The sequence below is a fragment of the Sphingobium cupriresistens LL01 genome, assembly GCF_001046645.1.
Classification (GTDB): Bacteria; Pseudomonadota; Alphaproteobacteria; order Sphingomonadales; family Sphingomonadaceae; genus Sphingobium; species Sphingobium cupriresistens.
This window is the reverse complement of sequence record NZ_KQ130435.1, coordinates 657,393-713,323: the sequence shown is the minus strand read 5'-3', so window position 1 is coordinate 713,323 and position 55,931 is coordinate 657,393. Positions and strand designations below refer to the sequence as shown.

The 55,931-nt window shown below is 65.1% G+C and carries 57 protein-coding genes (2 of these 57 cut by a window edge); 30 read left to right on the top strand and 27 right to left on the bottom strand.

Going from position 1 to position 55,931, the window contains the following annotated elements:
* Positions 1-1,204, top strand: partial view of a M61 family metallopeptidase gene (locus tag V473_RS16545; RefSeq protein ID WP_066607340.1) — the 3' portion only. Its footprint begins 728 nt before the window's first position; the window shows 1,204 of its 1,932 coding nt (coding positions 729-1,932); its start codon lies off the left edge, out of view; it ends in the stop codon at positions 1,202-1,204.
* Between the two features lie 36 nt (positions 1,205-1,240).
* A complete protein-coding gene (ppa, locus tag V473_RS16540) occupies positions 1,241-1,783 on the top strand; it encodes an inorganic diphosphatase (protein WP_066607337.1) in 543 nt (180 codons plus the stop codon).
* Between the two features lie 105 nt (positions 1,784-1,888).
* Here the strand turns inward: ppa and yczR are convergent, their stop codons facing one another.
* The gene (yczR, locus tag V473_RS16535) at positions 1,889-3,352 is read right to left on the bottom strand and encodes a MocR-like transcription factor YczR (protein ID WP_066607582.1); all 1,464 of its coding nucleotides are present in this window, start codon (positions 3,350-3,352) and stop codon (positions 1,889-1,891) included.
* Positions 3,353-3,442: 90 nt separating this feature from the next.
* Here yczR and yczE point away from each other — a divergent pair, with 90 nt between their 5' ends.
* From yczE to V473_RS16520, 3 genes are all read left to right on the top strand, one after another.
* Positions 3,443-4,054, top strand: a complete 612-nt coding sequence (gene yczE / locus V473_RS16530) for a membrane protein YczE (RefSeq protein ID WP_066607334.1) — start codon at positions 3,443-3,445, stop codon at positions 4,052-4,054.
* Between the two features lie 141 nt (positions 4,055-4,195).
* Positions 4,196-5,392 (top strand): NHL repeat-containing protein, encoded by a 1,197-nt coding sequence (locus tag V473_RS16525; protein WP_066607331.1) that lies wholly within the window; start codon positions 4,196-4,198, stop codon positions 5,390-5,392.
* Positions 5,393-5,406: 14 nt separating this feature from the next.
* Positions 5,407-5,913, top strand: a complete 507-nt coding sequence (locus V473_RS16520; RefSeq protein ID WP_066607328.1) for a DUF1993 domain-containing protein — start codon at positions 5,407-5,409, stop codon at positions 5,911-5,913.
* Here V473_RS16520 and V473_RS16515 read toward each other — a convergent pair.
* Positions 5,910-6,404, bottom strand: a complete 495-nt coding sequence (locus V473_RS16515; protein ID WP_066607325.1) for a hypothetical protein — start codon at positions 6,402-6,404, stop codon at positions 5,910-5,912. The genes V473_RS16520 and V473_RS16515 overlap by 4 nt on opposite strands.
* A gap of 86 nt (positions 6,405-6,490) precedes the next feature.
* On the opposite strand from V473_RS16515, the gene gyrB reads away from it, so the two are divergent.
* The 3 genes from gyrB to V473_RS16500 are packed head-to-tail and all read left to right on the top strand — an operon-like array spanning position 6,491 to position 10,078.
* Positions 6,491-9,007, top strand: a complete 2,517-nt coding sequence (gyrB, locus tag V473_RS16510) for a DNA topoisomerase (ATP-hydrolyzing) subunit B (protein ID WP_066607579.1) — start codon at positions 6,491-6,493, stop codon at positions 9,005-9,007.
* Positions 9,000-9,572, top strand: coding sequence for a DNA-3-methyladenine glycosylase I (locus tag V473_RS16505; RefSeq protein ID WP_066607322.1), 573 nt, complete (start codon positions 9,000-9,002; stop codon positions 9,570-9,572). Before gyrB ends, V473_RS16505 begins: the two co-directional genes overlap by 8 nt.
* A complete protein-coding gene (locus tag V473_RS16500; protein ID WP_129925464.1) occupies positions 9,569-10,078 on the top strand; it encodes a membrane-like protein in 510 nt (169 codons plus the stop codon). Before V473_RS16505 ends, V473_RS16500 begins: the two co-directional genes overlap by 4 nt.
* Before the next feature lie 12 nt (positions 10,079-10,090).
* Here the strand turns inward: V473_RS16500 and V473_RS16495 are convergent, their stop codons facing one another.
* Positions 10,091-12,502, bottom strand: a complete 2,412-nt coding sequence (locus tag V473_RS16495; RefSeq protein ID WP_066607315.1) for a ligase-associated DNA damage response DEXH box helicase — start codon at positions 12,500-12,502, stop codon at positions 10,091-10,093.
* A 158-nt stretch (positions 12,503-12,660) separates the two neighbouring features.
* Between V473_RS16495 and V473_RS16490 the strand changes: the two genes are divergently transcribed.
* From V473_RS16490 to V473_RS16480, 3 genes are all read left to right on the top strand, one after another.
* Positions 12,661-12,858, top strand: coding sequence for a hypothetical protein (locus tag V473_RS16490; RefSeq protein WP_066607309.1), 198 nt, complete (start codon positions 12,661-12,663; stop codon positions 12,856-12,858).
* Positions 12,859-12,999: 141 nt separating this feature from the next.
* A complete protein-coding gene (locus tag V473_RS16485; RefSeq protein ID WP_066607306.1) occupies positions 13,000-14,340 on the top strand; it encodes a cystathionine gamma-synthase family protein in 1,341 nt (446 codons plus the stop codon).
* A gap of 3 nt (positions 14,341-14,343) precedes the next feature.
* Positions 14,344-15,279 (top strand): 2-hydroxyacid dehydrogenase, encoded by a 936-nt coding sequence (locus tag V473_RS16480; RefSeq protein ID WP_066607303.1) that lies wholly within the window; start codon positions 14,344-14,346, stop codon positions 15,277-15,279.
* Positions 15,280-15,374: 95 nt separating this feature from the next.
* Here V473_RS16480 and V473_RS16475 read toward each other — a convergent pair whose 3' ends face one another.
* On the bottom strand, positions 15,375-16,109 hold the full coding sequence (locus V473_RS16475; protein ID WP_066607575.1) for a hypothetical protein: 735 nt from the start codon (positions 16,107-16,109) through the stop codon (positions 15,375-15,377).
* 256 nt (positions 16,110-16,365) lie between these two features.
* Between V473_RS16475 and V473_RS16470 the strand changes: the two genes are divergently transcribed.
* From V473_RS16470 to V473_RS16445, 6 genes are all read left to right on the top strand, one after another.
* A complete protein-coding gene (locus V473_RS16470; RefSeq protein ID WP_066607301.1) occupies positions 16,366-16,812 on the top strand; it encodes a DUF3576 domain-containing protein in 447 nt (148 codons plus the stop codon).
* 100 nt (positions 16,813-16,912) lie between these two features.
* Entirely contained in the window at positions 16,913-19,441 is a 2,529-nt protein-coding gene (gene leuS, locus V473_RS16465; protein ID WP_066607299.1) for a leucine--tRNA ligase, read from the top strand.
* 63 nt (positions 19,442-19,504) lie between these two features.
* Positions 19,505-20,005, top strand: a complete 501-nt coding sequence (gene lptE / locus V473_RS16460; protein WP_066607296.1) for an LPS assembly lipoprotein LptE — start codon at positions 19,505-19,507, stop codon at positions 20,003-20,005.
* Complete coding sequence (holA, locus tag V473_RS16455) at positions 20,002-21,042, top strand: DNA polymerase III subunit delta (protein ID WP_066607294.1); 1,041 nt, start codon at positions 20,002-20,004, stop codon at positions 21,040-21,042. Before lptE ends, holA begins: the two co-directional genes overlap by 4 nt.
* 45 nt (positions 21,043-21,087) lie before the next feature.
* Positions 21,088-21,492 carry a peptide-methionine (R)-S-oxide reductase MsrB gene (msrB, locus tag V473_RS16450; protein ID WP_066607291.1) on the top strand — a complete coding sequence of 135 codons (405 nt, stop codon included), beginning with the start codon at positions 21,088-21,090 and terminating at the stop codon, positions 21,490-21,492.
* Positions 21,493-21,647: 155 nt separating this feature from the next.
* Positions 21,648-23,771, top strand: coding sequence for a transglycosylase domain-containing protein (locus V473_RS16445; protein ID WP_066607288.1), 2,124 nt, complete (start codon positions 21,648-21,650; stop codon positions 23,769-23,771).
* 2 nt (positions 23,772-23,773) lie between these two features.
* On the opposite strand, the gene V473_RS16440 is transcribed toward V473_RS16445, so the two are convergent.
* Positions 23,774-24,766, bottom strand: a complete 993-nt coding sequence (locus V473_RS16440; RefSeq protein WP_066607285.1) for a retroviral-like aspartic protease family protein — start codon at positions 24,764-24,766, stop codon at positions 23,774-23,776.
* Positions 24,767-25,032: 266 nt separating this feature from the next.
* Between V473_RS16440 and rho the strand changes: the two genes are divergently transcribed.
* Positions 25,033-26,289: a transcription termination factor Rho gene (gene rho / locus V473_RS16435; protein ID WP_066607284.1), complete on the top strand. Its 1,257-nt coding sequence runs from the start codon at positions 25,033-25,035 to the stop codon at positions 26,287-26,289.
* A gap of 120 nt (positions 26,290-26,409) precedes the next feature.
* Positions 26,410-27,132 (top strand): YjbE family putative metal transport protein, encoded by a 723-nt coding sequence (locus V473_RS16430; protein WP_066607279.1) that lies wholly within the window; start codon positions 26,410-26,412, stop codon positions 27,130-27,132.
* 71 nt (positions 27,133-27,203) lie between these two features.
* Here V473_RS16430 and V473_RS16425 read toward each other — a convergent pair whose 3' ends face one another.
* Positions 27,204-28,172 (bottom strand): quinone oxidoreductase family protein, encoded by a 969-nt coding sequence (locus V473_RS16425; RefSeq protein ID WP_201785534.1) that lies wholly within the window; start codon positions 28,170-28,172, stop codon positions 27,204-27,206.
* Positions 28,169-28,870, bottom strand: coding sequence for a dienelactone hydrolase family protein (locus tag V473_RS16420; protein WP_066607570.1), 702 nt, complete (start codon positions 28,868-28,870; stop codon positions 28,169-28,171). Before V473_RS16420 ends, V473_RS16425 begins: the two co-directional genes overlap by 4 nt.
* A gap of 153 nt (positions 28,871-29,023) precedes the next feature.
* Here V473_RS16420 and V473_RS16415 point away from each other — a divergent pair, with 153 nt between their 5' ends.
* The 7 genes from V473_RS16415 to pepN all read left to right on the top strand — a co-directional run bounded on the left by V473_RS16415 (position 29,024) and on the right by pepN (position 37,536).
* Complete coding sequence (locus V473_RS16415; RefSeq protein WP_066607277.1) at positions 29,024-29,272, top strand: DUF6489 family protein; 249 nt, start codon at positions 29,024-29,026, stop codon at positions 29,270-29,272.
* Positions 29,273-29,276: 4 nt separating this feature from the next.
* Entirely contained in the window at positions 29,277-30,569 is a 1,293-nt protein-coding gene (gene mnmE, locus V473_RS16410) for a tRNA uridine-5-carboxymethylaminomethyl(34) synthesis GTPase MnmE (protein ID WP_066607274.1), read from the top strand.
* A 59-nt stretch (positions 30,570-30,628) separates the two neighbouring features.
* Positions 30,629-32,479 carry a tRNA uridine-5-carboxymethylaminomethyl(34) synthesis enzyme MnmG gene (gene mnmG, locus V473_RS16405; protein ID WP_066607273.1) on the top strand — a complete coding sequence of 617 codons (1,851 nt, stop codon included), beginning with the start codon at positions 30,629-30,631 and terminating at the stop codon, positions 32,477-32,479.
* Complete coding sequence (gene rsmG, locus V473_RS16400) at positions 32,476-33,111, top strand: 16S rRNA (guanine(527)-N(7))-methyltransferase RsmG (RefSeq protein WP_066607269.1); 636 nt, start codon at positions 32,476-32,478, stop codon at positions 33,109-33,111. Before mnmG ends, rsmG begins: the two co-directional genes overlap by 4 nt.
* A gap of 2 nt (positions 33,112-33,113) precedes the next feature.
* Positions 33,114-33,896: a ParA family protein gene (locus V473_RS16395; RefSeq protein WP_066607266.1), complete on the top strand. Its 783-nt coding sequence runs from the start codon at positions 33,114-33,116 to the stop codon at positions 33,894-33,896.
* On the top strand, positions 33,893-34,819 hold the full coding sequence (locus tag V473_RS16390) for a ParB/RepB/Spo0J family partition protein (protein ID WP_066607264.1): 927 nt from the start codon (positions 33,893-33,895) through the stop codon (positions 34,817-34,819). Before V473_RS16395 ends, V473_RS16390 begins: the two co-directional genes overlap by 4 nt.
* 116 nt (positions 34,820-34,935) lie before the next feature.
* Positions 34,936-37,536, top strand: a complete 2,601-nt coding sequence (pepN, locus tag V473_RS16385; RefSeq protein ID WP_066607263.1) for an aminopeptidase N — start codon at positions 34,936-34,938, stop codon at positions 37,534-37,536.
* A gap of 48 nt (positions 37,537-37,584) precedes the next feature.
* Here the strand turns inward: pepN and V473_RS16380 are convergent, their stop codons facing one another.
* The 4 genes from V473_RS16380 to V473_RS16365 are packed head-to-tail and all read right to left on the bottom strand — an operon-like array spanning position 37,585 to position 41,190.
* Positions 37,585-38,232 carry an ABC-type transport auxiliary lipoprotein family protein gene (locus tag V473_RS16380; protein ID WP_408021516.1) on the bottom strand — a complete coding sequence of 216 codons (648 nt, stop codon included), beginning with the start codon at positions 38,230-38,232 and terminating at the stop codon, positions 37,585-37,587.
* Complete coding sequence (locus V473_RS16375; protein WP_066607258.1) at positions 38,232-39,194, bottom strand: MlaD family protein; 963 nt, start codon at positions 39,192-39,194, stop codon at positions 38,232-38,234. Before V473_RS16375 ends, V473_RS16380 begins: the two co-directional genes overlap by 1 nt.
* A 2-nt stretch (positions 39,195-39,196) precedes the next feature.
* Positions 39,197-40,081, bottom strand: coding sequence for an ABC transporter ATP-binding protein (locus V473_RS16370; RefSeq protein WP_066607255.1), 885 nt, complete (start codon positions 40,079-40,081; stop codon positions 39,197-39,199).
* A complete protein-coding gene (locus V473_RS16365) occupies positions 40,081-41,190 on the bottom strand; it encodes an ABC transporter permease (protein WP_066607252.1) in 1,110 nt (369 codons plus the stop codon). Before V473_RS16365 ends, V473_RS16370 begins: the two co-directional genes overlap by 1 nt.
* A gap of 98 nt (positions 41,191-41,288) precedes the next feature.
* On the opposite strand from V473_RS16365, the gene V473_RS16360 reads away from it, so the two are divergent.
* Positions 41,289-41,966: an HAD family hydrolase gene (locus tag V473_RS16360; RefSeq protein ID WP_269076449.1), complete on the top strand. Its 678-nt coding sequence runs from the start codon at positions 41,289-41,291 to the stop codon at positions 41,964-41,966.
* 9 nt (positions 41,967-41,975) lie between these two features.
* Here V473_RS16360 and V473_RS16355 read toward each other — a convergent pair whose 3' ends face one another.
* Positions 41,976-42,530: a thiamine phosphate synthase gene (locus V473_RS16355; RefSeq protein WP_066607251.1), complete on the bottom strand. Its 555-nt coding sequence runs from the start codon at positions 42,528-42,530 to the stop codon at positions 41,976-41,978.
* A 23-nt stretch (positions 42,531-42,553) separates the two neighbouring features.
* Between V473_RS16355 and V473_RS16350 the strand changes: the two genes are divergently transcribed.
* Positions 42,554-43,288 carry a YggS family pyridoxal phosphate-dependent enzyme gene (locus V473_RS16350; protein ID WP_066607250.1) on the top strand — a complete coding sequence of 245 codons (735 nt, stop codon included), beginning with the start codon at positions 42,554-42,556 and terminating at the stop codon, positions 43,286-43,288.
* On the opposite strand, the gene V473_RS16345 is transcribed toward V473_RS16350, so the two are convergent.
* The gene (locus V473_RS16345) at positions 43,285-46,107 is read right to left on the bottom strand and encodes a TonB-dependent receptor (RefSeq protein ID WP_066607247.1); all 2,823 of its coding nucleotides are present in this window, start codon (positions 46,105-46,107) and stop codon (positions 43,285-43,287) included. The two genes, V473_RS16350 and V473_RS16345, sit on opposite strands and share 4 nt — an antisense overlap.
* Before the next feature lie 189 nt (positions 46,108-46,296).
* Complete coding sequence (pdeM, locus tag V473_RS16340) at positions 46,297-46,956, bottom strand: ligase-associated DNA damage response endonuclease PdeM (RefSeq protein WP_066607241.1); 660 nt, start codon at positions 46,954-46,956, stop codon at positions 46,297-46,299.
* A gap of 66 nt (positions 46,957-47,022) precedes the next feature.
* On the opposite strand from pdeM, the gene trhO reads away from it, so the two are divergent.
* Positions 47,023-47,862, top strand: coding sequence for an oxygen-dependent tRNA uridine(34) hydroxylase TrhO (gene trhO / locus V473_RS16335; RefSeq protein WP_066607240.1), 840 nt, complete (start codon positions 47,023-47,025; stop codon positions 47,860-47,862).
* Here the strand turns inward: trhO and V473_RS16330 are convergent.
* The 4 genes from V473_RS16330 to V473_RS16315 are packed head-to-tail and all read right to left on the bottom strand — an operon-like array spanning position 47,859 to position 49,913.
* Complete coding sequence (locus tag V473_RS16330) at positions 47,859-48,119, bottom strand: hypothetical protein (RefSeq protein ID WP_066607239.1); 261 nt, start codon at positions 48,117-48,119, stop codon at positions 47,859-47,861. The two genes, trhO and V473_RS16330, sit on opposite strands and share 4 nt — an antisense overlap.
* Before the next feature lie 3 nt (positions 48,120-48,122).
* The gene (locus tag V473_RS16325; RefSeq protein WP_201785533.1) at positions 48,123-48,863 is read right to left on the bottom strand and encodes a M48 family metallopeptidase; all 741 of its coding nucleotides are present in this window, start codon (positions 48,861-48,863) and stop codon (positions 48,123-48,125) included.
* A complete protein-coding gene (locus V473_RS16320) occupies positions 48,820-49,257 on the bottom strand; it encodes a YcgN family cysteine cluster protein (protein ID WP_066607236.1) in 438 nt (145 codons plus the stop codon). Before V473_RS16320 ends, V473_RS16325 begins: the two co-directional genes overlap by 44 nt.
* Positions 49,245-49,913, bottom strand: a complete 669-nt coding sequence (locus V473_RS16315) for an SCO family protein (protein ID WP_148648426.1) — start codon at positions 49,911-49,913, stop codon at positions 49,245-49,247. The genes V473_RS16320 and V473_RS16315 overlap by 13 nt, the downstream gene beginning before the upstream one ends.
* 38 nt (positions 49,914-49,951) lie before the next feature.
* Here V473_RS16315 and V473_RS16310 point away from each other — a divergent pair, with 38 nt between their 5' ends.
* On the top strand, positions 49,952-50,566 hold the full coding sequence (locus V473_RS16310; RefSeq protein WP_408021513.1) for an ankyrin repeat domain-containing protein: 615 nt from the start codon (positions 49,952-49,954) through the stop codon (positions 50,564-50,566).
* Between the two features lie 174 nt (positions 50,567-50,740).
* Here the strand turns inward: V473_RS16310 and V473_RS16305 are convergent, their stop codons facing one another.
* The 9 genes from V473_RS16305 to aroE form a co-directional block, all read right to left on the bottom strand.
* Positions 50,741-51,235 carry an MmcB family DNA repair protein gene (locus V473_RS16305; protein ID WP_066607233.1) on the bottom strand — a complete coding sequence of 165 codons (495 nt, stop codon included), beginning with the start codon at positions 51,233-51,235 and terminating at the stop codon, positions 50,741-50,743.
* Between the two features lie 123 nt (positions 51,236-51,358).
* A complete protein-coding gene (locus tag V473_RS16300) occupies positions 51,359-52,024 on the bottom strand; it encodes a cell wall hydrolase (protein ID WP_066607231.1) in 666 nt (221 codons plus the stop codon).
* A gap of 175 nt (positions 52,025-52,199) precedes the next feature.
* Positions 52,200-52,541 (bottom strand): DUF1491 family protein, encoded by a 342-nt coding sequence (locus V473_RS16295; RefSeq protein WP_066607229.1) that lies wholly within the window; start codon positions 52,539-52,541, stop codon positions 52,200-52,202.
* Positions 52,531-53,007, bottom strand: coding sequence for a PaaI family thioesterase (locus V473_RS16290; RefSeq protein WP_066607228.1), 477 nt, complete (start codon positions 53,005-53,007; stop codon positions 52,531-52,533). Before V473_RS16290 ends, V473_RS16295 begins: the two co-directional genes overlap by 11 nt.
* Positions 52,994-53,461 (bottom strand): PTS sugar transporter subunit IIA, encoded by a 468-nt coding sequence (locus V473_RS16285; RefSeq protein ID WP_066607226.1) that lies wholly within the window; start codon positions 53,459-53,461, stop codon positions 52,994-52,996. Before V473_RS16285 ends, V473_RS16290 begins: the two co-directional genes overlap by 14 nt.
* Positions 53,462-53,583: 122 nt before the next feature.
* Positions 53,584-54,180: a ribosome hibernation-promoting factor, HPF/YfiA family gene (hpf, locus tag V473_RS16280; RefSeq protein WP_066607224.1), complete on the bottom strand. Its 597-nt coding sequence runs from the start codon at positions 54,178-54,180 to the stop codon at positions 53,584-53,586.
* Between the two features lie 88 nt (positions 54,181-54,268).
* Complete coding sequence (gene dnaQ, locus V473_RS16275) at positions 54,269-54,961, bottom strand: DNA polymerase III subunit epsilon (protein WP_066607221.1); 693 nt, start codon at positions 54,959-54,961, stop codon at positions 54,269-54,271.
* A 33-nt stretch (positions 54,962-54,994) separates the two neighbouring features.
* The gene (coaE, locus tag V473_RS16270; protein WP_066607220.1) at positions 54,995-55,588 is read right to left on the bottom strand and encodes a dephospho-CoA kinase; all 594 of its coding nucleotides are present in this window, start codon (positions 55,586-55,588) and stop codon (positions 54,995-54,997) included.
* Between the two features lie 12 nt (positions 55,589-55,600).
* Positions 55,601-55,931: the final stretch of a shikimate dehydrogenase gene (gene aroE / locus V473_RS16265; RefSeq protein WP_066607219.1), read on the bottom strand. Its footprint extends 497 nt past the window's final position; the window shows 331 of its 828 coding nt (coding positions 498-828); its start codon lies beyond the right edge, outside the window — the gene reads right to left on this strand; its stop codon occupies positions 55,601-55,603.

Below are 55,931 nucleotides of genomic sequence, written 5' to 3'. Positions count from 1 at the left end.
CGTCGCCGACGATGCGGACGAATTGCAGTTCAAGCCGGAACAGATGGCAAAGCACAGGAAGCTGGTCGCCGAAGCGGGTTCGCTGTTCGGCGCCTATCATTTCAACCATTATGATTTCCTGCTGGCGATCACCGACGAGATGGGCGGCATCGGGCTGGAGCATCATCGTTCGTCCGAAAATCAGGTCGAGCCGGGCTATTTCAAGAGCTGGGACAAGGGCGAGGCGCTGCTGGACCGCAACCTGTTGCCGCATGAATTCACCCATAGCTGGGACGGCAAGTTCCGCCGCCCCGACCTGTTGTGGACGCCCGATTTCAACGTGCCGATGCAGGATAATCTTCTGTGGGTCTATGAAGGGCAGACGCAATTCTGGGGCTATGTGCTGGGCGCGCGGTCGGGGATGTTCAGCAAGCAGGAGACGCTGGACGCCTATGCCCAGATCGCGGCCAGGCTGGACACGGCGGTCGGCCGCCAGTGGCGCCCGATGGAGGACACCACCCATGATCCCATCATCTCCGCCCGCCGGCCCAAGGGCTGGGCGAGTTGGCAGCGGTCCGAGGATTATTATAATGAAGGGCTGATGATCTGGCTGGAGGCCGACGCGATCATCGCCAAGGCGACCCGCGGCAGGAAGGGGCTGGACGATTTCGCCAAGGCGTTCTTTGGCATCAATCCGGGCGACTGGGGTCAGGTCGTCTATAATCGCGGCGACGTCATCAAGACGCTGAACGCTATCGCGCCTTATGACTGGGCCGGCTTCTTCCAGAAATATGTGGATGCGCCCACCAGGGAAACGCCCAAGGGCGGCTTCATCCTGGGCGGCTACTCCCTCGTCTATGGCGAGGAACCGGGCGCGATCACCAAGGCGGCCGAGGGCGCCAACAAGATGGTCGACCAGAGTTTCGGCATCGGCGCGATCGTCAAGAATGACGGCGAAGTCAGTGGCGTCATCTGGGACAGCGCGGCGTTCAAGGCGGGGCTGGTGACGGGCGCGAAGATACTCGCGGTCAATGGCGACGAATATTCGGGCGACGCCTGGAAAGCGGCGATCAAGGCCAAGACGCCGATCCAGATCATCCTAAAGCAGGATAAATACTATCGTGTTTTGACACTCGATTATTCGGGCGGGCTGCGCTATCCGCGCCTCGACAAGACAGGAGAGGGTGAGGGCAGCCTCGACAGGTTGCTCAAGCCAAGAACATAATCACCCGTAGCGTAACGTGTAGCAAAAGGCGTTTCCATGAATATCGAACTGATCCCGGTCGGCGACGATCCGCCCAACAGCCTGAACGTCATCATCGAAGTGCCGGTCGGCGGCGAACCTGTGAAATATGAGTTCGACAAGGCCAGCGGCGCGCTGTTCGTGGATCGCATCCTGCACACGCCGATGCGCTATCCGGCCAATTATGGTTTCGTGCCGCATACGCTGTCGCCCGATGGCGATCCGCTGGACGCGCTGGTCATCGCACGGTCGCCTTTCGTCCCCGGATCGGTCGTGCGCGCGCGCCCGATCGCGGTGCTGAACCTGGAAGACGAAGCCGGTGGCGACGAAAAGCTGGTCTGCGTCCCCGACAACAAGACCTTTCCTTATTATGCCGACGTGGGCGAGAAGGACGATCTGCCCGGCATCGTGATGGAGCAGATCGAGCATTTCTTCACTCACTATAAGGATTTGGAAAAGACCAAGTGGGTCCGCATCGGCACCTGGGGCGGGGCGGACGACGCCAAGCAGATCACGCTGGAAGCGATCGCACGCTATCAGGCGAGCAAGAAGACGGCGTAAGGCCGAGTTCCTGCGAGAATAAGAGGCCGCGCGGAGCGATCCGCGCGGCCTTTTTCGTTGGCTTGCTGAGCATGTCCCTGCGCAGGGGGGACACGGAAAAAAGGTTCAAATCAACCGGTCGGCGTCCAGCGCCATGGCGAGGGGATCGCGGCCCTTGGGCATCCGGGCGTGGAGGCGGGCATCGGCCTCGACCAATCGCGCCACCCCAGCCTCCAACTGCTCTTCGGGCAGGGTGAAGGGCAGGCGCAGGAAGCGTTCGAACGCCCCGCTGACGCCGAAGCGCGGGCCGGCGGCGATGCGGACGCCCAGACTTTCCGCCAATGCCGCCAGCGCCGTGGCCTCCGCGCGGGGCAGTTCGGCCCAGAGCGACAGGCCGCCCGCGGGCGATTCCACCCGCCAATGGGGCAGGCGATCCGCGATCAGGCCCAGCAAATGGTCGCGCCGCCCGCGCAGTTGCCCGGCCCGCTCGCCCAGGCCGACATCGGCGTCGATCAGTTGCGCGACCGCGATCTGTTCGACCACCGGGCTGGCCATATCCATCGTCGTGCGCAGGCGGCCGAGCGCCGCGACCGTCTGAACATCGGCGCGAATCCAGCCCACGCGCAGCCCGCCCCAGAAAATCTTGCTGGCCGACCCCAAAGTGATGACCTGCCGCCCCGACGGATCGTGCATCGCCACGGGCGGCGGCGGCGCGAAATCGAGGCCCATCGCCACCATCGTTTCGTCCACGACCAACGGCGTGTGGTTGCGCATCGCGGCGCCGACCAGCGCGCGGCGGGTGGCGGGGTCCATGCTGCGGCCGGTGGGATTGTGGAAATCGGCGATGACATAGGCGAAACGCGGGCTGGTCTGGCGAAAGGCCGCCTCCATCGCGTCGACGTCCCAACCCTGGCGCGGCAGACCGACCGGCACCGGCACGACATGGGCGCGCTGCAACGCCTGGATAGCGTTATGATAGGTCGGATGGTCGATCACCACCCGGTCGCCCGGCCCGGCCAGCCATTGGAGCAGCAGCGAAAAGCCCTGCTGCGCGCCGTTGGTGACCATGATCTGGTCAGGGGAAGTGGGGCAGCCGCGCCGCTCATAATGGGCCGCGATCGCGCGGCGCAGCACCATGATGCCCAACGGATCATAGCCCAGGTCACCCAGATAGGCGGGCAGCGCCTCCACCGCATGGGCGTAGGCGCGCGCGACGCCGGGCGCGGCGGGCAGGGCGGCATGGGTCCAGTTGAGCAAATTACCGCCGGTCGTCGTATCGACCTCCCCCGGCGCGGTTTCGGCGCGGCCCGGCGGAATACGGGTGACGCTGCCCGACCCCTGACGGCTTTCCAGATAGCCTTCGTCGCGCAGCCGGTCGAAGGCGGCGGCGACGGTGGTGCGCGAGAGGCCCAGCGCCGCGGCCAGTTCGCGTTCGCCCGGCAGGCGGACATTCAGGCCGACCCGGCCGTCCAGCACCAGCATCCGCAGCGCCTGCGCCAACTGGCGATAGGCCGGTTCAGCGCTGTCCTGCGCGCGCCAGGCGCCGAGCAGGCGGAGCAGGGACGGGGGGCGGAGAAGCGAAGTGGACATGGGGCGCATTCCAATATGGCCATGGATCAAGGCCATTTACCCGCAATTGGCTGTTTTGGAAAAGGCCAGTTGCGCGAAATAAGCCTCCCCATGACGCACAACCGCTACGCCCTCCGTTTTTGGCAACTCTTCTGGGGCCTTGGCCTTTACGGCTTTTCGATGGCGCTGATGCTGCGCGCCAATCTGGGGCTGGATCCGTGGGACGTGCTGCACCAGGGGCTGGCGCCCCGGATGGGCCTGAGCTTCGGTATGACCGTCAACCTGATCGGCGCGCTCGTGCTGCTGCTGTGGTGGCCACTCAAGCAACGGCCGGGGATCGGCACGATCGCCAATATCCTGGTGATCGGGACCGCGGTGGACCTGTCGCTGATGATCCTGCCGACGCCCGAAGGTTACGTCCTGCGCGCGGCCTGGCTGGGCGCGGGAATCATCCTGAACGGTATTGCGGGCGGCGCCTATATCGGTGCGGGGATGGGGCCGGGGCCGCGCGACGGATTGATGACGGGCCTGTGCCGCCGGACCGGCTGGCCGGTCAAATGGGTGCGGACGGGAATCGAAATCGGCGTGCTCGCGATCGGCTGGCTGCTGGGCGGGACGGTGGGCGTGGGCACCATCCTCTACGCCGCGACGATCGGCTGGATCGTCCACCATGCGCTGCCCTTTTTCCGCATCGCCGCGCCGGAGCGCCCGGCGCAGGCATGACAGAGGCCCCCTGACCGGTCGCTGCCCTGGGCGGCGGTCGGTCCCTTTTCGCCTTGAAAATAGGACGCATGGCCATTGACCAGACCATGCAGACGGGCATGATCCGCCGCGCCTTTCCCCCCCGATCAAGGAGCATCCCCCATGCGCCCCTTCCTCGCCGTCGCCCTGCTCCTGCCGTTGACCGCTGCGGTCCCGCCCCAACCCGCGCCCGAATCCGCCCTTGCGCCGCTGGCCTTCGAACAGGTCGCGCCCGCCGGCACGAAAATGCCGCGCTTCAAGGTCGACGCCGCCTGGCCGGCGATGCCCGACGACCTGCTGCTGGGGCAGGTGAGCGGCGTGGCGGTGGGGCCGGACGATTCGGTGTGGGTCGTGCATCGGCCTCATAGCCTGACCAACACCGATACTGGCCTGGCCCAAGACCCGCCGATCGCCGCCTGCTGCAAGCCAGCGCCGCCGGTGGTGCGCTTCGCCAAGGACGGCCGCTATATCGGCGGCTGGGGCGGGGCCGCGAGCGCCCCCACGGTCGATGGCGTCAACCAATGGCCCGCCAGCCTGCACGGCGTCTTCGTCGACAAGGCCGGCGCCGTCTGGTTCGGCGGCAATGGCAAGGGCGACCATGTCGTCCTGAATTACAGCGCCGACGGCCAGTATATCCGCCGCTTCGGCCAGCGCGACAAGACCGGCGGCAACGACGCGACCGACCTGCTGGGCAATCCGTCCGACGTCAATCACAGCGATGGCATGGTGCTGGTGTCCGATGGCTATGTGAACCGCCGGGTGATCGGCTTCGACGCGCAGAGCAACGCCTATAAGGGCCGCTGGGACGCCTATGCCCGGCCGCCGATCGCGCCCACGCGGCAGGGAGCGTTCGACCAGAGCCATGCCGTCGATCCCAGCAAGCAAGCCAATCCCCAGGCGCAGACCTTCGCCGATATCGTCCATTGCGTGGTGCCGACACGCGATAGCCATGTCTATGTCTGCGACCGCAACAACAACCGCGCGCAATTGTTCAAGCGGGAGAAGGATGGCGGCCTGACCTTCATACGCGACCTGGCGATCGCGCCGGAGACGGGTGGCACCCATACGGTGACCGACATCGCCTTTTCGCCCGATCCCGACCAGACCTATCTCTATGTCGCGGACATGATGAACGGGCGCATCTGGATATTGCTGCGCAAGACGCATGAAGTGCTCGGCGCGATCGGCCGGGTCGGACGGCAGGCGGGGCAATTTACCTGGCTGCACAGCATTGATACCGACAGCGACGGCAATATCTATGCGACTGAGGTCAATACCGGCCGGCGCGTACAGAAGCTGGTGTTCACCGGCATCCAATGAGAGGGGGACGCCTCATGGCGACCGCATTATACGATCTGACCGTACCGATGTTCGTCCGTGGGCTGACCGCGTTGTCGGGACTGCTCGACAAGGGCGCCGCCTATGCCGCCGAACAGGGCGTCGATCCGGCGACGCTGACCGGCGCGCAACTGATCGCGGACATGAAGCCGCTGACCGCGCAGGTGCAGTTCGCCTGCGACACCGCCAAGGGCACGGTTACGCGACTGGGCGAACTGGAGCCGGTGGCGATGGCGGACACCGAACAGACATTCGCGGAATTGCAGGCGCGCATCGCCAGAACGATCGCTCTGCTGGAAGCAGTGCCGCGCGAGACGATCGACGGGCGGGAGGACGCCGCCGTGGTGCTCAAGGTGCCGGGTGGCGAGATTCCCTTCACTGGGCGCAGCCATGTGCTGACCTTTGCCCTGCCCAATTTCTATTTCCACCTGACGACGGCCTATGCGCTGCTGCGCCAGGCGGGCGTGCCGGTCGGCAAGATCGATTTTCTGGGCGGGATTTAACCCGCGATCAGCCGCACATAGGCGCTGGCGACCCAGCCGCTGGCGCAAGGGCCGGCATAGGGCTGCTTGCGTTCCACGGGAGACGCCACGCCGCAGTCGGCCGCTGGCGGCGCTTGGCCAGCCCCCGGTGTGGGCAGGATGACGACGCCCAGCCATTTCTGGTCGAGGCTGCGGGTGCAGACGTAGGCCCGCTGGCCCTCCGCCAGTCGGCCCAGTTCCTTCGCGTCGCCGAAGGGCGCGGCATGGAGGCCCAGGCCGTTGGGGCCGGCGCGGCTGACCTGTCCCAGCGTGCCGCAGGCGTCGAGCCGCGGTCCGTCCTCGCCGATCGTCACCGGCCGCGCGACCGGCGCATCCATGCGGGTTTCGGGCACGTCCGCGCGCGGCGCGCCGGCGAGCGAGCTGTTGGGCAATTCCTCATAGACGTCGTTGCTTTTAGAGCAGGCGGTCAGCGGTGACAGCAAGGGCAGCAGGAGGAGAGGGATGATGCGCATGAAAGCCGTGATAGACCCCGCCGGACGCCAGCGGAAGCCGCCATGTTTCGCTTTAGTTTTGGGGCCGCTTTCCCTATATGCTCGGCATGAGCGAAGAACCCGTCAATACCCCCAACAGCAATGAATATGGCGCCGACAGCATCAAGGTGCTCAAAGGCCTGGACGCGGTGCGCAAGCGCCCCGGCATGTATATCGGCGACACCGACGATGGATCGGGCCTGCATCACATGGTGTTCGAGGTTTCGGACAATGCGATCGACGAAGCGCTGGCGGGGCATTGCGACCGCATCACCATCACGCTGAATCCCGACGGATCGGTGAGCGTCGAGGATAATGGGCGCGGCATCCCGACCGGCATCCACACCGAAGAAGGCGTGTCGGCGGCCGAAGTCATCATGACCCAGTTGCACGCGGGCGGGAAGTTCGAGAATACGTCCGACGATAACGCCTATAAGGTGTCGGGCGGTCTGCATGGCGTGGGTGTCTCGGTCGTCAACGCATTGTCGGAATGGCTGGACCTCAACATCTGGCGGGACGGCAAGGAACATTATATGCGCTTCGCCTATGGCGATGCGACCGCGCCGCTGGCGGTGATCGGCGATGCGCCCGCCAAAGAAGACGGGACGCTCAAGAAGGGCACGCGCGTCACCTTCCTGGCCAGTATGGAGAAGGCGCCGGGCGACGGCGCGACGTTCAAGAACCATACCGAATATGATTTCGAGAAGCTGGAGCATCGCTATCGCGAACTGGCTTTCCTCAACAGCGGCGTGCGCCTGTTCCTGGTCGATGCGCGCCATGAGGAGGCGAAGGAGATCGAGCTATATTATGAGGGCGGCATCGCGGCTTTCGTGAAATATCTCGATCGCAACAAGTCGGCGATGATGCCGGAGCCGATCGCGATTTCGGGCACTCGCGACGACGTGACGATCGACGTCGCGCTGGAGTGGAACGACTCTTATTATGAAAACGTCCTCTGCTTCACCAACAACATCCCGCAGCGCGACGGCGGCACCCATCTGGCGGCCTTCCGCGCGGCGCTGACCCGCACGCTCAACAATTATGCGGAAAAGTCGGGCGCGCTGAAGAAGGAGAAGGTGTCGCTGACCGGCGAGGATATGCGCGAGGGCTTGACCGCCATCGTCTCGGTCAAGCTGCCCGATCCCAAATTCAGTTCGCAGACCAAGGACAAGCTGGTCAGTTCCGAAGTGCGCCAGCCGCTCGAAAGCCTGATGGCCGACAAGATGGCCGAATGGCTGGAGGAAAACCCCGCGCACGGCAAGATGATCGTGCAGAAGGTGATCGACGCCGCAGCGGCGCGCGAAGCGGCCAAGAAGGCGCGCGAACTGACCCGGCGCAAGGGCGTGCTGGATATCGCCAGCCTGCCCGGCAAGCTGGCCGATTGCCAGGAGCGTGATCCCGCCAAGTCCGAACTCTTCCTCGTCGAAGGCGATTCGGCCGGTGGTTCGGCCAAGCAGGGGCGCAACCGGCATAATCAGGCGATCCTGCCCCTGAAGGGCAAAATTTTGAACGTCGAGCGCGCGCGCTTCGACAAGATGCTGTCGTCCAAGGAAGTCGGCACGCTGATCCAGGCGATGGGCACGGGCATCCGGGACGATTTCAACCTGGAAAAGCTGCGCTACCACAAGATCGTCATCATGACCGACGCGGACGTCGACGGCGCGCATATCCGCACGCTGCTGCTGACCTTCTTCTATCGCCAGATGCCGCAGATCATCGATGGCGGGCATCTCTATATCGCCCAGCCGCCGCTGTATAAGGCGACGCGCGGCCGGTCGGAGGTTTACCTCAAGAACGAGGCCGCGCTGGAGCAATATCTGGTCGACAATGGCGTCGAATCGATGGCGCTGGAAACCGGCAAGGGTCCGCGCACCGGCGAGGATCTGCGCAGCCTGATCGAACATGCCCGCCGGATGCGCGCGGTGATGCGCTATGTGCCGCGCCGCTACAATCCCGCCATCATCGAGGCGCTGAGCCTGAATGGCGCGCTCGATCCTGAACTGGACACGCAAACGCAGGCGCAGCGGCTGGCTGCGACCGTCACCTGGATGGGGGCGCAGGATGTCGAAGGCCGCTGGACCGGCAGCGTCGCCGAAGAGGGCGGCTTCCACTTCCAGCGCCTGTGGCGCGGCGTCACCGACCATCATGTGATCGAGGGCGGTTTCGTCGGGTCGGCCGAGGCGCGCAAGCTGCACAGCATTGCGGCCGAGGATGCCGGCAGCTATCTGACCCCCAGCCGCCTGATCACGGTCAAGGCGCTGGCCGCCGAAGCCAATGACGACGATCTGCCCGCCGCCCCGACCAAGGGCGCGATGGTGACGCGGCCGAGCGAGTTGCTCGATGCGATCCTGACCGCCGGGCGCAAGGGGCTGGCGATCCAGCGGTACAAGGGGTTGGGCGAGATGAACGCGGAACAGCTGTGGGAAACCACGCTGGACCCGGACAATCGCTCGATGTTGCGGGTCGAGGTGGAGCAGGCGGACGTCGCCGACGAAATCTTCACCCGCCTGATGGGCGATGTGGTCGAGCCGCGGCGCGAGTTCATTCAGGACAATGCGCTGAACGTCGCCAATCTGGATGTCTGATCGCCATGAACAGGTCCGGTGCGGCTGGTGCGGCACGGACCCGTTCTATAGCGCCTATCATGACGCGGAATGGGGCGTGCCGGAGCGCGATTCGCGGATGCTCTGGGAAATGCTGATGCTGGAGGGGTTCCAGGCGGGCCTGTCCTGGATCACGATATTGCGCAAGCGCGAGGGGTTTCGCGCCGCTTTTGCCGGGTTCGATCCCGACAAGGTCGCGGCCTTCACCGACACCGATATAGAGCGGCTGATGGGCGATCCGGGCATTGTCCGCGCGCGGGCGAAGATCGTCGCGACCATCGCGGGCGCGCGCATCTTTTGCGCGATGCGCGATTCGGGTGAGGATTTCGCCGCCTATGCCTGGTCTTTCGTCGACGGCGTGCCGGTACAGGGCGACGGGGTGACCTTTCCGGCGCAAACGCCGCTGTCCGTCGCCCTCTCGAAGGATTTGAAGGCGCGCGGTTTCAAATTCGTCGGCCCGACCATCGCCTATGCCTGGATGCAGGCGACCGGCCTGGTCAATGACCATGCCGCCAACTGCTTTCGCCGCGACCCGCTGCGGCCATGAAGGTGGCGCACCTGCTTTTGCCCGTTGCGCTGCTCTATGGGTGCGGGGAGGGGGGAACGGGCGCGAATCAGACGCAGCCTGCGCCGACGAACGCGATCGCCACGCCCATCGACAAGGACGCCGCCGCCAACGCAGCGATAGCGACATCCCCGCCGTCCGCGACGCCGCCCAAGCCTTTGGTTTCACGTGAAACACCACCGCCTCGCCCGGCGGCGGCCGATTATCGCGCGATCGGCACCGAACCCTTCTGGGCGGTCACCATTCGGGGATCGACGGCTATATTGGAGCGGCCGGACCAGGCGCCGCTACGCTTTTCCGTACAGGTCGATGGGGATGACAAGGCAGTGCGCTATCAGGGCGACGGCTTCGCCATGATGCTGACGCAGGGGCCATGCAGCGACGGGATGAGCGATGCGATCTGGTCCGACCGGGTCCAGGTGGCGTTTGGCGAAGGGACGTTGAAGGGGTGCGGCGGTGCGCGGGATGAGGGTGACGACACGCCATAAGGGGCGTCGCCTTTAGTCGGCGCGCATCGCTTCGGCGACCAGCGCTTCGGCCTCCATCAACAGCGCATCTTCGGCTGCCGTCTGCGCCACATGCTCGCGGCCGATCAGGATCAGCACGGGCACGGCGAGCGGACTGACCCGCTCCAGCGTGACATGCAGCATGGTCGTCGCCGCCCGGTCGATCAGGTCGCCCAGCCGCCCGACATCGGTCATCCGCGCGCGCGCATCGGCCCAGGCGGCTTTCAGCAGCAGATGATCGGGCTGATATTTGCGCAGCACATCGTAGATCAGGTCGGTGGAGAAGGTGACCTGCCGCCCGGTCTTGCGCTTGCCGGGATGCTGGCGCTCGATCAGGCCCGAAATCACCGCCACATCGCGAAAGGCGCGCTTCAGGAGGCTCGACTGCTCGACCCAGTCGATAAATTCATGGTCGAGAATATCGGCGGAAAACAGGCTCTTCGGATCCGTCACGGGCTTCAGTCCATAGACCGCCAGCGCATAGTCGTTGGAGACGAAACCCAAGGGCATCAGCCCCTGGGTCTCCATCCGCCGGGTCAGCAACATGCCGAGCGACTGGTGCGCATTCCAGCCCTCGAAACTGTAGCAGACGAGATAATGGCGCCCTTCATGCGGGAAGGTTTCGATCAGGAGCTGGCCGGGCTGGGGCAGGGCGGAGCGCAGCTTCTGCATCTCCAGCCATTCGCGCACATCGGGTGGAAAGCGATGCCATTCCTGCGGCGCCGCCAGGAAATGCCGCACCCGGTCGGCGAGGCGGGTGGACATCGCCATGCGGGTGCCGCCCCAACTGGGAATGCGCGCCTGTTTCGATGTCGCCCGGACGGTGAGGTCGGACGTATCCATCCGCACCACCTCCAGCGCCATGCCGGAGAAGAAGAAGCTGTCGCCAGGGCGTAGCTGCGCGGCGAAGCCTTCCTCCACCGTGCCGAGCTTGCGACCGTTGGCGAAGCGGACGGCCAGCGCGGGTTGATCGACGATGATGCCGGCGTTCAGGCGATGTTGCTGGACGAAGCGGGGGTGGGAGACGCGCCAAGTGCCATCATCGTCCTGCGTCAGTCGCTTGAACCGGTCATAGGCGCGCAGGGCGTAGCCGCCACCCTCGATAAAATGCAGCACATGGTCGAACGCTTCGGCCGTCAGCGCGCTATAGGGTGTGGCGGATCGCACTTCCTCCAGCAATTCCTCCGCCCGGAATGGCCCGGCGCAGGCCAGGCCCATGACATGCTGGGCCAGCACGTCCAGGCTGCCGACGCGGAAATCGTCGGCGTCGCGCTCGCCCGCTTCGACCGCGTCCAGCGCGGCGCGCGCCTCCAGATATTCGAAGCGGTTGCCGGGGATCAGGATCGCCTCGCTCGACTGATCGAGCCGGTGATTGGCCCGGCCGATGCGCTGGAGCAGGCGCGAGCTGCCCTTGGGCGCGCCCATCTGGATTACGCAATCGACATTGCCCCAATCGACACCGAGGTCGAGCGACGCCGTCGCCACGAGCGCGCGCAGCTTGCCCGCGGCCATGGCCGACTCTACCTTGCGCCGCGCCTCGATCGACAGGCTGCCATGGTGGATGGCGATCGGCAGGTTGGCGTCGTTGGCGGACCAGAGTTCCTGGAAGATGAGTTCGGCGAGGCCCCGCGTGTTGCAAAAGACCAGGGTGGTTTGCCGCGCCTCGATCTCCGCCATGACCTGCTTCGCGGCATATTTGCCCGAATGGCCCGACCAGGGGACGCGGCCTTCGGGGATGAGGATAGCGACGTTCGGCTCCGCGCCTGCCTCCCCCATCACCGGCGTCACTCTGTCGATATCGCCATCGGGCGCGAGCCAGGCGCGATAGGCATCGACATCGGCCACGGTCGCGGACAGGGCGACGCGGCGCAGCGCCGGATTGATCGCCTGCAACCGCGCCATCGACAGGTTGAGCAGGTCGCCGCGCTTCTGGGTGGCGAAAGCGTGGACCTCATCGACGATCATGGTCCGCAGGTCCGAGAACAGCAAAGCGGCGTCGGGATAGCTGAGCAGCAGCGACAGCGATTCGGGGGTGGTCAGCAATATTTGCGGCGGGCGCACCCGCTGGCGCGCCTTGCGATCGGACGGGGTATCGCCGGTGCGCGTCTCCACGCTGATGGACAGGCCCATCTCCTCGATCGGGGTCAGCAGGTTACGGCGCACATCCACCGCCAGCGCCTTCAAGGGCGAAACATAGAGGGTGTGCAGCCGGTCGGTCGGATGGGCGATCAGGTCGGCCAGGCTGGGCAGGAAACCCGCCAGCGTCTTGCCCGCCCCGGTCGGCGCGACCAGCAGCGCGTGATCGCCCTTCGCCGCCGCCGCCAGCATGTCCATCTGGTGCCGCCGCGGTAGCCAGCCGCGCGACGCGAACCAGTCTTCGATAATGGCGGGAAGGGCTGGCGGCATCCTGGAGATGTAGGGGGCCATGACGCCGCTGTCACCGTCTGCGCTTTGCCATGGCGTGCGGCCATGATAGGTTAGGCATCTTCCCTCAGGACCGCGCAACGCTCCGCCGAATGAGGCGTTTAGGGTGTCGCGCGGCATAGCGCATGGAGAGAGTGGCCATGACCGAAAAAATCAGCACACAGCCGATGCCGGACGTTTTTTTCGACATCTGGTTCATGCCGGCCGCCTTCTGGACCCAATGGTGGGGCTTTTATGCCGAGACTTTGCAGGTCGGTCGTTTTGGTACGCCGCATAGCCTGGTCAAGCCGGATCAGGCGCCGGTCGATCTGGAGGTCGAAGAAGGGCTGGTCGCCTGACCTTCACGAACGGGCCTTCGGAATAATCATATAGCGGCGAGAAATAATCTTACGCGCCCTCTGGCCCTTCAGCGCTGCCCTGCGTTACACTCCTGCCCATGACAGCGACGCACCAGACGCCGCCGCAGCAGGAGAAACGATATGACCGGCGAAACGCCCCCTAAACTGTCCGAAGCCGAGCTGACCGGGGTGGCAGCCCCAGGCAACCGCCGCCGCCCCAAGGCGCCGATCATGGAGATTGATGGCCGCAAGCTGAAGCCGGCCACGCTGATGATGGGCCATGGCTATGACCCGACGCTGTCGGAGGGGTCGCTCAAGCCGCCCATCTTCCTCACCTCCACCTTCGCCTTCGAAAGCGCGGCCGCGGGCAAGCGCCATTTCGAAGGCGTGACCGGCATCCGCCCCGGCGGATCGGAGGGGCTGGTCTATTCCCGTTTCAACGGCCCCAATCAGGAGATTTGCGAGGATCGGCTGTCGGTATGGGAGGAGGCGGAGGATGCCCTGCTCTTTTCCAGCGGCATGTCGGCGATCGCCACCACATTGCTGGCGCTGGTGCAGCCGGGTGACGTCATCGTCCATTCAGCGCCGCTCTATGCCGCGACCGAATCGCTGATTGGGCGCATATTGGGCAAATTCGGGGTGCAATGGCTCGATTTCCCGGCCGGCGCGACGCCGGAAGAGATTGGCGCGGTGATCGAAAAGGCCAAGGGGCTGGGCCGCGTTGCCCTGCTCTATCTGGAAAGTCCGGCCAATCCGACCAATGTGCTCGTCGATGTAGAGGCCGTGGTTGCGCAGCGCGACTCGCTGTTCGCAGGGGAAGCGCATGTCCCGCCGATCGCCATCGACAATACGTTCCTGGGTCCGTTGTGGCTCAAGCCGCTCGCCCATGGCGCGGACCTCGTCATCTACAGCCTGACCAAATATGCCGGCGGCCATAGCGATCTGGTCGCGGGCGGGGTGCTGGGGTCCAATGCGCTGATCATGACCATCCGGTTGATGCGCAACACGATCGGCACGATCCTTGACCCCCATAGCGCCTGGATGCTGCTGCGGTCGCTGGAGACGCTGGAATTGCGGATGAGCCGGGCGGGCGAAAATGCGGAGACGGTCTGCGCCTGGCTGAAGGACCAGCCGCAAGTGGAGAAGGTGGTCTATCTGGGCTTCCCCGAAACCGAGCGGCAGGCCGATATCTATCGCCGCCATTGCACGGGCGCGGGATCGACCTTTTCGCTCTATCTGAAGGGCGGCGAGGCGGAGGCGTTCGCGTTCCTCGACGCGCTCAAGATCGCCAAGCTGGCGGTCAGCCTGGGCGGGACCGAGACGCTGGCCAGCCATCCCGCCGCGATGACGCACCTGTCCGTGCCAGCCGAGCGCAAGAAGGCGCTGGGCATTGGCGACAATATGGTGCGCATCTCGATCGGCTGCGAAGATGCCGACGATCTGATCGCCGATTTCGCCCAGGCATTGCGGCAGATCGGATGAGCCATGACCCGTCCGTTGCTATTGGTGGGCCAGCCGTTGCTGGCGCCACTATTGCCGCTGTTGCGTGCGGATCATGACGTTATCGTCCTTTGGGAAGCGCACACGCCGGGCGACTTGGCCAAAGTGGACGCGCTGGTTTGGGCGGGCGAATTCCCGCTAGGCCGTAATCTGATCGATGCGATGCCGCGGCTGCGCCTGATCGCCTGCTTCACCGTGGGCTATGACGGCGTCGACGTGGCGCTGGCGCGGGAACGCGGCATCGCGGTGGCCCATGCCGGGAACGCCAATGCCGACGACGTCGCCGATCACGCCATCGGCCTGATACTGGCCCATCGCCGCTGGATCGTGGCGGGCGACCGCCAATTGCGAGCCGGTCAATGGACGATCGAGAGCAAGACGCGGACCCGGTCCATGGGCGGCGCGCGGTTGGGCATCGTCGGAATGGGGGCGATCGGCGTAGCCGTGGCGGAACGAGCACGCGCTATGAAAATGCGCATCGGTTGGTGGGGTCCACGGGCCAAGCCCAATCTGTCCTGCCCGCGTGCCGATAGTCTGGAGGCGCTGGCGCGGGGCAGCGACATTCTCGTCATCGCGGCCCGTGCCGATGCGCATAATCGTGGCATGATCGACGCGCGCATTCTCGACGCGCTGGGGCCGGACGGATTGCTGGTCAATGTCGCGCGCGGACAATTGGTGGACGAGGTTGCGCTGGTCGCCGCGCTACGCGACGGGCGACTGGGCGGCGCGGCGCTCGATGTGTTCGACCCCGAACCCACCGATCCGTCACGCTGGGCCGATATAGCCAATGTGGTGCTGACCCCGCACGTGGGCGGCGCGACGCATGAGGCGGTCGGCCGCATGGCGCAGGTGCTGATGGCCAATCTCGCCGCGCATTTCGCTGGCGAAGAATTGCCGTCCCCGGTGCCGGCGGACGGATGACGCGAATCGATCAGAGCGGTAAGAAAGCGCCCAGATGACGACCATCGGACAATGAGGATAATGCGAAGGAAGACGACCCGCAGGCCGTCAACGCATCAGAATTTGAATATGGTGCCCAGATAGACCGCCTGACTATCCTGACGCTCATCGGTCATCGGGGTCAGGCGACCGGCCACGCTATTATTATAGCGCACGCCCGCGGTGACGTTCAGATTGCGCGTCAGCGAATAGGAGCCGGCCAGATCCAGCGAATAATCCTTGTCCGCCGACGGATTGCGAACGGTCGTCGCAACACCAGCTTCGCGGCGATTCTCCAACATCATCTTGGTGCTGAACCGATCCTTCTTGCCGTCATCCAGCGAGAAATTCTTCGCATCGACCATCGTTTCGACCGGCACCGGGTCGAGCGCCTTGCGACCGACCGCGTCGGGCAGGGCAAACTTGCGCCAGCTATGCGCGCCGTTCAGGCTGAAAGCGACGGGCTTGATATCGATCGCATCGACGGTGCGGTTCACCGCGACCCGGTCTTCACCCGCCGCGCGCACCATCACAGTTACCGACCGCTGGCCGCTTAGGGAACCGCTGGTCGGCGTGAAACGAAAGCCTTGCCGTCCAGCAGAGGCCACTATCTTCGCATAGGCCGCAGCCAAGCGCGGGTCTTTGATCGTGGGGGTGAAGGACGAAATGCTGCCCAGCGAACCGAGCGATACAGGCGCTTCGCCGCGCTGACGCATGAAATCGGACGCCGCGCCGAACGCAGGAGACAGCATGAAGCCAGCGACGGCCAGCGCCGCGCCTGTTCCTGCCAAATATCCCCTATTCACACGCATGACCCGATTCTTTTCCCCGCTCATATGTCTTGCGTAACGCTCTACACCGGCAAAGCCTCCACTGGCTAGGGGCAGAACGCCTTTTTGTCCGAGCTGTTGCATGGAACACACAGGCGGGAAGCCGTCGAACGGGAGCGTTACCAGCACCCGTCGCGGCGCGACCCGTCGCGCGCGACTTCGCGCCCCCTTGCCCCACAACGCACGGTCACTATAGAAGCGGTCAGTTTCTCGTCTTTTTCATGCTAGGACAAGCCTGATGGTCCGCCGCCTTCCCGCCTCTGCAACCGCCGGCCTGCTGCTGGCCGCGCTCCTTCCGCTGGCTGCCTGTGGCGGCGGCGCAAAGGACCGGCCCAAGACCGATCTTGCCGCATCTAGGGTCACGACGATCGGCGTCAACGCCTATCTGTGGCGCGCATCGCTCGACACTTTGTCCTTCATGCCGATGGTCCAGACCGATTCGAACGGCGGCGTGATCGTCACCGACTGGTATGCCAATCCGGGCAGCCCCAATGAACGGATGAAGCTGACGGTGTCGATTCTGGACCAGGATCTGCGCGCCGACGCGCTCCGCGTCGCGGCCAGCCGTCAGGTCAACCAGGGCGGCCAGTGGGTCGACGCCCCGGTCGCCGCGGCCACCGTCCAGAAGCTGGAGGAAGTGATCCTGACCAAGGCGCGCGACCTGCGCCGCACGGCGATCGGCTGACACCGCGCTTTGGGCGGCGTTGGCGCGACGCCCCATTTTTCTGACCTATCGGGGCTGGGCTTGGAAAGGCCCAGCCCGATCGCATTTGTAAGGACATGACATGCAGAGGCGCTTCAACCCGCTTGAGGCCGACGCCCGCTGGCAGGCGACCTGGGACGAACGGCAGAGTTTCAAGGCCGACGACGCATCGTCCAAGCCGCGCAGCTATGTGCTGGAGATGTTCCCCTATCCGTCGGGGCGCATCCATATTGGGCATGTCCGCAATTATTCGATGGGCGACGTGCTGGCGCGATTCCGCCGGATGACGGGGCATGAAGTGCTGCATCCGATGGGCTGGGACGCGTTCGGGATGCCGGCCGAAAATGCGGCGATGGAAAAGAAGGTCCATCCGGGCGAATGGACGCGGTCCAACATCGCCAATATGCGCGCGCAGCTCAAAAAGCTGGGCTTTGCGATCGACTGGAGCCGCGAACTCGCCACCTGCGAGCCGGACTATTATGGCCATGAACAAGCGCTGTTCCTGGACATGCTGGAAGCGGGCCTGGTCTATCGCAAGGAATCGGCGGTCAATTGGGACCCGGTCGATATGACGGTGCTAGCCAACGAGCAGGTGATCGACGGACGCGGCTGGCGGTCGGGCGCGCTGGTCGAGAAGCGCAAGCTGTCCCAGTGGTTCCTCAAAATCACCCAGTTCGCCGACGATCTGGTTGCGGGCCTGGCCACGCTGGACCAGTGGCCGGACAAGGTGAAGCTGATGCAGGAAAACTGGATCGGCAAGTCGGTCGGCCTGCAATTTCACTTCGAGCCGGTCGCGCCGTTCGACAGCCGGATCGACGTCTATTCGACCCGGCCCGACACGATTTTCGGGGCGAGCTTCGTCGCGATCGCGGCAGACCATCCGATCGCGCAGGCGGTCGCCGCGACCAACCCGCAAGCGGTCGCGTTCATCGAACAATGCAAGGCAGGCGGCACCACCGCTGCCGAGCTGGAAACGGCGGAGAAGCTGGGCTTCGACACCGGCCTGAGCGTCGTGCATCCGTTCGATCCCGACTGGCACCTGCCTGTGTTCATCGCCAATTTCGTGCTGATGGACTATGGCACCGGCGCGGTCATGGGCGTGCCCGCGCACGACCAGCGCGACCTGGACTTTGCGCGCAAATATATGCTGCCGGTCGAACGTGTTGTTGCGCCAGAAGGCGAAGCCGACACGCCGATCCATGACGAGGCCTATACCGGCCCCGGCAAGTTGGTGAACTCGCGTTTCCTGGACGGGATGAGCGTGGACGCGGCCAAGGCCGCCGTCATCGCGCGGGCCGAATCGGAAGGCTGGGGCGCGGGCAAGACCGTGTTCCGGCTGCGCGACTGGGGCGTGTCGCGCCAGCGTTACTGGGGCACGCCGATCCCGGTCATCCATTGCGCGACGTGCGGCCCGGTGGGCGTGCCCAAGGAACAGTTGCCGGTCATCCTGCCCGAAGACATCACGTTCGACGTGCCGGGCAATCCGCTGGACCGCCATCCGACCTGGAAACATATCGACTGCCCAAGCTGCGGCCAGCCGGCGGTGCGCGAAACCGATACGCTCGATACCTTCGCCGATTCGAGCTGGTATTTCATCCGCTTCGCCAGCCAGCCGTCGGACAAGCCGTTCGATCGGAAGACAGTCGAAAAATGGCTGCCGGTCGGGCAGTATATCGGCGGCGTGGAACATGCGATCCTGCATCTCCTCTATGCCCGCTTCTGGACCCGCGCCCTCCAGCATATGGGGCAGTTGGGCTTTGCCGAGCCGTTCACCGGCCTGTTCACGCAGGGGATGGTGACGCATGAGACGTATAGCCGCGAACAGGGCGAGGGCCTGCCCCCTGTCTATTTCGCGCCGGGCGAGATCGACCGGACGTCCGAGGGGGCGACGCTGATCGCCGACGCTGCGCCGGTCGAAGTCGGCCGCGTGATCAAAATGTCCAAGTCCAAGAAGAATGTCGTCGATCCCGACGACATCATCGCCCAATATGGCGCGGACGCGGTGCGCTGGTTCATGTTGTCGGACAGCCCGCCCGAACGCGACCTGCCCTGGACCGAGGCCGGGATCGAAGGCAGTTGGCGCTTCGTCAACCGCGTCTGGCGGCTGTTTGGCGACTGCGATGCAAGCGCCGAGGGCCAGGACAAAGCGCTGGACCGCAAGCTGCACCAGACCGTCGATGGCGTCGCGCGGGATATCGAGGCGCTGGGCTTCAACAAGGCCGTCGCCAAAATCTACGAACTCACCAACGCGATCGAGAAGGCCAAGCCGTCCGCGTCGCGCACCGCCGCGATCCGCGGACTCGCCCTGCTGGTCGCACCGATGACCCCGCATCTGGCCGAAGAAGGCTGGGCGGAGATGGGTGGAGAAGGCCTGATCGCCGACGCCGCCTGGCCGCCGGTCGATCCCGCGCTGCTGGTGGACGATGAAGTCACTATCGCCTGCCAGGTGATGGGCAAGCTGCGCGACACCATCACCGTGCCCAAAGGGACGGCGAAGGACGAACTGGAACGGCTGGCGCTGGCCGCTCCGAACGTCGTGCGCATCCTCGACGGCGCGACGCCCAAGAAGATCATCGTGGTGCCCGACCGGCTGGTGAATATCGTCTTCTAAAACGGCCTGGAAGGCAGGAAGGGGCTTCGACAAGCTCAGCCCGAACGGTTAAAGGTCTCACCCATGAAGCGCATCCTGCCCCTGCTCGCCATCCCGTTGCTCCTCTCCGCTTGCGGGCTGCGCCCCGTTTATGGCGGTGGCGGGCAGGGCGCGGTGGCGCAGGCTCTGGGCAATGTCACGGTCGAACCGATCGAGGGCAAGGGCGGCTGGCTGGTGCGCAACGCGCTGAACGACCGGCTTTCGGCGATGCGCAGCGGATCGGGTCCGCGCTACAAATTGGTGGTGAAGCTGGACGACGATATCAGCGGCTTTGGCCTGCGGTCCGATGCCGCGATCACGCGCGAGCGGCGCACGTTGCGGGCGCGTTATCAACTGGTGGATGAAACCACCGGCGCGCAGTTGCTGGACGATACCGCCGGGTCCGATGCGGGCATCGATGTCACGTCGAGCGAATATGCCACGATCGCGGCCGAAGACACGGCGCTGGAACGGCTGTCGCAGACGGTGGCGGACCAGATCGTCACCCGGCTGGCGCTCTATTCGCGCAAGGCCGCGAATCCTTGAAGGCCAATCGCGGCCAGATCGAACGGGCGCTCGACGCGCCGGGTCAGGGCGCTTCGGCGGATATCCGCTTCTTCCTGCTCTATGGCCCGGACGAAGCGGGCAGCCAGTCGCTGGCGAAACGGCTGGAGCGCGCCATGGGGCCGCAGGCCGAGCGGGTCGACCTGGACGGCGCGACGCTGAAGGACGATCCCGCCCGGCTGTCCGACGAAGCCGCATCCTTTTCCATGTTCGGCGACAAACGCTGGATTCGCATCAGCGGCATGGGCGAGGAATCGGTCCCGGCGCTGACCGCCCTGCTGGAGGCGGAAGCCGCCGGCAACCCGGTGATCGCGGTCGCCGGCGCGCTGAAAGCCACGTCGAAGCTTGTCAAGCTGGCGCTGGATCACAAGGCGGTGATGGCCTGTATCTCCTACCAGCCCGACGCGCGCGAATCGGAACAGATCGCAGTCGGCATCGCGCGCGACGGCGGGCTGCGCCTGCCATCCGACCTCGCCCGCCGCATCGTCGACCTGGCCAATGGCGACCGCGCGCTGATGACCGGCGAGATCGAGAAACTGATCCTCTATCTCGACGCCGCGCCCGACCGCCCGCGCGAAGCGACGGCGGAGGCGCTCGACGCGCTGTCCGCCGACAATCCCGATACGGAGGTCGGCCCGCTGGTCAACGCCGTGCTGGGCGGCGACCTGAAAGCCATGCACCGCGAACTCACCAGCCTCAGCGAAACCGGCACGGCGATGGCCTCGGTCATCCGGCCGCTGCTGAACCGCGCGATGCTGATCGCCCATATCCGCACCGAGTTCGACGCGAGCGGCCGGCTGGACGGCGCGGTCGAGGCGGCGGGCAAGGCGGTATTCTGGAAGGAAAAGGGGCTGGTGTCGCGTCAGGTGCGGCAATGGGATGCGCCCGGCATCGCCCGCGTGCTGCAACGGCTGCTGGATGCGGAGCGCGCCACGCGGTCGGGCCGGGGGCTGGGCGACCTGATGGTCCGCCACGAATTGCTGACGATCGCGCGGCAGGCAGCGCGCGAGCGGGTCTGAATCCGAAGGCTTGAACCCCCGGTCCGCCGGGGCCATATTGCGGTCATGGACAAGCTGAACCTGAGCGAAGCCGAATGGCGCGCGCGCCTTTCCCCCGAACAATATCATGTGCTGCGCGAAGCCGGCACGGAACGGGCCTTCACCGGCCCCTATAATGGCAACAAGGCCGACGGCGTCTATTATTGCGCCGGATGCGGCGCGGAACTGTTCGACGCGGAAGAAAAATATGACAGCGGATCGGGCTGGCCCAGCTTCACCGCGCCGGTGGATATCGACGCGGTCGAGGAGATTCGCGACGCCAGCCACGGCATGGTCCGCACCGAAGTGCGCTGCGCGACCTGCGAGGGCCATCTGGGCCATGTCTTCCCTGACGGGCCGGGCGTCAACGGCCTGCGCTATTGCATGAACAGCGCCAGCCTGGACTTCAAGCCGCGCGACGAAGAGGCGTAACGGCCTACATCCGTTCGTTTCGAACCAGCGGGGTCGTCTTATTCATTCCCGGTAAAGCGCCGCTCTCCATGGAAGGCGCGACGGTCTTTTTCCGCGCCGGACGCATGATTTGCGCTGGCAGGGGCCGGGATTAGCGCGTATCCGGGGCGGCACAAATGGCAGGATCAGGCAAGAGCAAGGGCGCGCCGCGTGGCCGCGCGAAGACATGGATGCTGCGCGGGCTGAAGATCGGCCTCGCGGCGGCGGTGGCGGGCCTACTGGCGGTGGTGATCGCTGTGGTGATCGCGATGCAGTCGCTGCCCAGTTATGACAGCCTGAAATCCTCCCCCAACGGCCAGATGATCCGCGTTCATGCCGCAGACGGCAGCGTCATCGTGTCGTTGGGGCCGAGTTTCGGACGCTGGATGGATTATGACCAGATTCCGCAGGTCATGATCGACGCGATGGTGTCGACCGAGGACAAGCGTTTCTACCTGCACCCCGGCGTCGATCCGATCGGCATGGCGCGCGCCGCCTGGGTCGCGGTGGAACGACGCGGATCGGGCCGTCGCTGGCAGGGCGCATCGACCATCACCCAGCAGGTGACGCGCAACATCTTTCTCAACAACAGCTATAGTTTCGGCCGCAAGATCCGCGAAATGGTGCTGGCGCTGGCGCTGGAGCGCAAATTCTCCAAGCGGCAGATCCTCGAACTCTATCTGAACAAGGTCTATTTCGGCGGCGGCGCCTATGGCATCGACGCGGCCAGCCGCAAATTTTTCGGCCACCCCGCCACCAGCCTGGACCTGCCCGAAGCCGCGATCGTCGCCGGGCTGGTCAAGGCGCCGTCCAGCTATTCCCCCACCGCCGACGCGGACGCGGCGATCGGCCGCGCCGGGGTGGTGCTGGACCTGATGCAGGAAAATGGCGTGATTTCCGCTTCGCAGCGGGCTGACGCCGACATCCAGAATGTCAAGCTGGCGCCCGAAGCTCCGCAGAACAGCGTGCGCTATTTCACCGACTGGGCGCTGCCCCAACTCGACCTGCTGATCGACGAGCCGAACGAGCCGCTGGAAGTCTATACCACCATCGACCTCAATATGCAGAAGGCCGCGACGACAGCGATCCAGGCCAATGTCCCGTCCGGCACGCAAGGGGCGCTGGTCAGCCTGGACCGCGACGGCGCTGTGCGGGCGATGGTCGGCGGCCTCGATTATGTGACATCCAACTATAATCGCGCCACCACCGCGACGCGCCAGCCGGGGTCCGCCTGGAAGATTTTCGTTTATATGGCGGCGCTGGAGGCAGGCTATACGCCCGATACCGGCGTGACCGACGAGCCGGTGACGATCAATGGCTGGTCGCCGCGCAACAGTTCGGGCCGCTTTTCCGGCGACATCGATATCCGCACCGCCTTCGCCTATTCGATCAACACGGTCGCTGCGAAGCTGGGCGTCGAGGTCGGCTTCCCGACCGTCGCCGACATGGCCCGCCGGTTCGGTATCACGACGCCGGTCAACACCCACCCTTCCATGGTGCTGGGCACGTCCGACGTGCGCCTGATCGACATGACCCGCGCCGCCGCCTCGATCGCGCGCAAGGGCATTGCGGTGACGCCCTATGGCATTACCAAGGTTACGACCGCCGACGGCCGGATGCTCTACAGCCACCAGGACGACACCAGCCGCGTGCTGGTCGCGCCCTGGGTCGCCGCCGGCATGACCGACCTGATGCAGACGGCGGTCAGCACCGGCACCGGCAAGGCGGCGCAGATCGGCCGCCCGGTGGCGGGCAAGACCGGCACCACGACCAGCAACAAGGATGGCTATTTCCTGGGCTTTTCCAGCGGCATCACGACCGGCGTATGGATGGGACGCGACGACGCCAAGGCGGTCGGCGGACTGCAAGGCGGGCGGGCGCCGGCCCACGCCTTCGCCGATTATATGAAGGTCGCCGTCTCCAAGCGGCCGGTGGAGCAGTTCGAAACCCAGGTGACCCTGCCCGAATGGCAGTTGGAGCCGGACGAGGAAGCCTATTATGGCGGCCCCGACAACGGCATCGATGGCGGCAGGGGCGGCGGCATGATGGTCGATGAGAATGGCCTGCCGATCGAACGGCCGCGCGCCGATTCCTATGAAGCCGGGAGCGATGATCCGCAGATGGAGGTCGATCCAGAAGACCGGCCGAGGCAGGACCGACCGCAACCGCCGCGCATCGACCAGCAATGGATCGACAATGTGCTGGGCCGCGATCGCCAGCAGAGGCCGACGCCTGCACCACGCCCGTCGCCCAACCCCTGAGCCTAACCCTTCACCTCGTCATTGGCGGCGAAGCGCGTCTTGTCGAGCGCGCTGCCGTCGGGCAGCAGGAAGTCGACCTTCCCCCGGCCGAAATCGATCGCCACCCGGTCGAAAATCTTAAGCGCGCTGATGCCCAGCAGCAGCGCCGGCTTGTCCTGCATCCCCAGTTCGGCAAAGGGGCTGGCGTCGGCGAACAGCACGGGCACGTCGATCAGATTGACGCGGCCCATGCGCACCGACTTGATCCGCCCGACCTGCCCCGTCAGCGTGCCACCAGTGACGCTGGTCAGCGCCGCCGTCATCATCGCGGGGGCGCGCTTCTTCGCCATCAGCTTGTCGCGCAGCGCGATATTGCCGATGCTGAAATTGGTGCCGGTGTCGAGCATGATGTTGACCCGCATCCCGTTGACTTCGGAATCGAGCAGGATCAGCTGACCCCGCTTGCGCCGCGCCTCCACCACGATGGCATCGGGATCGGCCGACAGCCGACGGCGGGGGTTGCTGCCGCTGATTTCCATCCGGCCGGTGCGGAAATCCAGCGTCAGCCGCTTCGCGTGCAAACTGTCCAGCCCCAATAGGCCCGGCGCGCCCAGATGTTCGCCTTCCAGCACCGGCGCCTCGATATCCTCGATGGTGCCGCCACCAAAGCCCAGCCGCGGCACCGCGACCGTCCCGGCTTCCGACCGGCCGGTCATGCTGATGATCGTGACATTGGCGCGCGGCGACAGCGCCAGCTCCTGCGCCAGATCGCGCGCGATCACGGTGCGCTGCGATCCGGTGTCGATGATGAAGTTCCACGGCCCCTTGCCGTCGATCGAAATCGGGATGGTCACCCGTGCGTCCAGCGCGGGACCGGTCTGGACGACCGTCGGCGGCACGTCGGGATCGAGGATCGCAGGGGCGGGCAGGGACGCATCCTGAGTGGCCAGCGCAGGATCGCCGATCGCCAGCGCGAACCCCAGCAACATCCTCATGCAGAGAAGGAGCCGTCCCATATCCTCATCCTTCCATTTTATGCCTCGCTTATACCATGGAAGGCCATGGTCGCACCAGCGGCACCGCCCGGCGCGAATTGCGGTGGAAAGGCGATTTTCCGCCGCTGCGGCCTGCTATCATGTCTTGACTTGACCATGGGCCGATCGCTAAACGCCAAATGATAGCGCCCTTCCGTTCGGAACGGGACTCGACCGGCGTCCTGCCTGGTTCGCAATCCTTCCCCTTTCAGCCCTACTTTACCCTCTCGCCATCGGACCGATTCGCAATGCACCTCAAGGACCTCAAGAAAACAGCGCCCGCAGACTTGGTCACCATGGCCGAAGAGCTGGGCGTCGAAAGCGCATCGACGCTGCGCAAGCAGGATCTGATGTTTGCGATCCTGAAGGCCGAGGCTGAAAATGGCGAGCAGATCATGGGCGAGGGCACGATCGAGGTGCTGCCCGACGGCTTCGGCTTTCTGCGCAGCCCCGAAGCGAACTTTTTGGCCGGTCCAGACGATATTTATGTCTCGCCCAATCAGGTGCGCCGCTTCGGCCTGCGCACCGGCGATACGGTGGATGGCGAAATCCGCGCGCCCAAGGATGGCGAGCGCTATTTCGCGTTGGTGAAGCTCAACACCGTCAATTTCGACGATCCCGATGTGGTCCGCCATCGCGTGAATTTCGACAATCTGACGCCGCTCTATCCCGAACAGAAGCTGACGCTCGACCCCTATGACCCGACCCAGAAGGACAAGTCGGCCCGCGTCATCGACATCGTGTCGCCGCAGGGCAAGGGCCAGCGCACGCTGATCGTCGCGCCGCCCCGCGTCGGCAAGACGGTGATGCTCCAGAATATCGCCAAGGCGATCACCGACAACCATCCCGAAGTCTTCCTGATCGTCCTGCTGATCGACGAGCGCCCGGAAGAAGTCACCGACATGCAGCGCAGCGTGAAGGGTGAGGTCGTGTCCTCCACCTTCGACGAACCCGCCACCCGCCACGTCCAGGTCGCCGAAATGGTGATCGAAAAGGCCAAGCGCCTGGTCGAGCACAAAAAGGATGTCGTCATCCTGCTCGATTCGATCACCCGCCTCGGCCGCGCATACAACACCGTCGTCCCCTCGTCGGGCAAGGTGCTGACCGGCGGTGTGGACGCCAATGCGCTGCAGCGGCCCAAGCGCTTCTTCGGCGCGGCGCGTAACATTGAGGAGGGCGGCTCGCTCTCCATCATCGCCACCGCGCTGATCGACACCGGCAGCCGTATGGACGAAGTGATCTTCGAAGAGTTCAAGGGCACCGGCAATTCGGAAATCGTGCTGGACCGCAAGGTCGCGGACAAGCGCATCTTCCCCGCGCTGGACGTCGGCAAGTCCGGCACCCGCAAGGAAGAGTTGCTGGTCGACAAGGCCAAGCTCAGCAAGATGTGGGTGCTGCGCCGCATCCTGATGCAGATGGGCACGATCGACGCGATGGAATTCCTGCTGGACAAGATGAAGGACAGCAAGACCAACGAAGATTTCTTCGACTCCATGAATCAGTAAGGGGCGCCCGCGATCCCTCCGATCGCGGCCCGATCCATCATAAATTTTGCCGCGACAGCCGGGCCATGTATATGGTCCGGCTTTCTCCTTTCCTAAATATAGGGACGTTAGCAGGCCGCCATGATCGACCTCATCGCCACCGCCGCTTCGGCGGCCCAGGGCCTCGGCTCTCCTGCCGATATCTGGCAGCACATCGTCAATGATTTCAGCAATATAACCTCACCGAGCGCGCTGGCCGCCTTTGGTCAGGTGCTGATGATCGACATTCTTCTGGCTGGCGACAATGCGATCGTCGTCGGCGCGCTGGCGGCGGGGCTTCCGGCCGCGCAGCGCAAGAAGGTGATCCTGATCGGCATCATCGCCGCGCTGGTGCTGCGCATCGCCTTTGCGCTCGTGGTCAGCCAGTTGATGCAGATTGTCGGCCTGATCCTGGCCGGTGGCCTGCTGTTGCTGTGGGTCAGCTTCAAGATGTGGCGTGAATTGCACCCCAAGCGGGGCGGGGACACGCCAGGCGACACCAGCGACGACGATGTGTCAGGCCTGCGTCCGGCCAAGAGCTTCGCCGCAGCCGCCTGGGCCGTGGCCGTCGCCGACGTCAGCATGAGCCTGGACAATGTGCTGGCCGTAGCCGGCGCCGCAAAGGACCATCCTGGCATCCTCATCATCGGGCTGATTCTGTCGGTCGCTTTGATGGGCATCGCGGCCAACATCATCGCCAAATATATCGAGCGCTTCCGCTGGATCGCCTATATCGGCCTCGCCGTCATCGTCTATGTCGCGGTGAAGATGATCTATGAAGGCTTTGTCGATCATCAGGTCGGAATATTGACGCTGTTCGGCTGAACGGCCGGCCACGCAAAAAGGGGGCGGAACCTGACAGGTTCCGCCCCCTTTTTTTGTGCTTCAGCAGAGCATCAGGGGATGAGGATCGTCGCCCCCATCGTCTGCCGCGCCTCCAGCGCGCGGTGCGCCTCGGCCGCGTCCTTCAGGGCGAAGCGCTGGCCGATCACCGCCTTCACCACGCCGCGCCGCATCCGGTCGAACAGGCGATCCGCACTATGCGCCAGTGACTCTGGCGTGGCGATATAGTCGAACAGGGTCGGGCGGGTGACGTAGAGAGACCCGCCGCGGCTCAGGTCCAGCAGGCTGACCGGCGGCACCGCGCCCGATGCATTGCCATAGCTGACCATCAGCCCGCGCCGCTTGAGACTGGCGAGCGAGGCGGTCCAACTATCCTTGCCGATGCCGTCATAGACCACGTCCACGCCCTGGCCCCCGGTCAGGTCGCGCACGCGCGCTGCCAGATCATCGAAACCGCCATGCAGGCTGTGATCGGCCTCCACGCTTGCGGCTTTTTCGGCCGATCCGCAATGGGCGATGACGATGACGCCCTTGTCGCGCAGCCAGGGGACGAGAACGGAGCCGACCCCGCCCGCCGCCGCATGAACCAGCGCGACCTGCCCGGCCCGGAGCGCGATCGTGTCTTCGGCCAGATAGCAGGCGGTCATGCCCTTGAGCATCATCGCCGCCGCGTCCTGAGTCGAGACGCCATCGGGAATCCGCACCACCTTGTCCGCCGACACGATCCGGTGGGTGGCGTAAGACCCCAGCCCGCTGGCGCAGCCCACAACATCGCCGATCGCAAAGCCGGTGACGCCCGGACCCACCGCCGCGACCCGGCCTGCGCCCTCCGACCCCAAAGGGGTGGGCAGGGGCGCGGGATAGAGGCCGGTGCGATAATAGGTGTCGATGAAGTTGAGGCCGACCGCGTCCTGCGCGATCAGCACTTCGCCTTCACCCGGCGCGCCGGGATCGAAATCCTCGCGCGCGATCACCCCCGGCCCGCCATGGCTGCGGGCGACCATGCGCCATGCGCCGCTCATCCGGCGAGATGTTCGGCGAAGAAATCGGCGGTGCGGCCGTCCGCCAGTTCCGCGCCGGCTTCGTCGCGGCGCTCGCCCATCTCCGCGGCGAAGCCATGATCCAAACCTGCATAATCATGCAGCGTCACATGACGATTATCCGCCAGCCCTTCATGCATCGCCTTTTGCGCGTCGGGCAGGACGAAATGGTCGGCGGTCGGCACATGCAGCAGCACCGGCTTGCCGATCGCATGTTGTTCGCCCAGCAGGCCGTCGATGCCGACGCCATAATAGCCGACGAACGCATCGCCATCGGTACGGCAGGCGCTCATGAAGGCCAGCCGCCCGCCCAGGCAATAGCCGACCAGACCGACCTTGCCGCCACCGGCCGCGGCGCGCGCGGCCTTGATCGTCGCTTCGATATCGCGAATGGCCTGATCCTGGTTGAGCTTTTGCATCAGGCCGATCGCGGCCTGGAAATCCTCCGGCACGTCGGCATCCAGTTCGACATGCGGCTCCTGCCGCCAGAACAGGTCGGGCGCATAGGCGACATAGCCGGCCTTGGCCCAGCTATCGCATTTTGCGCGAATCCCCTCATTCACCCCGAAAATTTCCTGGATGACGATGATCGCCGCGCTCGCCTCTGCTTCGGGTTTCGCCACATAGGCGTCGAATTGCCTGTCGCCGTCCAATGTCGAGATAGAAGTGAAGTCGCCCATGCCGATATCCTTGCCGCTATGAGAATGGAACGCATATTGGCCGATCCAGACCGAGGCGCAACCGCCCGCCGCGTTAAAAAATTTGCGTTGGTCCGGGCAATTGCGGCATGACAGCGCGCATAACATGCAAGGGCCGAAAGAAAGGGCAGCGACATGAAGGTTACCGTAGACGTGGACTGCACGCCTGCCGAAGCGCGCTCTTTCCTGGGCCTGCCCGATGTCACCCCCATCCACGACAAATATATCAAGACAATGCTCGACGGGTTCGATGGCGTCGCCAATGTCGAGCAGATGGAGACGTTGTTCAAAAGCTTTTCGCCCATGGGTGATGCGGGGATGCGCCTGTTCCAGCAGATGATGAATATGGGCCTGGCGGGCATGTCCGGCGGCGACAAGAAATAGGCCTGTGTCCGGTTCCGACGGCGACACGATCTTCGCCCTGTCGAGCGGTGCGCCGCCGGCGGGGATTGCGGTCATAAGGATCAGCGGCGTCGGGGCCGGGGCAGCGCTTGCTGCTTTGGCCCGCCGCTTGCCATCCCCCCGCACCGCCAGCCTGGCGCTGCTGAAAGACCCGCGCGACGATGCGCCGCTCGACCGGGCGCTATTGCTGTGGCTGCCCGGTCCCGCCACCGTCACCGGCGAGGACATGGCCGAACTCCATTGCCATGGCGGCCGCGCCGTGGTCGCCGCGGTCGAGGGCGCGCTGGCCGCCATGCCCGGATTGCGCCGGGCCGCGGCGGGGGAATTCACCCGCCGCGCCTTTGTCCATGGTCGCATGGATTTGAACGCGGTGGAGGGCCTGTCCGACCTGCTCGCCGCCGAAACCCAGAGCCAGCGGCGCGCCGCCTTGCTCATGGCGGAGGGGCATTTTTCGCGCCGCATCGACGACTGGCGACTGAGCTTACTGGATCTATCCGCCATGGCCGAAGCCGCGCTCGATTTCTCCGACGAGGATGACGTGCCCGACGCCGCGATCGAAACCCGGATCGGCGCAGGCATCGTCGCATTGGCGCAGGATGTCGCCGCCATCCTCGCCGCGCCGTCCGCAGAGCGGCTGCGCGACGGCATCCGCGTGGTCCTGGCCGGGCCGCCCAATGCCGGCAAGTCGACCCTGCTCAATGCGCTGGTCGGGCGCGACGCGGCGATCGTGTCCGACGTCGCCGGCACCACCCGCGACCGGATCGAGGTGCCCGCCGCGATCGGCGGCACCGCCTTCCTGTTCACCGACACCGCCGGCCTGCGCGGCGAGACGGACGATGCGATCGAGGCGATCGGCATCGACCGCGCCCGCGCGGCGTTGGACGCGGCCGACATCATCCTGTGGCTGGGCGATGCGGCCGACCTGCCCCGCGACGATGCCTTGTTAATTGCGGCCCAATCCGATCGCGCCGAGGCAGGTCGGCCCGGCCTGCGCCTTTCCGCCCGCACCGGCGAGGGCATGGACAGGTTGGTCGCTACGCTTCAGGAACGTGCAGCGGCGCTGCTGCCGGGGGAGGGCGACTATGCCCTGCACGCGCGACAGAGACAGCAAGTTGGACAGTTGTACGCGCATCTCAGCGCGGCTGGCGCGACACCGGATCTGCTCGTCGTTGCTGAAGATTTGCGCCTGGCGCGCGGCACCATTGATGCGCTGACCGGGCAGGCGGGGACCGAAGATATGCTCGACCGTCTCTTTTCGGGCTTCTGCATCGGCAAATGATGCATGTTCCACGTGGAACGCTTTTGACCCCACCCCCCTGACTCTGATATGGGCCGCCCATGCAAAGCCATTATGATGTGATCGTGGTCGGCGGCGGCCATGCCGGCTGCGAGGCGGCCGCTGCGGCGGCGCGCAAGGGCGCGTCTATCGCGCTCCTGACCTTTGCCCGCGATACGGTTGGCGCCATGTCCTGCAACCCGGCGATCGGCGGTTTGGGCAAGGGCCATCTGGTGCGCGAAGTCGATGCGCTCGACGGACTGATCGCCCGTGCCGCCGACGCCGCCGCCATTCATTATAGGATGCTCAACAGCAGCAAGGGCGCCGCCGTGCAGGGGCCGCGCGTGCAGGCCGACCGTAAACGCTATCGCGCCGCCATCCACGGGATGCTTGATGCGCAAGCGGGGTTGGAGATTGTCGAGGGCGAAGCCGACGCGCTGCTGATCGCGGGCGACGCGATCGCCGGTGTGGCGCTGGCCGATGGTCGCACCATCGCTGCGCCGACCGTGGTGCTGGCGACCGGCACTTTCCTGGGCGGCAAGCTCTTTCGCGGCGACGAACGCGAGACTGGCGGCCGGATCGGCGAGCGCGCCGCCAGCGCACTGGGCGTACAGTTGCGCGCGCTGGGCCTGCCGATCGCCCGGCTTAAGACGGGCACCCCGCCGCGTCTGGACGGCCGCACCATCGATTGGGCGCGACTGGAAACGCAGCCTTCGGACGGGGAGGCGTGGACGATGTCTCCGTTGTCCACCGGCCGCATCCTGCCCCAACTGGCCTGCGCCATCACCCGCACGAATGATGCTACCCATGCGATCATCCGTGATGGCATGGACCGGTCACCCTTGTTCAGCGGGGCGATCGAGGGGCGGGGGCCGCGCTATTGCCCGTCGATCGAGGACAAGGTCTTGCGCTTCGGCGATCGCGACGGGCATCAGATTTTTCTGGAGCCGGAAGGGCTGGACGACCCGCTCATCTATCCCAACGGCATCAGCACCTCGCTGCCAACCGACGTGCAGGTCGCCATGGTGCGATCGATGCCGGGGCTGGAGCAGGTAGAGATCGCCGTGCCGGGCTATGCGGTCGAATATGACCATGTCGATCCGCGCGCGCTCGATTCCACGCTGGAAGTACGCCAGCTGACTGGCCTGTTCTGCGCCGGCCAGATCAACGGGACGACCGGCTATGAGGAGGCGGCGGCGCAGGGATTGATCGCCGGTGTCAATGCCGCTGCGCGCGCGCGCGGCGAAGCGCCCATGATCCTCGACCGGGCCAGTTCCTATATCGGCGTGATGATAGACGATCTCGTTTTGCAGGGTGTGACCGAACCCTATCGCATGCTCACCGCTCGCGCCGAATATCGGCTGCGCCTGCGCGCCGACAATGCGGAAACACGGCTAGGCCCGATCGGCCTGGCGCATGGGGTGATCGGCCCCGATCGCGCTGCCCGATTGACCGAGCGGCAGACGCAGCGGGCCGCGATCGAAGCAGACCTGGCTCAGCCCAGGACCGCCAGCGAAATGGCGCGGGCGGGCGCGGCAGTTCGACAGGATGGCGCGCGGCGCAGCCTGTTCGACTGGGCGCGCTTTCCCGAAGTCGACCGGGCGTTGCTGTGCGCGCTCGCGCCGACCCTGCGCGACGCGCCCGCCGACCTGCGCGACGAAATATGGGAGGACGCCCATTACGCCCCCTATCTGCAACGACAGGATAGCGAGATTGCCGAATTGCGTCGCAACGAGCGGGTCATCATCCCTGCCGATTTCGATTTCCGTACCATCGGCGGACTGTCCACCGAGATGATCGAGCGCCTCGACGCCGCCCGTCCAGACACGCTGGCCGCCGCCGGTCGCATCCGTGGCATCACGCCGGCGGCGCTGGCGGCCATCCTCGTCCACGTCCGCCGGGTAGCGGCGTGACCGAAGACGACGCCCGCGCCTGGCTGACGGCGCACTACGACGTTTCACGTGAAACATGGAGCAAGCTGGAGCGCTATGTCGCCATCCTGTTGTCCGCCATGGACGAGCAGAATCTGATCGCGGAATCGACCCGTCCCCATGTGTGGACGCGGCATATCGTCGATTCCGCCCAATTGCTGCTTCACACAAAGGAAGCGGGCGAGGGCGACTGGATCGATCTCGGATCGGGCGCTGGCCTGCCGGGCATCGTGCTCGCCTGTTTGTCCGATCGCCCGTTGATGATGGTGGAATCCCGGCGCAAGCGGATCGATTTTCTGGACAGCGTGATCGCCGAACTGGGCTTGACCCACGCCCGCGTCTTCGGCGGCCGCGTCGAAATGGTGCCGCCCCTGCATGCCGCCGTCATCAGCGCGCGCGCCTATGCGCCGCTGCCCAAATTGTTCGAATCGGCGCTCCATCTTTCGGATAAAAAAAGCCTCTGGGTGCTGCCCAAGGGACGAAATGCGCAAAATGAACTGGAGGCGGCGCGTCCGGCATGGCAAGGTGCGTTTCACGTGGAACCCAGCGTAACGGATGGCGATAGCGCCATCATCGTGGCCCACGCCGTGAAGCCCGCCAAAAGGAAAGGCTAAGGATGATCCGCATCGCCATCGCCAATCAGAAGGGCGGCGTGGGCAAGACCACCACCGCGATCAACCTCGCGACCGGTCTGGCCGCCACTGGGCTGCGCGTCTTGCTGGTCGATCTAGATCCGCAGGGCAATGCCTCCACTGGCCTGGGCGTCGGCCATGCCGATCGCGCCCAGTCCAGCTACGACCTGCTGGTCGGCAATTGCGCGCTGGACGACACCGTCATCGCCACCCGCGTTCCCAAGCTGGATTTGGTCCCCGCGACCCAGGATCTGTCGGGCTGCGAGATCGAATTGATCGACTATGAACAGCGCACCCACAGGCTGGAGCGCGTATTGGCCGAAGCCCAGCCGGGTCGCTGGGATATCTGCCTGATCGACTGCCCGCCCTCGCTGGGCCTGCTCACCATCAACGCCATGGTCGGCGCGCAATATCTGCTGGTTCCGCTCCAGTGCGAATTTTTCGCGCTCGAAGGTCTGTCGCAACTGCTCCAGACGGTCGAGCGTATCCGCGGCCGCTTCAACCCCGGCCTGTCGATCATGGGCGTGGCGCTGACCATGTATGACCGCCGCAATCGCCTGACCGACCAAGTTGCTGACGATGTGCGGGCCTGCCTGGGCGATCTCGTCTTCTCCACGGTTATTCCGCGCAACGTCCGCTTGTCGGAAGCGCCCAGCCATGGCGTGCCCGCCCTTATTTACGACTTCCGCTGTTCGGGGTCCGAAGCCTATATGCGTCTGGCGCGCGAACTGATCGCCCGACTGCCGCGACAGGAGGTTGCCGCTTGAGCGACGAAACGACCGACAAGCCCAAGATCGCCAAGCGCCCCCATGGTCTGGGCCGCGGCCTGTCCGCCCTGTTGGGGGACGTCGCGCGCGAGGAACCGGTATCGCCCAGCGCCATTCCCGCCAATGGCAAGGCGGTGCAGAGCATCGAAGTGTCGCTGATCCAGCCGCACCCGGAACAGCCGCGTCGCCATTTCGACGAAGGCGCGTTGCAGGAACTGGCCGAGAGCATCGCCAAGCGCGGCGTGATCCAGCCAATCATCGTGCGTCCCCATGGCGGCGGTTTCCAGATCATCGCCGGCGAACGCCGTTGGCGCGCGGCGCAGCGGGCGCAGATGCATCGCATTCCTGCGATCGTCCGCGATTTCGACGAGCAGGAAACGCTGGAAATCGCGCTGATCGAAAATATCCAGCGCGAGGATCTCAACCCGATCGAAGAGGCGGAAGCCTATCGCAAGCTGATCGCCGAATTTCATCATAGCCAGGATGCGCTGGGCCGCATTGTCGGCAAATCGCGCAGCCATGTCGCCAACCTGATGCGCCTGCTCGAATTGCCCCAGTCGGTGCAACAGCAGGTGATGGAGAGCCGGATCAGCATGGGCCATGCCCGTGCGTTGATCGGCCTGCCCGATTGCGAAGCGCTGGCGCGCCAGGTCGAAGATAAGGGCCTGTCGGTCCGCGACACTGAAAAGCTGGTGAGGCGGGTCAAGACCGGCGCCGACGCGCCCGCCGCCCGCCGCAATGCCGCAAACGGCGACAAAGACCCGGACATCGCGGCGCTGGAGCAGCATCTGGCCGATATATTGGGTCTGAAGGTCGAGATCGCGCATGAAGGCGCATCGACTGGCGGCGCCTTGTCGCTGCGCTATTCAAACCTCGACCAGTTGGACATGTTGTGCCAACGCCTGTCGGGCGAGCGCATCTAGCGCGCCGCCGTAAACCGCGGTCGTCACGGCGCACAAGCGCGACGTTCGAAAGAGTCTGGGCTATGTGGCCGTAAAGCCCGCTGGTCTTTTGTCCCCCTGCTCCTTAGATTGCAGGCATGGCCGACATGATCTCCACCCACGCCGCTGCGCCCACCATCATTCGCCGTATGGACTATCGTCCGCCCGACTGGCTGGTCCCCGACGTCACGCTCGACTTCGATCTCGATCCCGCACTGACCAGGGTGCGCGCAACCCTGTCGGTCACGCGCAACGGCGATCATGACCTCCCGCTGCGGCTCGATGGCGAGGGCATCGTGCCGCTGTCCGTGTGCGTCGATGGCCGCCCGCTGGCGCAGGACGAGTGGCATCTGGAGGCCGGCGCGCTCATCATCGCGCTGCCCGATACCGCACATAGCGTCGAAACGCTGGTGGAGCTGTCGCCGGAGGGCAATAGCAAGTTAATGGGCCTCTACGCCAGCGGCGGCCTGCTCTGCACCCAATGCGAAGCCGAAGGCTTCCGCCGCATCACCTTCTTCCCCGACCGGCCCGACATATTGTCGCGCTACAGCGTGCGGATGGAAGCGGACAAGGCGCGCTTCCCGATCCTGCTCGCCAATGGCGACCCCATCGAGCAGGGCGACCTGCCCGAAGGCCGCCACTGGGCGCGCTGGAACGATCCCTTCCTCAAGCCCTGCTATCTCTTCGCTCTGGTCGCGGGCGACCTCGCCTGTAATGCCGACCGTTTCGTCACGATGAGCGGGCGCGAAGTGCAGCTAGGCATCTGGGTGCGCGAAGCCGATCTCGCCCGGACCGATCATGCGATGCACGCGCTCAAGAACAGCATGGCCTGGGACGAGCGGGTTTATGGCCGCGAATATGATCTGGACGTGTTCAACATCGTCGCCGTGGCCGACTTCAATTTCGGCGCGATGGAGAATAAGGGTCTCAACATCTTCAATTCGCGCTATATTTTGGCCGATCCCGAAACCGCGACCGACATCGACTATGACGGGGTCGAAGGCGTGGTGGCGCATGAATATTTCCATAACTGGTCCGGCAACCGCGTCACTTGCCGCGACTGGTTCCAGCTTTCCTTGAAGGAAGGCTTCACCGTCTTCCGCGACCAGAATTTTTCCGCCGACATGGGTAGCCATGCGGTCAAGCGGATCGAGGATGTTCGCATCCTGCGCGCTGGCCAGTTCCAGGAGGATTCAGGACCGCTCGCCCATCCGGTGCGACCGGAATCCTATATGGAAATCAGCAACTTCTACACCGCCACCATCTATAATAAGGGCGCCGAGCTGATCCGCATGATGGCGTTGATGCTGGGTGCGGAGCGGTTTCGCGCAGGCACCGATCTCTATTTCGACCGGCATGACGGACAAGCCGCCACTTGCGAGGATTTCGTGCTGGCGATGGAGGAGGGCGGGGGGATCGACCTCACCCAATTCCGCCGCTGGTATGAGCAGGCCGGCACGCCGCATGTCCGCGCCCTCATCAGCCATGATCCGATCAGCCAGAGCGCCACACTGACGCTGGAGCAGACGATGCCGCCGACGCCGGGTCAGACCCACAAGCAGCCGATGGCGATCCCGCTGCGCACCGCGCTGTTCGATCCCGCCACCGGGCAGCATCGCGGCGACGAACTGCTGATGCTGACGGAGGGCAAGCAGAGCTTCACCTTCACCGGCTTTCCGGTCACGCCCATCCCGTCGATCAACCGCGGTTTTTCCGCCCCGGTGATCGTGGAAACCAACCGTAGCCAGGACGATCTCGCCTTTCTGTCGGCGCATGACGACGATCCCTTCGCCCGTTACGAAGCGATGCAGCAGTTAATGGTCAATGTGCTGGTCGGCCGCATCGCGGGCCACGCCACCGACGACGCGACGGTGATCGACGCCGTGCGCAACACAATCACCGATCCGTTGCTGGACCCCGCCTTTATCGCAGAAACGATCCGCCTGCCCAGCGAAGCCTATCTGGGCGACCAGATGCGCCTGGTCGATCCCGACGCGATCCATGCGGCGCGCGATGCGTTGCAACAGCAGATCGGCGCCGGGCTGGAACCGCTGTGGCGCGATATCCATGCACGGACCAAGGCGAACGCCTTCTCCCTTTCTCCCGCCGCCAAGGGCGCTCGCAAGCTGCGTAACGCGGCGCTCCATTATCTGGTGGCGTCGGGCGCGCAGGATGGCCCTGCCATCGCCTTCGTCCAGTTTAGCGAGGCCGATAATATGACCGAGCGTCAGGCGGCGCTGGGCACGCTGGCCAATGGCGCCAGCCCGGAGCGGGAGGCGGCGCTCGACATCTTCTACAATCGCTACGCCGCCGACGCGCTGACGCTCGACAAATGGTTCCAGACCCAGGCGTTCGCGCTGCATCCCGACACCGTGGACCTGGTCGCGCAGTTAAGCACGCATAAGGATTTCACGCTCGCCAACCCCAACCGGGTGCGGTCGCTGTTCGGCGCCTTCGCCGGCAACCAGTGGGCGTTTCACCATAAGTCGGGCAAGGGTTATCGCCTGCTGGCCGACTGCATCATCGCGCTCGACAGGCTCAATCCGCAGACAGCCGCAAAACTGGTGCCGCCACTGGGCCGTTGGAAGCGGTTCGAGGAAAAGCGTGCGGCGCTAATGCGGGCGGAATTGCAACGCATTCTGGCGCAACCGGGATTGTCAAAGGATGTGACCGAACAGGCGGGAAAGAGCCTGGAATAAGCATCCGGCAGGGGTTCGCTTCGCGTTGCGAAGCGAACCTTCAAGGCGTCAGTCCTTCACCGCCGCGGCCCAGGCGGCGACGTCGGCCGCCACCTTGTTCGCCGCGACATTGATCGGCGCTCCGACCGTCCCGGCTTCGATCTTGCCGCCCACCGGCTGGCTGGCGGTGAACCGCTGCCGCGCCAGCGCGACGCCGTTGGGGGTGGTGAGCACCGCGTCATAGGTGACGACCGCGCTGTTGCTCGCCGCATCGATGCCGAAGGCCACCAGTTCGCCACTCAGTCGCTGGCCGCCATCACCGGAAAACTGCCCCGAATCCAGCACCACCCGATCGGTCGTGGCGGAAATGGTTTCGGCGAGCAGGCCCCGGAACAGATGGCGGGGCGTGTCGGCCCATTGCACCTTGGTCACATAAGCGACGGAGGTCGGCCCCAGTTTCACCGGCACGCGCACCGTATCCAGCGTCTTGGGCGCGTCGGGATCGGCGACGATCAGCGTACGCCCGCCACCCGCCACCCGTGCGGCGCCGGACGGCACCTTCTGCGCGGCATCCAGCGTCAGTAGCTTTTCGGGGGGCTTTGCGCCGAAGGATACGCAGCCCGACAGCAGGACGGCAGCGGTCAGCGCGACAAGCGCGCCTTTCCGGTTCGCGCCGGGGTGTTTCACATGGAACATGGTCCGCATCTCTCTCATCATCATGGCTTATAGTCCGGCAGCTTGGGCGATCCGACCAGCGATCCCGCGCCCTGCTGGTCCAGCTTTTCCGCAACGCCGCGGAAGGAGCGCGACATTTCGCGCAGATCACGGACCAGCTGGTTGACCTCCGGCATGGTCTGGGTGCTGAACGCCTTTACGCCCGGCTGCGCCTCACCGATGGTCTTGTCCAACGTCTCGATGCTGCGGGTCGCCGCCTGCACGCTCTTGCGCAGATCGCTCATCAGCGGTCGGCCTTCCTCGTTCAGCATCGTGTCGGTGGTGGCGGCGAGCTTGCCGATCTGTTCGACGGCGACACCGGTGCGCTGCACCGCGATCCGCGCTTCGGCCAGGGTGGCGGCGATTTCAGGGCTGCGATCGGCCAGCGCGCCGGACACCCGCTCGACATTGGCCAATATGCCCGCGATCGACTGCTGATTCTTGTCGCTCAGCAACTCGGTCAGGCGCTCGGTGAGGGTCGACAGCCGCTCCAACAGCTGCGGCGCATTGTTGAGCAGTTCGCCCAGCGCGCCCGGCTTGGTCGGGATCACCGGCACCCCGTCGGGGCAGGCCGCCCGCACATTGCCGGTCGGACAGGCGATCGGCGGCGCGCCCTTGACGGCGCCGTCCAGCACCACTTCGCTGACGCCGGTGAAGCCGACCCCGGCGATGGTCGCGGTGGTGCCCTGCAGCACCGGGGTTCCGTCCTTGACGGAAATGCGCACCTTCACGAAGCTCGGATCACGCTTCCAAAGTTCGATCTTCTCCACCTTGCCCGACGGCACGCCGGAATAATTGACGCTAGACCCCTTTGCGAGGCCGCTGACGGACTGTTTGAAGAAGATGTCATATTCCTTATTCTCGCCATCGGAAACGCGCGAGAACCAGAAGGCGGCGGCCATGATCGCAGCCAGCAGCAACAGCGTGACTGCACCGACCAGCACATGATTGGAACGGGTTTCCATATCTATCGCCTTCCGTCCGACGGACTAAGCGCCGCCTTTGTCTGTTCCCGGTCCTTTTCGCGCGACACCGCCGCGGTTGCGGCGCGGCCGCGCGGACCGTTGAAATATTCCTGAATCCAGGGGTGATCGGTCGCCAGCAACTCTTCGATCGTGCCGACGGCGGTCACCTTTTTATCGGCCAGCACCGCCACCCTGTCACAGATCGAATAGAGCGTATCGAGATCATGGGTGATAAGGAAGACGGTCAGGCCCAACGTCTGCTGCAATTTGCGCGTCATCTCATCGAATGCCGCCGCACCGATCGGGTCCAGGCCCGCGGTAGGCTCGTCCAGGAACAGCAGGTCCGGGTCCAGCGCCAGGGCGCGGGCCAGGCCTGCGCGCTTCTTCATGCCCCCCGACAATTCGGCCGGATATTTGGGACCGGCCTCGGTCGGCAGGCCGGTCATGCGGATCTTGTAGGCGGCGATCTCGTCGCGCAGTTGCGGCCCGATATTGGGATAATATTCGCGGATCGGCACCTCGACATTCTCAGCCACCGTCAGGGTGGAAAAGAGCGCGCCGCCCTGAAACAGCACGCCCCAGCGCTTGCGGATCGCCAACGCTTCGTCATCCAGCCGCCCGATCATCGATTCGCCAAAAACGTGAATATCGCCCTCATCGGGCGTTTGCAGGCCAATGATTGCGCGCATCAGCACCGATTTGCCGGTGCCGGACCCGCCGACCACGCCCAATATCTCGCCCTTGCGCACATCCAGGTCCAACCCGTCATGCACAACCTGGTCGCCAAAGCTGTTACGCAGTCCACGCACCGAAATGGCGATCTCGGCCGTTTCCACCGCCTGTTCGATCCGCTCTTCCTCGGCTCGCTGGATCTCTTCTTCGCTCATCAGTTCCAGCCCACCCAGGTGAAGAAGACGGCGAAAAAGGCGTCGATCACGATCACCAGGAAGATCGCCTGCACCACGGCCGCAGTGGTGCGCAAACCGACTTCCTCGGCATTGGCCTTCACCTGCATCCCCTGGAAACAGCCCGACAGCGCTATGATGATGCCGAAAACGGGCGCCTTGATCAGGCCGACCCACAGATCGGTGATCGGAACGACCTCCCGCAATCGCTGGACAAAGGTGATGGGCGGAATCTCCAGCGCGATCGCACACAGGAATCCGCCACCGATCACCGCCATGATCGAAGCGTAAAAACCCAGCAACGGCATCATGATGACAACGGCGAGCGTGCGCGGCAGCACCAACGCCTCCATCGGCGACACGCCGATGGTGCGCATCGCATCGACCTCCTCGGTCAGCTTCATCGTGCCCAATTGCGCGGCGAAGGCCGAACCGGAACGGCCGGCGACCATGATCGCGGTCATCAGCACGCCCAGTTCGCGAAAAGTCAGGCGGCCGACCAGGTTGATCGTCAGCATCTCCATGCCGAACTGGCGCAACTGCACCGACCCCTGCTGGGCGATGACGATACCGATCAGGAAGCTCATCAGGCCGATAATGCCCAGCGCCGATACGCCGACCACTTCGAACCGCTGCACCACCGCATTGATGCGGAACCGATGCGGATGGCGGATAACGCTCCAGCTCGCGATCAGCGTGGCGCCGAAAAAGCCGAGCAGCCCCATCAGATTCGCGCCGGACGCGATCACTGCCTCGCCGATCTGGCCGACGACGCGACGCAGCGGATGGACATGGTCAGGCCGGATCGGCATCGGCTCGTCCAAATGGCAGACGGCGTCGATCAGGCGTCGCGCATCGTCGCTGGCGCCGGTGACATCACAGCCCAGCCGCTTGGTCGCGCGATGCACGGTCCAGGCGCCGATCGTATCCATATGGTCGACAGCGGACAGATCGATGGCGCCGACCGGCCCCTGCACGGCGTCCAGCCGGTCGGGCAGGTCGCCCAGACAGGCGATCGCCAGCGATCCGGAAAGCCGGACCACATTACTGCCGTCCTGCTGTTCCTCGGCTAATTCGGCGGCTTTGTTCATGCGATGGGATTACTGGTCCATTATCGGTTGCACGGCAAGCCGAAACGGCCCATCCGCAAGCCAGAACGAAGGGCGGACAGAAAAGTTTCGGAAACGGCATGACGACGCACAGGCTGGCCATTTACGACATGGACCGCACGGTGACCTTCAGCGGCACCTATACAGGCTTCCTGATCCATGTGGCGGGGCATATGGCGCCATGGCGACTGGTGCTTTTTCCCTGCGTCATCCTGCTGATGCTGGCCTATGTGGTGAAGCTGATCAGTCGCCAGCGGCTGAAGGAACTGAACCAGGCGCTGATGATCGGCTTCAACGTCGAACGCGCGAAACTGATGCCGCATGTCGAAAGCTATGCCGACCGGGTGATCGCCCGCAACCTGCGTGCAGGGGCCGTGGCGCAGATCGCGCAGGATCGCGCCGACGGCTATAGGCTGGTGCTCGCCACCGCCTCCTACCGCCTTTATGTCGAACCGATCGCGCGGCGGCTGGGCTTCGACGCGGTGATCGCCACCGATCATCTGAGCCAGGATCTGCGCTATGTCCGCGCGAAGATCGCCGGCGAAAATTGTTACGACACCGGCAAGCTGCGCATGATCAAGGCGTGGATGGCGTCGCAGGCGATCGACCGCGCGCAGGCGCATATCCGCGCCTATTCCGACCATGTCTCCGACGCGCCGATGCTGGAGTTCGCCGATATCCCCTTCGCTTCCAACCCGCACAAGCCGCTGGCTAGGCTGGCGACGGAGCGCGGCTGGACGCGGGTGGACTGGGGCTAAGCTCGCAGCCTAGTCCGTCAGCCCGTCGATCGCTGCCCAGCCGTCCGCACCGATCCCGCGCAGCATCTGCCGATGCGTCACCCGCACGCCTCCCAGCGCCATGGCCGGTGCATCGACCAGCCGCGCCAAAGCAGCGAAGCCCACCCGCCCCAATGCGCCAGCACCGACATGCGATCGGGTCGGGAAGAGGGGCGAAACGAAACACAGATCGGCGCCCGCCCGCCGCGCCGCTACAGCTTCCAGCCCATCATGCACGGCGCGGCTGCGCACCAGCGGCCGGGTCACGCGGCTTGCATCCCGCCCATGCGCGCCATCGGCCCGCCAAGCCGCCGCGTCGCGCGCCGAACCGGCCAGCAGCAGCACCAGCCGCCGCCGCCGCGCGATCGCCCGCAACGCCGCAAACAGCGCGCGCCGCTGCGCAGGATCGGTCCGGTAGTGGCGAAAGATGATGCCGCCACGCCCTTTGGGCAGGCGCGCCGCCGCCGCCAGCAACGCTGCCGGCGCGACCCGCTCGTCGGTCATCAGCCAGAGGTCAGGCAGTTTTTTGCGGTGGCGACGATCCATGGCCTTCGCCTATAGCAGCGCGCATGACCACAGACACTATTATCGAAGCGGCGGAACGCCTCGCCACCCTGCGCGACAGCATCGACCGGGCCGCGCGCCTGACGCAGCGCACCGCCGACGCCATCAACCTGATCGCGGTGTCCAAGACGCACGACGCCGATGCCATCCGCCCGCTGCTCCATGCCGGGCAGCGCCGCTTCGGCGAAAATCGGGTGCAGGAAGCACAGGACAAATGGCCCGCGCTGCGCGAGGAATTTTCCGCCGTCGAACTGCATCTGGTCGGCCAGCTCCAGTCGAACAAGGCCGCCGACGCCGTGGCCCTGTTCGACGTCATCCACAGCCTCGACCGTCCCTCGCTGCTGACCGCGCTGGCCAGGGCGATGGACAGCGCGGACAAGCGCGTCCCCTGCTTCATTCAGGTCAATATCGGCGCGGAGGAGCAGAAGGGCGGCTGCGCCATTGCCGAACTGCCCGCGCTGATCGTCGCAGCGCGCGCCGCCGATATCCCTGTCCTGGGCCTGATGTGCGTGCCCCCGGCCGATATCGAGGCGGCGCCCTTCTTCGCGCTCTTGGCGAAGATTGCGCGGGAGGAGGGGCTGGAGCGCCTCTCCATGGGCATGTCGGGCGACTATGAAACGGCGATCATGCTGGGCGCGACCGATGTTCGCGTCGGCACGGCCCTATTTGGGCAAAGGCCCTCTCCCGCTCGTCCGGTTCCGGCGAGCGGGAGAGGGATGCTCAGAAACTCCCGCGCCTAAAAGCTCCCGCGCAGGGTGATGCCATAGGTGCGCGGTTCGGCCAGATAGGCGGAGATTAGCTGGTTCGCCATCGGTGCGCCCAGCGCGAACTGACCAGTTGTCGACGTGCCGGGGCTGCTCGACTGGAGCGGGCTGGAAAAGGCGACCTGGGTATAATTCTGGTTGAAGATATTCTGGCCCCAAAATTCCACCGCCCAGCGCTGGTCCGCGCCACGTATCCCGACACGGGCATTGACGATGGCATAGCCGTCCTGCCGCTTTTCGGGGAACAGGTCGGACCCGGTATTATAGTCGCTGGTCATGCGGCCATCGACATAGAAGAGCGCGGACAGGCCCGACGCGCCGATGTCCGGGGTCCAGGCCATGCTGGCGGTCGTGACCAGTTGCGGCGCGTTGCTGTTGATCGATCCGGGCAACAGGAACAGCGCGGTGTCGAGCGGGACGCTGCCGTCGCCGCTGCCCACCAGCCGGTTGGCGAATTTGGCGCGGGCATAGGTCGCGCCGCCCGACACGCGGAAGTTCCGCGCGGGGGTGACCGACGCTTCCAGTTCCACGCCCTGGCTGATCAGGCCCGGCCCGACATCGCCGCTGTCGCAGGTGCGGGCCGCCGACAGTGCCCCGTCACAGCCATTGATATTCTGCACGACGAAGCTGGTGCCGTTGAAGGTGTTGAGCTGGAAATTCTTGAACTCCTGCCGGAAGGCGGCGATGTTCACGCTCCATTTGGGCTGCGCGAATTTCAGGCCCACTTCGAACGAATCCACCTTTTCCGCGGCGAAGCGCAGGCTGGCGACGTCGGCATTGGTGCGCGGCGAAAAGACGGCCGGAATGGCGTTCAGGCCCGTCGATCCCAGTTGGAAGCGATCCAGATTATAGCCGCCCGCCTTATAGCCCTTCGAATAGCTGCCATAGAGCAGCAATTCGTCAATCGGCTTCCACGATAGCACCGCCGTCCCGGAAAATTCACCGTCGCTGATCTTGTCGTTGAGGTCGAGCGCGTTGAGACCGGTGGACGCATTGCCCAGGCACCCCAGCGTCAATATGCCGCCCGCCAGCGTCGCCGCGCTGCCCAGCGCCGGGTTGGTGGCGATGCCGGGCAGGCCCGACGCCTGCAACGCCGCGCAGGTCGCATTATTATTGTTGAAATCGGCCGAGAAGCGCTTGCTTTCATGGGTGTAGCGCAGGCCCAGGGTCAGATCGAGCCGGTTGGTGATGTGGACGATATTATGGGTGAAGAGCGCCCAATTCTCGCTCTTCTGGCGATAGAGCGACGCGACGTCGCCAGTGCCGGACGGGATCGCCGACAGGGCGCGCAGGCCGTTGCCAAGCCCGGTCGAAATCGCCCCGGCCTGCGCCGCCGCGATCGGCGCGGGCACGCCGCGCGCGATCAATGCCGCGGTCAACCCGGCGTTCAGGTTCGCCTGCGTGCCGTTGATGAGCGGCTGGGTGGCCAGGCCGCTGCCGCAGGCTGCGAGTTGCGGGGCGGTGAAATTGCTGTTCACGCTCGCCCCCGCCATCAGGCGGCAGGCGGCAAACCGGCCATAATCCGCGCCGAAGCGGATATTGTCCTGCAAGGTGAGCCGCTCATTGGCGTAATAGCCGCCGACCAGCCAGTCGAGCTTGTCGGCGAAGGCCGAACCCTGCAACCGCAATTCCTGCGTGAAGGTCTTGAACTGGCGATAGGTGTTGGGATCGCGGTAGAGCAGGTCAGCGCGGTTATAGTCGTAATCGCCATAGTCGCGAGACTTATAATCGCGATAGGCGGTGATGCTGGTCAGCTTCGCGCCGCCGAAATCATAATTGATCTCGCCCGACACGCCCCAATCCTTGAGCTTGCTGACATAGTCGCGGCCCGGCGTGGTGACGAGTTCGCGATCATAGGGATCGGCCGGAATGACGCTGCCCTGACCCGCCAGGATCGCCGCGATGCGGTTGAATGGCGCGTCGGTATAGCCGCCGCCGGCCGCCGGTCGCCGCTCGCGCGATTCGATATAGGCCGCGCCGCAGCAGCTTTCGTCGCGATTGGTATAATCACCGATCAGCCGGATGGAGAGCGCGTCATTGGGTTCGATCAGCGCCTGGCCACGCACGAAATAACGGTCGCGGTCGTTGGTGTCGCCGACTGTCGCGCCCGCGCCGTCGACCAGCTTGTAGAACCCATCGCGCTTGGACCAGACGCCGTCCAGGCTGAGCGCAATGCCATCGGCGATCGGCCCGGTGACGCGGCCCGACAGCCGCCAATAATCATAATTGCCATAGGTGATCTCACCCTTGGCATGGAAGCTGTTTTCCGGCGCCTTGCTGATGATGTTGATCAGGCCCGCCGACGCATTGCGGCCAAACAGCGTGCCCTGTGGCCCGCGCAGCACCTCGACCCGCTCGATCTCGCCCAGTTCGTTGAGGCCCGACCCGGTGCGCGAACGATAAACGCCATCGATGAACACCGCGACCGAGCTTTCCAGCCCCGGATTGTCGCCGACCGTGCCGATGCCGCGAATGCGGGCGGAGGCATTGGCTTCGGAGCCGGTGGAGGAGACGAGCAGCGACGGGGCCAGCTGGTTCAGCGTGCGGATGTCGCTCGCGCCGCTATTCTGCATGGCGGCCGCGCCCACGGCCGATACCGCGATCGGTACGTCGGACAGGGGGCTGGCGCGGCGGGTGGCGGTGACGATGATGTTGGCGCCCAAATCGTCGGCGACCGGCTGCGGCGCGGCCCCGTCCTGCATTGCATCCTGCGCCTGCGCAGCGGACGCGCCTGCGACCGCACTCATGGCCAGCGCGACGATGGCGGCAGATGCCCAGAGACTCTTGTCTGTCATGATTGGCTAATCCTCTCCTGGTCCGCGCGACTTTTCGCCGCGTCGGAACTGTGGGTGATTATGCGGACACAGCAGGGCGAAGGCAATAGAGCCAAGCTTTTCTGCGCCTTTTGGCGCAGCTGACGGCCGAATGATCCAGCTCTGTTGCCTATCGGCAACGGCTTAATATCTGCTTTCCGTAACGTCGCCTTACGATAAGGGAAAGCGCAATAAGCGGTCCGCGACCGGCACCAATGCGGCCGCTCCAGCCCCCACCGCGCGGCGAATCTCGCCATGCCCCGCATCCAGCCCCCCCGTCAGCGCACCCAGCGCAGGCAGAATCAGCTTGGTCGCCGACCCCACGAAGCACCGCCGCGACACATGCCGACCGCGCAGCGACAGGCGCAGCTTGGGGTGGAAATGGCCGGATATTTCGGGGCGCGGATCGTCCGCCTCCGCCTCATGCCGCAACCATATCCCCTCGACCTGCGCTTCCGTTACCCGACGTCCCCCCGGCATGTCCGCGACACCAACGTCATGATTGCCGGTAATCCAGGTCCAGTCCAGCCTTTCCGTAAGGGAAAATAGTCTTTTTCGGGCCGAGGGATCGAGCCGCGCCGCACCATGGGCATCATGGAAACTGTCGCCCAGCGACAAGACCGCCTGCGCGCCCGTGCGTTCCACCAGCGCCTCGATCACGTCCAGCGTCGCTTCACTGTCATGGGGCGGCAGGAACTGGCCGAAGCGCGCATACCAGCTCGCCTTCTCGAAATGCAGGTCGGCGACCAGCAACGCCCGCTGCGCCGGCCAGTAGAGCGCGGCTTCGGGCAGCGCCATGAAGGCATGACCTGCGAACGAAAGGGGAACCATCGCCCGCCTATGCGCCTCTACGCCCCGGCTTTCAAGAGGGCGCGCAAACGCCTATAGGCGCTGGCCATGTCCGCTAGTCCCCCCGCTTACACCCTCGCCGCCCTATATTGCTTCGCCCGCTTTCCCGACCCGGATGCGATCGCCGCCGACCTGCGCGCGCGCTGCGCCGATCTGGGCACGCGCGGCACGCTGATTCTGGCGGGGGAGGGGATTAACGGCACGGTCGCGGGCGACGCCGACGCGATCGCCGCGCTGGTCGACCATGTCCGCGCCTTGCCGGGTTGCGCCGATGCGGACGTCAAATATTCGTGGGCCGATAACGCGCCCTTCGCCCGGATGAAGGTGAAGGTGAAGGCGGAGATCGTGACGCTGGGCGTGGGCGATCTCGACCCGGCGACGCAGGCCGGCGCCCATCTCGACCCGGCCGACTGGAACGCGCTGATCGCCGATCCCGACACGATCGTCATCGACACGCGCAATGCCTATGAAGTGGCGGTGGGCACCTTCCAAGGCGCGATCGACCCGGAAACCCGGTCCTTCCGCGAATTTCCCGACTGGTTCGACGCTTTCGCCGCCGATCTGAAGGCGCAAGGCCGAAGCCCGAAGATCGCGATGTTCTGCACCGGCGGCATACGCTGCGAAAAATCCACCGCCCTGGTCAAGGCGCGCGGCTTTGACGATGTCTATCACCTCAAGGGCGGGATACTCCGCTATCTGGAGGAGATGCCGGAGGCCGACAGCCGCTGGCAGGGCGACTGCTATGTCTTCGACGAGCGGGTCGCGGTCGGCCATGGGCTGAAACCCGGCGACTATGTCACCTGCCGCGATTGCGGTCTGCCCCATCTGCGCGATACGGCGCATGACTGTCCGGGCGACGAGTCCGGTGTTTGGCCGCACCGGGGTTAAGCGGACGTCTCCACCAGTTCCGCTATCTCGAAATCATAGCGTTTCCATCCCCGCATCTTCGCCCCTTCCGCTGCGGCGGCGCGCTTCTTCTTCGCTTCGGCGAGCGAGCGGACATGGCCCCAGAAGACTTCGGTCTTGCCATTGTCCAGCACCGCCACGATTCGCCAATAATGGGTGAAGGGATCGGCGGTCGGCCCGATCGTCTTGACATAGCCGTCCGCCATGGTGGCGGTCAGGTAACGCTTCTTGCGGGCCATGCATCAGCCCCGATAGCGATGCAGGCCCGCGCCATGCGCCCGCAGCCACGCCCGCGCCGGACGCGGGTCCGCGCCATAGATGCGCGCATGGGCGGCATGAAAGGCGGGACTATGGTCCATGTGCAGCAGATGCGCCAGTTCATGGGCCACGGTCGCCCGGCGCACCTCCGGCGGGGCCAGGATCAGCCGCCAGCTATAGCGGATCGCCCCGGACGACGCGCAACTGCCCCAACGACTGCGGGTATCCCCCACGCCGACCGACGCGACGATCAGCCCATGCTCGCGCGCGATTTCGTGGCTTTCGGTTTCCAGCACCGCCCTGGCCCGGCTGACGAGCCAGCGCTGCACTCGCGCGCCCACTGATTCCGCCGCGCCGCCCAGCAGCAGCCGGTCGCCCTCCAGTCGGATCGTTCGGGTCGCGCCCGCGACCCAGTGGATCGTCACCTCGCGCCCCTCCAGCGGGAAGACCGCGCCATGGTCGAGCCGCGTGACAGCGGGCTGCCTGGCCATCTGGGCGCGCACCCAGCCTTCATGATTCTGCGCCCAGCCGAGCGCCTTTTTCAGGTTGGCCCGCGCCGGCAGCGACAGGCGCAACGCCCCGCGCGTGCTGTCGATCGTCAGCCGGTAGGCCCGCGCCCGCGCCGATCGGCGCACCAGCACCGGCATGGCCACGCCATCGATCAGGATCGCCGCATCGGGATCAGAGTTCGCGGTCGACAAGATGATTTTCCCAATCGCCCGCATCGGCCTCCGCAATGGTCCAGCCGCGCACCGATTCCTGCGCGCGATGCACCGCTTCCCGGTCGCCGCAGATCAGATAATGCCAGGCGGGCAGCGGCTGCCCTTCTTCGCGCAGCCGATAGGCGCACGTCCTGGGCAGCCAGCCGATCTGCCTGACCTTCGCCGGGGTCAGCCGCACGCAATCGGGGACGAATTTGCGCCGATCCTTGTAATTGCTGCATTGCCCGCTTTGCCGGTCGAGCAGGCGACAGGCGACGTTGGTCGGATAGATTCGCCCCGTCTCCTCATCCTCCGCCTTGTGCAGGCAGCATTTGCCGCAGCCGTCGCACAGCGCTTCCCACTCGGCCTTGTCGAGCTTGTCGAGGGGTTTTTCCCAGAAGGGCGTCACTTGACCCATTTTTCCAGGAAGGCCAGCACCTTGTCCGGCGCGCCTTCATCCACGTCCGCCGTGGCGGGATCGTCCACCGGCACCAGCGCCACCGGCTTGCCGTCGCTATCGAACAGATAGGGGGTGCGGCTGTGGCTGACCATATAGTCGGTCGCGCCATCGGACTTTTCGGGATTGTAGATCACCACGAAATCCTTGGCGACCTTGGCGATCTGCTCCTTCGTGCCGGTCAGGCCGGTCAGACGCGGGTGGAAGGCCGCGACATAGGATTTGAGCACCGCGGGCGTATCGCGCTGCGGATCGACGCTGATCAGCATCGGCTGCACCTTCGCGGCCAGCGCCGGCCTGGCCTGCTCGAACTTGGAAAAGCCCTGCATGATCCGTTGCAGGTCGACCGGGCAGACGTCCGGGCAATAAGTGTAGCCGAAATAGACCAGTCGATACTGGCCCTTATAATCGTCCCAACGGGTCGGCTTGCCGTCCTGGTTGGTCAGTGTGAAGGGCGCGCCGATCCGCGCGCCGATCAATTCGCCCTGTTCGCTGTCGCCGCTTGATGCATTCCCGTCAGCACCCATATTGCAGGCAGCCAGCAAGGCGAGGAAGGGCAGGGCGATGGAAGGCAGGATGGATGGGGCGACGTCTTTGTTCATGGCATGGCCAGCCATGCCCTGCTAGGACGCGATTTGCAAATGCAACGGGGCGCATGATGAAGACGAAGCTTTTTTCCGCATTGCTGGGTTCGCTGGCGCTGGCGCTGCTGGTTCCCGGTCCCGCCCAGGCGCAATTTTCGGACAATTACAATTTTCTGAAGGCGGTGAAGGACAAGGATGGGGAGAAGGTCACCAACCTGCTCCAGAAACCCGGCTCCACCGTCATCAACAGCCGCGACGTATCGACCGGCGAAAATGCGCTGCACATCCTCGTCGCCCGGCGCGATGGAACCTGGCTGACCTTCCTGTTGTCGAAGGGCGCCAATCCCAACCTGACCGACAATGACGGCAACAGCCCGCTGATGGATGCGGTGCAGGGTCGGTTCGAGGAAGGCGTGCGCACGCTGCTCGCCTACAAGGCGCAGGTCGACAAGGTGAATGACAGCGGCGAAACCCCCCTGATCCGCGCGGTGCAACTGCGCGACGTCGGCCTTGTCCGCCTGCTGGTGGCGCAGGGCGCGAACCCCGAAAAGCGCGACACCCTCGCCGGCATGTCCGCGCGCGATTATGCCAAGCGCGACGACCGCACGCCGGGCCTCACCGAAGCGCTCGACGCCGCCAAACCCGCCGCCGCGCCCCAGGGACCAGTGCAGGGGCCGGTGTTTTGAGGAAGTAGGGTAAGGCGGGTTTGGGCGGGAAGCGGACATAGGAAATCCGTTCAGGCTGAGCGAAGTCGAAGCCCTCTGCCGAGCGGAGCGAGGCCAAATGCTTCGCCTTCGCTCAGGGCGAACGGATTGCAAGGGTCGGCCAAGGTCCGCTTCTGGTCGCCTATGGCCGTCCCCCTACCAGCCCAGTTCCGTAACATGGTCCGGGTCGCTGAGCGCCGTCAACCGCCGGGCGGCGCGGCGGGCGAAGCGCAGCGTCTCCGCCTTGCGCCGGGCGGCCGCCAGCGGCTCCACCGGGGCCGGGCGCACCAGTTCGGCGTCATATTGGTCCGCGACGATCAGGCCGGTGCGCGTCGGCCACAGCGCCTCGCTCTCGAACGGGGCAAGGTCGAACCCGGCCGGCACCGCCCAGAAGAAGCGGTCGCAATAGTCGAAATAGTCGGGCCATTTCATGTCGCCCAACAGGTCCGCCCGGCTGCACTTGATCTCTACGATGGTCAGCCGCCCCGCGCCGTCGATCGCCATGATGTCGGCGCGGCGTCCATTGGGCAGCGGCACTTCCAATATGCCGCTCATGTCGTGGCGGAAGAAGAGTCGCAGCGTGCCGCGCGCCACCGCCAGGGCGGTGCCGTCGGTCAGCGGCGAACAGGCGTCTATCGGGGCGCTACTCATCGCGCCACCATAGAACAGGACAGGAACATATGAAAAGGCCGATTCGGACGAACCGAACCGGCCTTGAAAATTTCGCCATCGCGAACCGGCGCGTTCCCACGCCCGATCGTCGCCGCCATATCCTCAACGATAGAAGATATGATTGTCGATCATCGCCAGCTTGGCCTTGCCCCAGCCCGGCGATACGCGGCGGGCGTGGAAGAAGAGCGCGCCTTCCGCGCGGCTGTCCCAGCTGTCGTTCATCGCGATCTGGGCGATGGCGACGGCTTCGCGCCAGCTACGGCTGTCGGCGCGCACGGCCGGCATCGAATGGCCCCGCACGAAGCTGAACTGGCTGGGTTGATAGACGACGCCGCACAGGCTGTCGGCGAAGCGGCCGGACTTGGCCCGGTTGATGATCACGCGCGCGACGGCCAGCTGACCTTCCAGGCTTTCGCCCTTGGATTCGAAATAGACCGCGCCGGCCAGGCAATGCATGTCGCCGTCCAGCTCCTCAGGCGCGCCTTGGGCGTCGACCAGAGCAGCGAGGCTGGTCGCCTGCGCGTCGGAATCGGTAGAAAATTCGGGGTCGGCCTTGTCGGCCGATGCCAGCGGCTGCGTAATTTCACGCGGCGCGGCGAAAATGACGGCGGATTGCGCGCCAGTCGGGGACGTTTGCGGAAACGTCTGGGGGAGAGAGGTGGTCGTGGCGATCGATTCGCCCGCGATCGACATATCGGACGCCGTGACCGCAGCAGCGGCGGACAGGGCGAAGGCTGCGGCGATGGCAGCTTTCAGACGAAAACTCATTATCACTCAAAAACATGCGGTTATTGGCCGGAAACGTCGTTTCAACCGATATTCTTATGACGTTCGGCCGCCCCCCGTCTGCGTGTTTACCGGCCCCGCCCCCCAATGGGCGAATTCGGCAACCTGCGCGTTGGCGTGGGCGGCCTCTGCCCAAACCATTGCGATGAGTCAACGATCAGCCGAGTGTTTCCACGGCAAACCGTTCCGCTTCCGGGATGTCGAGTTCGATTATCCACAGGTCGGGGTCCGACTTGCGCCGGCGCGCTACATATTGAGCGAGCGCCTCTGGCCCCTCTTCGATAGAAGGACCACAACGCATTAACGCATAACCCCCGGCAAAGTTCGACACCCTTTCGAAAAGACCCGTTTCCCGCCCTTTTTCAAGCGTCTGGACCAGAATCACACCGCTGATCACGTCGCCCTTGACCAGGATCGTGGCGAAACCGCCGGCGGCCGCGACCCGCCGCCGCAGCGCGCCCACCAGCATCGCGCTGGTCAGCCGGGCGTCAGCGGCCATAGCCCGGCAGCGAAGAGAGCGAAAATTGCGATCGCATGAAGGTGCCGGTGCCACGCCCGACCTCTTCGCCGTCGGAATCGATCAGGCTTGCTTCGGCGACATAGACCCGTCGCTTGCCGCTGATCCAGCGACCCTCGGCGCGAATCCGGCCCGGCGCGATCGGACGGGTGAAGAGCAGGTTGAAGGCGGTGGTCAGCAGGAAACGGTCGCTGACCAGGCTGTTGGCGGCGTAGAAGGCCGCATCATCCAGCATCTTGAAATAGACGGTGCCATGCACCGCGCCCGCAGCATGAAACTGGCTTTCATCGACGTCGAAGTCGATCACCGACCGGCCCGGCTCGCTGATCGTCAGGTCCGACCGGAACAGCCGGTTGATCGGCGCGGAACGGTAGAGATTCTCCAACGCGCGGAAATGCGCGGTTTCGCCGCTCGCGCCGGCGCCGGGCGTCGTCTCAGGCAGCGTCACGCGCCTCGCCGCCCGCCAGCAGCGCGTGGAGCGCGCCGGTCGACTGTGCGCCGCGCAACCGGGTCACCTGACCCTCATCGCGCAAATAGCGCGACACGCGCGCCAGCGTCTTCAGATGTTCTGCGCCGCTATCGACCGGCGACAGCAGGGCGAAGACGACATCCACCGGCGCTTCGTCCACCGCGTCGAACGGCACCGCCGGGTCGAGCAGCACGACCACGCCGCACATTTTGGACAGGCCTGCGATCTTGGCATGGGGAATGGCGACGCCGCCGCCAAAGCCCGTGGACCCCAGCCGTTCGCGCTCGAACAGGGCGTCACCCACCTCGTCCGCGTCCAGATCATAGGCGCAGGCGGCAAGCCCCGCGATCTTCTGAAATAATTGCTTCTTGCCGTTCGCCGACAGGCCCGTGGCGAGCGCGTCGGCCGAAACGATGTCGTTGAAGTGAACCATGGTCAATCCGAAACGGCCGAGCCGCGCGGCACAGTCTTCGCGCTTTCCTCGGACAATGAAAGCCCGGCCCCATAAGCCGCCCGCACCATCAGGTCAACAGGCGGCCGGGGCCGGGCGCAGGATCAACCGCGTGGTTCGACCCAACCTATGGTGCCGTCATGCCGACGATAGACCATATTATAGGCCGATGTGCCGGCGTTGAGAAACAGCAGCGCATTGGTGTTGCGCAGGTCCAGCATCATCACCGCGTCCGACACGCTCGCTTCGGGGATGTCGACGCGGGTTTCCGCCACGATCAGCGGCGCATCGGCGGCGTCTTCCTCATCCTCCATAGTGCTCGCGAAGATGGTGTAGCCAGCGCCATCGATGTCATCGACGCTATAGCCGTTGGTCCGCTGCGCTTCTGCGGCGGCGGCCTGGCTGCTGCGGTCCTTGAGGCGGCGCATGTAGCGGCGCAGCTGTTTCTCGATACGCTCGCACGCCTGATCGAAGGATGGATGCGCCTCCTGCGCTTCGCCGGCGCCTTTCAGGATCAGGCCGGTCATGACATGGCACACGATGTCGCAGTGGAACGCGCCATGGGGCGCCTTGCGAAAAGTGACATGGGCCGAAATCGTGCGGGAGAAATATTTCTCGGCCATCGCCTCCAAACGGTCGGTGACATGGCTTTTGAGCGCCTCACCCGTTTCGACCTGATGCCCGGAAATGCGAATGTCCATATGCCTTCTCCTTGTTCTTGCCAGGCCGCCAGGAAGGCGACCCGGTTGGTCTGGAGACATGGGGGGACCGGTCAACGACCGGCTTGCCTCAGGCCTCCTCCAGCCAGAGCGGCTTGGTGAGCGTCGCGATGAACGCCGCATGCCGCTCCAGCTCCTGCGCGCTGGCTGTGAAGACGCGCGCAGGACGAACAGGGCGAACCACGGCGCCAGCCGACAGTTCCACCCCGACGATCTCTTTATCCTCCTCCTGTGCCAGACCCAGGCCGATCTGACGGCCGCCGGTCAGTTCGATATACAGCTGCGCCAGCAATTCGGCATCGAGCAGCGCGCCATGCTTGACGCGATGGCTGCGGTCGATGCCGTATCGGGTGCAGAGCGCGTCCAGGCTGTGCTTGGCGCCGGGATGCAGCGTGCGGGCGATCGCCACCGTGTCGATCATCCGGTCCAGCGACACGTCGGCATGGCCGCACCGGCGCAATTCATGGTTCAGGAATCCGAAGTCGAACCGCGCATTATGCGCGACCAGCGGGCTGTCCTCCAGAAAGGCGAGCAGGTCGGCCGCGCCACTGTGGAACAGCGGCTTGTCCGACAGGAAATGGGTCGACAGGCCATGCACCGCCTCGGCCGCGGCGGGCATGTCGCGCTGTGGATTATAATAAGCGTGAAAGGTGCGACCCGATGGCACCCGGTTGATCAATTCGATGCAGCCGATCTCGACCATCCTGTCGCCGGATGCCGGATCGAATCCTGTCGTTTCGGTGTCGAAAATGATCTCGCGCATCGCCCTCTTCGTTTCGACTCTATGGGCCAACCCTTATCGACCTGTCTGCGCGCCAAGGCAAGCGACCAGACGGCGCACCTGCGCTCGGGTGTCGGTAAAGGTTGCGCCGGTGCGGATGATATGGTCCGCCCGTCGCCGCTTTTGCGCGTCGGGGGTTTGCAGATGGACGATCTGTCGGAATTTCGTCGCCGTCATGCCAGGTCGCGCCAGCACCCGCTTGCGCTGTTTCCATGCCGGCGCGGTGACGACGATAACCCCGTCCAACCGCCGGTGCCCATGGGTTTCGAACAATAAGGGAATATCGAGAACCACGAATTTCCGCGACCGGTGTCGGCGCAGGAACAGCCGTCGCGCCGCCTGCACCGCCGGATGGACGATCGCTTCCAGCGCCCGGCGTTCCTGCGGATGGCCGAACACCGCCGCGCCCAGCTTCGCCCGGTCCACGCCCCTTGGCCCGGTCGTGCCGGGAAAACGCGCCTCTATCGCGGGGAGCAGCGCACCGCCCGGTCCCTGCAAAATATGCACCTGCGCGTCGGCGTCGAACACGGGCACGCCTTCGCGCCGCAGCATCGCCGCGACCGCCGACTTGCCCATGCCGATCGATCCGGTCAGGCCATAGACTTTCATCGTCGCCAGCCCTTAATCGTCCGCCGCGATCAGCAGCGCCCGCAATTCCGCGTCCAGGTCGCGCGGCGCCTGCGCGTCGAAGAAGATGTCGAAAGCGAGCGCCGCCTGGCCGATCAGCATCTCCAGGCCATCGAGCGTCTTGAGGCCCCGTGCTTTGGCGGTCTTGAGCAGGCCCGTCTCCAGCGGCGCATAGACGATGTCATAGACCGTCGCATTGTCCGCCAACGGGGCCAGGGCCAGGTCCAGCACCGGCTGGCCGATCATGCCGAGCGAGGTCGAATTGACCAGCAGGTCGGCCGCGGGCAGCGCGTCGCCCAGCCCGATCGCCCGGCCCGGCGCGCCG

Coding starts and splice junctions, on each gene's coding strand:
- V473_RS16325 (WP_201785533.1), bottom strand. CDS start 48,863: ATGCGGGCGATTGGGAAAATCATCTTGTCGACCGCGAACTCTGATCCC.
- V473_RS16440 (WP_066607285.1), bottom strand. CDS start 24,766: ATGGGACGGCTCCTTCTCTGCATGAGGATGTTGCTGGGGTTCGCGCTG.
- mnmG (WP_066607273.1), top strand. CDS start 30,629: ATGCAAAGCCATTATGATGTGATCGTGGTCGGCGGCGGCCATGCCGGC.
- ppa (WP_066607337.1), top strand. CDS start 1,241: ATGAATATCGAACTGATCCCGGTCGGCGACGATCCGCCCAACAGCCTG.
- V473_RS16295 (WP_066607229.1), bottom strand. CDS start 52,541: ATGGCCGCTGACGCCCGGCTGACCAGCGCGATGCTGGTGGGCGCGCTG.
- V473_RS16300 (WP_066607231.1), bottom strand. CDS start 52,024: ATGAGTTTTCGTCTGAAAGCTGCCATCGCCGCAGCCTTCGCCCTGTCC.
- V473_RS16375 (WP_066607258.1), bottom strand. CDS start 39,194: ATGGAAACCCGTTCCAATCATGTGCTGGTCGGTGCAGTCACGCTGTTG.
- V473_RS16415 (WP_066607277.1), top strand. CDS start 29,024: ATGAAGGTTACCGTAGACGTGGACTGCACGCCTGCCGAAGCGCGCTCT.
- V473_RS16285 (WP_066607226.1), bottom strand. CDS start 53,461: ATGGTTCACTTCAACGACATCGTTTCGGCCGACGCGCTCGCCACGGGC.
- V473_RS16320 (WP_066607236.1), bottom strand. CDS start 49,257: ATGGGTCAAGTGACGCCCTTCTGGGAAAAACCCCTCGACAAGCTCGAC.
- V473_RS16515 (WP_066607325.1), bottom strand. CDS start 6,404: ATGCGCATCATCCCTCTCCTCCTGCTGCCCTTGCTGTCACCGCTGACC.
- V473_RS16310 (WP_408021513.1), top strand. CDS start 49,952: ATGATGAAGACGAAGCTTTTTTCCGCATTGCTGGGTTCGCTGGCGCTG.
- V473_RS16315 (WP_148648426.1), bottom strand. CDS start 49,913: ATGGCTGGCCATGCCATGAACAAAGACGTCGCCCCATCCATCCTGCCT.
- V473_RS16350 (WP_066607250.1), top strand. CDS start 42,554: ATGACCACAGACACTATTATCGAAGCGGCGGAACGCCTCGCCACCCTG.
- V473_RS16365 (WP_066607252.1), bottom strand. CDS start 41,190: ATGAACAAAGCCGCCGAATTAGCCGAGGAACAGCAGGACGGCAGTAAT.
- V473_RS16330 (WP_066607239.1), bottom strand. CDS start 48,119: ATGGCCCGCAAGAAGCGTTACCTGACCGCCACCATGGCGGACGGCTAT.
- V473_RS16420 (WP_066607570.1), bottom strand. CDS start 28,870: ATGGGCGACTTCACTTCTATCTCGACATTGGACGGCGACAGGCAATTC.
- V473_RS16425 (WP_201785534.1), bottom strand. CDS start 28,172: ATGAGCGGCGCATGGCGCATGGTCGCCCGCAGCCATGGCGGGCCGGGG.
- V473_RS16370 (WP_066607255.1), bottom strand. CDS start 40,081: ATGAGCGAAGAAGAGATCCAGCGAGCCGAGGAAGAGCGGATCGAACAG.
- V473_RS16430 (WP_066607279.1), top strand. CDS start 26,410: ATGATCGACCTCATCGCCACCGCCGCTTCGGCGGCCCAGGGCCTCGGC.
- V473_RS16395 (WP_066607266.1), top strand. CDS start 33,114: ATGATCCGCATCGCCATCGCCAATCAGAAGGGCGGCGTGGGCAAGACC.
- yczR (WP_066607582.1), bottom strand. CDS start 3,352: ATGTCCACTTCGCTTCTCCGCCCCCCGTCCCTGCTCCGCCTGCTCGGC.
- pepN (WP_066607263.1), top strand. CDS start 34,936: ATGGCCGACATGATCTCCACCCACGCCGCTGCGCCCACCATCATTCGC.
- yczE (WP_066607334.1), top strand. CDS start 3,443: ATGACGCACAACCGCTACGCCCTCCGTTTTTGGCAACTCTTCTGGGGC.
- V473_RS16485 (WP_066607306.1), top strand. CDS start 13,000: ATGACCGGCGAAACGCCCCCTAAACTGTCCGAAGCCGAGCTGACCGGG.
- V473_RS16345 (WP_066607247.1), bottom strand. CDS start 46,107: ATGACAGACAAGAGTCTCTGGGCATCTGCCGCCATCGTCGCGCTGGCC.
- V473_RS16490 (WP_066607309.1), top strand. CDS start 12,661: ATGACCGAAAAAATCAGCACACAGCCGATGCCGGACGTTTTTTTCGAC.
- msrB (WP_066607291.1), top strand. CDS start 21,088: ATGGACAAGCTGAACCTGAGCGAAGCCGAATGGCGCGCGCGCCTTTCC.
- pdeM (WP_066607241.1), bottom strand. CDS start 46,956: ATGGTTCCCCTTTCGTTCGCAGGTCATGCCTTCATGGCGCTGCCCGAA.
- V473_RS16360 (WP_269076449.1), top strand. CDS start 41,289: ATGACGACGCACAGGCTGGCCATTTACGACATGGACCGCACGGTGACC.
- V473_RS16355 (WP_066607251.1), bottom strand. CDS start 42,530: ATGGATCGTCGCCACCGCAAAAAACTGCCTGACCTCTGGCTGATGACC.
- lptE (WP_066607296.1), top strand. CDS start 19,505: ATGAAGCGCATCCTGCCCCTGCTCGCCATCCCGTTGCTCCTCTCCGCT.
- V473_RS16445 (WP_066607288.1), top strand. CDS start 21,648: ATGGCAGGATCAGGCAAGAGCAAGGGCGCGCCGCGTGGCCGCGCGAAG.
- V473_RS16480 (WP_066607303.1), top strand. CDS start 14,344: ATGACCCGTCCGTTGCTATTGGTGGGCCAGCCGTTGCTGGCGCCACTA.
- V473_RS16470 (WP_066607301.1), top strand. CDS start 16,366: ATGGTCCGCCGCCTTCCCGCCTCTGCAACCGCCGGCCTGCTGCTGGCC.
- V473_RS16500 (WP_129925464.1), top strand. CDS start 9,569: ATGAAGGTGGCGCACCTGCTTTTGCCCGTTGCGCTGCTCTATGGGTGC.
- V473_RS16505 (WP_066607322.1), top strand. CDS start 9,000: ATGTCTGATCGCCATGAACAGGTCCGGTGCGGCTGGTGCGGCACGGAC.
- leuS (WP_066607299.1), top strand. CDS start 16,913: ATGCAGAGGCGCTTCAACCCGCTTGAGGCCGACGCCCGCTGGCAGGCG.
- V473_RS16380 (WP_408021516.1), bottom strand. CDS start 38,232: ATGATGAGAGAGATGCGGACCATGTTCCATGTGAAACACCCCGGCGCG.
- V473_RS16525 (WP_066607331.1), top strand. CDS start 4,196: ATGCGCCCCTTCCTCGCCGTCGCCCTGCTCCTGCCGTTGACCGCTGCG.
- coaE (WP_066607220.1), bottom strand. CDS start 55,588: ATGAAAGTCTATGGCCTGACCGGATCGATCGGCATGGGCAAGTCGGCG.
- dnaQ (WP_066607221.1), bottom strand. CDS start 54,961: ATGCGCGAGATCATTTTCGACACCGAAACGACAGGATTCGATCCGGCA.
- V473_RS16305 (WP_066607233.1), bottom strand. CDS start 51,235: ATGAGTAGCGCCCCGATAGACGCCTGTTCGCCGCTGACCGACGGCACC.
- V473_RS16520 (WP_066607328.1), top strand. CDS start 5,407: ATGGCGACCGCATTATACGATCTGACCGTACCGATGTTCGTCCGTGGG.
- hpf (WP_066607224.1), bottom strand. CDS start 54,180: ATGGACATTCGCATTTCCGGGCATCAGGTCGAAACGGGTGAGGCGCTC.
- gyrB (WP_066607579.1), top strand. CDS start 6,491: ATGAGCGAAGAACCCGTCAATACCCCCAACAGCAATGAATATGGCGCC.
- V473_RS16475 (WP_066607575.1), bottom strand. CDS start 16,109: ATGCGTGTGAATAGGGGATATTTGGCAGGAACAGGCGCGGCGCTGGCC.
- V473_RS16495 (WP_066607315.1), bottom strand. CDS start 12,502: ATGCCGCCAGCCCTTCCCGCCATTATCGAAGACTGGTTCGCGTCGCGC.
- rho (WP_066607284.1), top strand. CDS start 25,033: ATGCACCTCAAGGACCTCAAGAAAACAGCGCCCGCAGACTTGGTCACC.
- trhO (WP_066607240.1), top strand. CDS start 47,023: ATGTCCGCTAGTCCCCCCGCTTACACCCTCGCCGCCCTATATTGCTTC.